Here is a 55,378-nt window from a genome sequence, read left to right on the forward strand (position 1 = left end):
TTCCTGTCGGTGCCGGCGATGATCCCGGCCACCGCCGTCCCGTGCCCGACGCAGTCCCGCAGGCCGGTCCCGGTCAGGTCGATCGACCTGGCCACCTTCAGTTGCGGGTGGAGGGTGTCCACACCGCTGTCGATCAGCGCCACGGTCACGCCTTCGCCCATGGTGAGCGGCCATACCCCGGTGAAGGCGAGCCGCCGTTGCGCCCATGACTCGCCGACCTGGAGCCCGCCGCGCTGGGGAGAGCACTGTTCGGGCGCCCGCAGAGTCGCGGCGGCGGCCGTGCTCGGGCCCGCCGCGAGTGCGAGCGCCAGCACGCCGGCGAGGATCCCCCGACCGACCATCCATCAGCTCCATCTCTTCGCGAGGTGACTGCCGGGCGCGTGAGTCGCCGCGCGGATCGCGTGAGTCGCCGCGCGGATACGAGCGAGAAGCCTAGCCAATGCCACTTCGCCGATTCTTCCGGATATGTCGGATAGTTGGCTTTACCTGCCGGTGATCACGGTACGCAATGGAAACATGCCTCCGCGTATTCCTGGGGGTGAGCGGAAAATGCCACGGTATCCGGGTTGGCCTCGGCAATCGCCCAGAACCATCGCTTCTCCGACAACGAGTGATGAGATTGCGCCTTTCGGTGATCGGGCAGAAAAACCGCAGGCGGGAGCCCATGGTTCCCGTACTGCGGGATATCGGGGGAGCACGATGCGCATCACCGGTGCGGCCCTTGGCTGCGCGCTTCTCGCCGCCGCGGCGGTGGCCTGCGGCGCGGGCTCGGGCGGTTCGAGCGGCGAGGCCGTCCTGTCGCGGGCCACGCGGGCCCTGGAAGAGGTGGAGGACCCGTCGGTGGACTTCGCCGACCGTGCCGGCACCGCGTGGCGATCGCCGTTCCGGCCGGCGAGCCAGGAGTGCGGCAGGCTGTTCGACCTCGCCGAGGGCAAGACCGGCGACCTCGCGTCCGGGCGGGCGGAGGCGACGGCCTTCCGCGGCGACCAGCTCGGCGAGAGCGCCGGGGTCGTGCTCGCCGTCTACCCGCCCAGCCAGGCGGGCCAGGCGCTGCGCGGCGTCGCCGACCTCATGCGCGGCTGCTCGGTCGCCGCGATGGGCACCGCGGGCGGAGGCGACCGCCTCGTCGGCTCGTCGCTGCCCGTGGGCCCGATCGGGGACGGGGTGGAGGCGCGGAGGTTCAAAGGCAGGGTCGGCGGCTACCCGTACGAGATGCACCTGGTCGTGGTGCGTTCGGGGAACGTGCTGATCTCCCTGGTGCACACGGGCCTGGCCAAGCTGGACCCCGAACGGACCGAGGATCTGGCGACCATCCTCGCCACCAAGGTCCGCGAGGCCGCCGAGTAGCCTGATGCCCGTGACTGAGACCACCCTCGACCCCGAGGACAGCAAGATCATCACCTTGGCCCGCGCCGCCCGCGCCCGCAACGGGACCACGCAGGGCGCCGCCGTGCGCGACGAGACCGGGCGCACCTACACCGCGACCAACGTGGACCTGCCCTCGCTCAAGCTGTCCGCCGTCCAGGTCGCCGTCGCCATGGCCGTCTCCAGCGGAGCCGTGTCGCTGGAGGCCGCCGCGCTCGTCAGCCAGGAGGAGGAGCCGGGCGAGCAGGACCTGGCGGCCATCGAGGACCTCGGCAACGCCATCTTGTTCATGGCCGACGCCGACGGCACCGTCAAGGGCCGCTACATCTGACACCCGGCCCCGGGGCGTCGTCCCGGCGGGACGGTGGGGGGCGCTCCGTCTGATCGGCGACAATGGGTGGCGTGAGTTCCTCATCCGCTGAGTTCCGTGCCGGGTTCGCCTGCTTCGTCGGCAGGCCCAACGTCGGCAAGTCGACGCTGATGAACGCGCTGGTCGGCGCCAAGGTGGCGATCACCTCGTCCAAGCCCCAGACGACCCGCCGGGCCATCCGGGGGATCGTCAACCGGCCCGGCGCCCAGCTCGTCATCGTCGACACGCCGGGCCTGCACCGCCCGCGCACCCTGCTCGGCGAGCGCCTGGACAGTCTGGTGCTGTCGACCCTCACCGAGGTCGACGCCATCGGCTTCTGCGTGCCGGCCAACGAGGAGATCGGCAAGGGCGACCGGTTCATCGCCGAGAAGCTCGCGGCCGTCAAAAAGACCCCGGTGATCGCCGTGGTGACCAAGTGCGACCTGGCGTCGCGTGAGCAGATCGCCGCGCGGCTCCTGGACGTGTCGCGGCTCGCGGACTTCGCCGAGATCGTCCCGGTCTCCGCCCGGTCGGGCGAGCAACTCGACGTGCTGGCCGACCTGCTGGTCGCGCGCCTTCCGCAGTCCCCGCCGCTGTACGTGGACGGAGAGCTGACCGACGAGCCGGAGCAGGTGCTGGTCGGCGAGCTGATCCGCGAGGCGGCCCTCGAAGGGGTTCGCGACGAGCTTCCCCACTCGATCGCCGTGGTGGTCGAGGAGATGGTGCCCCGGGAGGGCCGCGACGACCTCCTCGACGTGTACGCCCAGATGTTCGTCGAGCGCCCCTCCCAGAAGGCCATCGTCATCGGCCCCAAGGGCGCCCGCCTGAAGGACGTCGGCACCCGCGCCCGCAAGCAGATCGAGGCGCTGCTGGGCACCCACGTCTACCTCGACCTGCGCATCAAGGTCGCCAAAGACTGGCAGCGCGACCCCAAGCAACTCCGCCGCCTCGGCTTCTACGACTGATCGGAGCGCCGGGCGGTGGCAGGTCCGCACCGGACTCGGCCGGCCGGGGCCCGGCGCGCGCCGAGGCGCCGAGATCAGGAGCGGCCCAGACCCCAGGTGAGGCGGGCGCGGAGGGTCGCGGCGTCGGGGGCGAGGGCGGACACCAGCGTGCCGGGACCCGCCAAGGGCAGGACGGCGCAGCCCTCCGCGATCACCGAGGCGTGCCCTCGCGGGTTGCCCGGCCGGCCACCGTTGCCCGGGCCGGGGTGGCCGAAGGCCGGGCCGGCGAGCAGGACGCTGCCGACGCATCGGGCGTCGCCGTACACCGCGGGGCTGCCGTCCACGGCCGGGTCGCCGACGACGAACTCCTGCCGCAGCAGCGGCACACCGCCGATCGTCGCGTCGAAACGCGAGTGGCAGGTGCCCGGCCGCTCGCCGTAGCGGCCGAAGACGATCTCCTCCCGCCAGGACACCGACGCGCCCTCCTCCAGGACGAGCCGGACGACCATGCGGTGCGCGCAGCCGGCCGCGAGGACGGTCGGCTCGGGGGCGTACCGCAGCGTGGCCCCCGCCCCGACGCGGGCCTCCACGACGGTCAGCGACTCCCCATTCCCGGGCAGCACGAGGGTGCTCGCCACCGAGGCGATCTCCAGGGTGGTGTGCGGCGCCACGTCGACGGCGAGTTCGAGGCGGTCGCCGCCGAGCGGCCCCGCCGCCGTCGACACCAGGTGCACCGTGCCGTGTCCTGTCTGGCGCAGGGTCAGCGGCGGGTCGGACCGGAGCGTGCCGAGCACGGTACGCCCGCCGACCAGCTCGGTCCCCACCGCCGCCCGTGCGTCCAACAGGGTCAGGCGTTCGCGGTGGGGACGGCCGGATCGTGCGGGTGGTCCCGGGTGTGGGCCCAGGACTCGACCACCCCGTGCACCCACTGGGCGACCGAGTAGACCTCGGGCACCTCCCTGATCGAGGTGAACAGCACCGGCTTGCCGTCGCGTACGGCCGCCGCGTCCCTGGACATCACCGTCAGGTCGGCGCCGACGTGCTTCGCCAGATCGGTCTTGTTGATCACCAGCAGGTCGGCGGTGGTGACGCCGGGCCCTCCCTTGCGGGGGACCTTGTCGCCGCCGGACACGTCCAGCACGAAGATCTGCTGGTCGGCCAGCCCTCTGCTGAAGGTGGCGGTCAGGTTGTCGCCGCCGCTCTCCACGATCACCAGGTCGAGCGGGCCGAAGCGTTCCTCCAGGCTCTCGACCGCGTCCAGGTTGGCCGCGATGTCGTCGCGGATGGCGGTGTGCGGGCAGCAGCCGGTCTGCACGGCGACGATGCGCTCGGGGTCGAGCACGCCGGCCCTGCGCAGGAAGTCGGCGTCCTCGGTGGTGTAGATGTCGTTGGTGACCACGCCCAGGCGCAGCACCGGTCCGAGCGTGCGGCACAGCGCGGCGACCAGAGCGGTCTTGCCGCTCCCGACGGGCCCGCCTACGCCGAGGCGCAGTGCTCTGCCGTCGGCGTCGGGGGAGTCGTGGCGGTCCTCGTGGTTAGCTGACAAAGAGCCGTACCTCCGTGCGTAGGTGCTGTTCGGCCAGCAGGTCGAGTGCGGGAGCGGCGTGCGCGGGAAGTCTCTCCCACGCGGCGCGGGCGCCGGCCGTGCGGGCCACGCTTGTAAGGTCCGGCACGAGGCCGGCGAGCACCCGGTGCACGACGACGGGGTCGAGCCCGAGCAACCGGACCGCCGCGGTGGCCGGTCCGGTGATCGAGGTGTACGCGGCGGCGAGCGCCGCGTCGTGGGGCGAGCACCCGGCGGCGGCGGACACCGCGCCGAGGGCGATCGGGTGGTGGGCGCCGTCCGGTACGGCTCCCGCCAGCGTGTCCAGCGCGGGGGACGGCCAGATGCGGCGCGCGCTTCTGAGCAGGAGCCTGCCCTGGGTGCGCGCGGCGTTCCGCTGCGCGGGTGAGGCCGTACGGGCATCGGCCTCCGCGTCCAGCTCCCGCCACGCGCTCTCCGGGGCCGCGCCGGCGGCGGGCTCGTCCGGCCGGGTGCCCGCCTGATCCGCGGCGGCTCCGGGTGCGGTGGCGAGTTCGCAGGCGGCGGCGGCGAGGGCGGCGGCGACCAGGCCGGCCGTGGTGAGCCGGCCGCGGAGGAACCGCGCCAGGTCCTCCGGGCCGGTGATCGCCCCGGTTCGCACCGCCTCCTCCGCGCCTCCGGAGTGGCCGTGGCCACCGGCCGGAAGCCGGGAGTCGGCGAGTAGCAGCAGCGCCGCGTCCATGATCAGAACAGGAAGTAGCGCTGGGCCATGGGGAGCTCCTCGGCCGGGGCGGGCTCGATGAGCTCGCCCTCCACGCGGACCGCGAACGTGTCGGGGTCCACCTCGATGGCCGGGAGCGCGTCGTTGAGCGGCATGGACTCCTTCCGCCGGGTGCGCACATCGGCGACCGGCACCAGCCGCCGGTTGATCCGCAGCCGGTCCGCCAGGCCGTCCTCGATGGCGAGCGGCGCGACGAAGTGCAGGGAGGTGGCGGCCGCGGTCACCGGGGCCGCGCCGAACATGGGCCGGGGCATCACCGGCTGGGGGGTGGGGATGGAGGCGTTGGCGTCGCCCATCTGCGCGTAGGCGATGACGCCGCCCTTGACCACCAGCTGCGGCTTGACCCCGAAGAACGCCGGTTCCCACAGGACGAGGTCGGCGAGCTTGCCGGCCTCGACCGAGCCGACGTGCGCGTCCAGCCCGTGGGCGATGGCCGGGCAGATCGTATATTTCGCTATATAACGCCGGGCGCGGAGGTTGTCGGCCCGGCCGTCTCCCGGCAGCGAGCCCCTGCGTCTTTTCATCACGTGCGCCGTCTGCCACGTCCTGATGATGGTCTCGCCGACCCGCCCCATCGCCTGGGAGTCCGACCCGATCATCGAGATGGCGCCGATGTCGTGCAGCACGTCCTCGGCGGCCATCGTCGTCGGCCGGATGCGCGACTCGGCGAAGGCGAGGTCCTCCGGCACGGAGGGGTTGAGGTGATGGCAGACCATCAGCATGTCGAGGTGCTCGTCGAGCGTGTTGACGGTGTGCGGGCGCGTCGGGTTGGTCGAGGACGGCAGCACGTTCGCATGCGCCGCGACGCGGATGATGTCGGGCGCGTGCCCGCCCCCCGCGCCCTCGGTGTGGTAGGCGTGGATCGTCCGGTCACCGATGGCCCGCAGCGTCGACTCGACGAAACCGGCCTCGTTCAGCGTGTCGGTGTGGATCGCGACCTGCACGCCGGTGGCGTCCGCGACGCGCAGGCAGGCGTCGATGGCGGCCGGCGTCGTGCCCCAGTCCTCATGCAGCTTGAACCCCGAGGCCCCGGCCCTGAGCTGCTCCAGCAGGCCGTCCTCGCTCACGGTGTTGCCCTTGCCGAGCAGCGCGACGTTGACGGGCATCCCGTCCATCGACTCCAGCATCCGCGCCAGGTACCACGTGCCGGTGACGGTGGTCGCCTTGGTGCCCTCGGCGGGCCCGGTGCCGCCGCCGATGACGGTGGTCACCCCGGCGGCGAGGGCCTCGTCCACGATCTGCGGGCAGATCAGGTGGACGTGCGAGTCGATCGCGCCGGCCGTGATGATCTTGCCGTTGCCCGCCAGGATCTCGGTGGAGGGGCCGATCACCAGGTCGGGGTGGACGCCGTCCATCGTGTCGGGGTTCCCGGCCTTGCCGATGGCGGTGATATGCCCGTCCCTGACCCCGATGTCGGCCTTGACCACTCCCCAGTGGTCCAGGATGACGGCTCCGGTGATCACCAGGTCGGGGGCGCCCTCGGCGCGGGTCGCCCTGGCCTGTCCCATGGACTCGCGGATGACCTTGCCGCCGCCGAACACGACCTCGTCGCCCGCGCCCTCCCGTCCCCGGGAGAGGTCGTCCGACACCTCGATGAACAGGTCGGTGTCCGCGAGCCGGATCCGGTCACCGGTCGTCGGGCCGTACAGCGCGGCGTACCGCGAACGCTCGATCGCCGGCTCACTCATGGGGACCCCTCCACGCCCGCACGGGCGTCGAGCGGCCCGGCCCATTCGGAGCGCAGGCCGGGGACGATCCGCCGTCCGCCGATCGGCACCAGTGTCACGTCGCGCTCGATGCCGGGCTCGAACCTGACGGCCGTGCCGGCGGGCACGTCCAGGCGCCTGCCCCACGCGGCGTCCCGGTCGAAGGCCAGCCCGGGGTTCGCGGCGGCGAAATGGTAGTGCGACCCCACCTGGATCGGCCGGTCGGCGGTGTTCACCACGCGGAGGGTCAGGCGTTCGCGGCCGGGGTTCAGCGGGATGGGATCCTCGGCGTGAATGATCTCGCCGGGCGTCATGGGCGCGGACGGCATGGGACCTCCCGGCGCGGGGCCGTCCTCCATCGGGCCGTCCTCCATCGGGGCGGGCGTCAAAGGATCGGCCGATGGACGGTGACCAGCTTCGTGCCGTCGGGGAACGTCGCCTCGATCTGCACCGATTCCAGCATCTCGGGGATCCCCTCCATGACGTCCTCGCGGCGGAGCACCTTGCGTCCCGCCTCCATCAGATCGGCGACCGTCCGGCCGTCCCGCGCCCCCTCCAGGAGGAACGAGGCGATGATCGCGGTCGCCTCCGGATGGTTCAGGCGCAGCCCACGGGCCTGGCGCTCGCGGGCGACTCCCGCGGCGACGTGGATGAGCAGGCGTTCCTGTTCGTGTGGGGTGAGCCGCATGGCCGGACACTAGGCAACGACCGTTTCGGTGACGTGACGGCGTCATTTCCACTCTGTGTCGGACTTCCGCAGGCCGGTGATCGCCTCTTCCCGGCCTTCTCGATTCCATTCCCGGCAAAGCCCGCTCCCGTCCGGGCAGGTCCCGGCGATCTTCATGAGCCGCTATTCGAGCGTCTATTACGGTCGCGCTTCGCGGTCCGTTCGTGTTGTTGCGGTGAAGAGCCGGTAAACGGCAATTAACAATCGTGACGTCGGCGGGAAACCTGCCTCGATCACCTTGGCGGCAGATGGTCGGTGCGGGGGCCGTATCGGCAAGGAGGAGTAATTGCGAAATTCAGCTTGGCGTATCGGGGCCGCGATCGCGGTCCTGGCAACCGGGCTCGCGGCCTGCGGTGGGGAGCCATCGACGACCACGGGCGGCACGGCCGCCGCATCGGGTGGAGGCGACACCATCAAGGTCGGGCTCCTGCACTCCCTCAGTGGCACCATGGCCATCAGCGAGGTCACCGTGCGCGACGCGGAACTGCTCGCCGTCGAGGAGATCAACAAGGCCGGCGGTGTGCTCGGCAAGCAGCTCGTCCCGGTCGCCGAGGACGGCGCGTCGGACTGGCCGACCTTCGCGGAGAAGGCCACCAAGCTGATCGCCCAGGACAAGGTGGCGACGGTGTTCGGCGGCTGGACCTCCGCGAGCCGCAAGGCCATGCTCCCGGTGTTCGAAAAGCGCAAGGCCCTGCTTTGGTACCCGGTGCAGTACGAGGGCCTGGAGAGCTCGCCGTACATCTTCTACACCGGCGCCACCACCAACCAGCAGATCGTCCCCGGCCTCGACTATCTCAAGGAAAAGGGCAAGAAGAAGATCTTCCTGGTCGGCAGCGACTACGTCTTCCCGCGTACCGCGAACAAAATCATCAAGGCGTACGCCGCGGCGAACGGAATGCAGGTTCTCGGCGAGGAATACACGCCGCTCGGCCACACCGAATACAGCACGCTGGTGAACAAGGTCGTGGCCGCGAAGCCGGACGCGGTGTTCAACACCCTGAACGGTGACAGCAATGTCGCCTTCTTCAAGCAGCTGAAGAGCGCGGGAGTGACCGCCGAGCAGATGCCGGTCATGTCGGTGAGCGTCGCCGAGGAGGAGGTCAAGGGAATCGGTGTCGACAACATCGCCGGCCACCTCGTGGCGTGGAACTACTACCAGACCACCGAGAACCCGGCCAACGCCAAGTTCGTCGAGGCGTTCAAGGCGAAGTACGGCGCCGACCGGGTCACCTCCGACCCGATGGAGGCCGGCTACAACGCCGTCTACCTGTGGGCCGAGGCGGTCAAGAAGGCCGGCACGACCGAGGTCGAGGCCGTCAAGAAGGCCGCGGGAGGCATCGCGCTCGAGCGGCCCGAGGGCACGGTGACGATCGACGGCGAGAACCAGCACATGTACAAGACCGCCAGGATCGGCGTCATCGAGCCGGACGGCCAGATCAAGGAGGTCTGGAACTCGGGCAAGCCGATCAAGCCCGATCCCTACCTGAAGACCTATTCCTGGGCCGGCGGCCTCACCTGACCGCGGCAGGGCGGTAGAGCGGTACGGCGGAACGTGGAACGTGGCCGGGTTCGAGGCGAGCCTCCACCCGGCCACTCACAAGGGACCGAGCACGAGGAGCACCCCATCAGCTACAGCGAGACGGCCGCCCGGCGGCACGCGGAATCGGCGGGGAAGGCAAGGGAGGTGGGCCCCGGATGGAGGCCATAGTCAACCAGCTTCCCATCGGGCTCTCGATCGCAGCCGTGCTGCTGCTCATCGCGCTCGGCCTGACCTTCACGTTCGGCCAGATGGGCGTGATCAACATGGCCCACGGCGAGTTCATCATGGCGGGCGCCTACACCGCCTACCTGCTCCAGGGCTGGGCGGGACGCCAGGCGGTGCTCGTCGCGCTGCCCGTGGCGTTCGTGGTGGCCGGGGTGATGGGGCTGATCCTGGAACGGGTGGCCATCCGGCACTTCTACGGCCGCCCCCTGGACACGCTCCTGCTCACCTGGGGGGTCAGCCTGGTGCTGCAGCAGCTCGCCAGGGACCTGTTCGGCGCGCCCAACGTGCAGGTGCGCGCGCCTGAGTGGCTTCAGGGCGGTGTCGGCATCCTGCCGTACAACCGGCTGTTCATCTTCGCGCTCGCCGTCGGCAGCGTCGTGGCGATCTGGGGGTACATGAACCGCACGTCCCAGGGGCGGCGCATGCAGGCGGTCATGCAGAACCGGCAACTCGCCGCCGTCAGCGGCATCAACACCGGACGGGTCGACCAGCGCACGTTCTTCATCGGCTCCGGCCTGGCGGGGATCGCCGGGGTGGCGCTCACCCTGATCGGCCCGGTCGGCCCGGCCCTCGGCACCTACTACATCGTCGACGCGTTCCTCGTCGTGGTCGCGGGCGGCCTCGGGCAGCTGCGCGGCGCGCTGATCGCGGCGGCCGCCCTGGGCCTGCTCAACTCCTACGCGGAGTTCTGGACCAACGCCAGCCTGGCCAAGGTCATCGTCTTCGTCGTCATCATCGCGTTCCTCCAGATACGGCCGCAGGGACTGTTCGTGCTCAAGGCGAGGGCCCTCACATGACGACGACCGTGCGGAACGTCGTGCGGGTCGCGCCGCCGCCCGCCGGCCCGTCGTGGCGCGGCCGGCTCAGGGCGCCCGCGGTGTTCGTCCTGGTGGCCGTGCTGGCCCTGGTGGTGGCGCCGCTGCTGCTGGAGCCGTTCCGGCTCGGGCTGCTGGCCAAGTACCTCTGCTTCGGCATCGTCGCGCTCGGCATCGGGCTGGCGTGGGGGCAGGGCGGCATGCTCACCCTCGGCCAGGGGGTGTTCTTCGGGCTCGGCGGCTACGCGATGGGCATGTACCTCAAGTTGCACGACGCGGGCGGCGACCTGCCGGACTTCATGGTGTGGAGCGGCGTGGAGAAGCTCCCTGCGCTGTGGGTCCCCTTCGAGAACCCGGTCTTCGCCGTCGCCTTCGCCGTCATCGGACCGGTCGTCCTGGCCGTCCTGCTCGGCTCGCTGGTCTTCCGGCAGCGGGTGCGCGGCGCCTACTTCGCGATCCTGACGCAGGCGCTCGCCGCGGCGACCGTCATCCTGCTGGTCGGGCAGCAGGGGCTGACCGGCGGCACCAACGGCCTGACCAACTTCTTCGACCTGTTCGGCCAGGACCTCGCCGCCGACGGCACGCAGCGCGGGCTGTACATCGTCGTGGCGGCCGTCCTCGGCGTGCTGTACCTGGTGGCCTGGCAGCTCGTCCGCAGCCGGTTCGGCCGGTTGCTGATCGCCATCAGGGACGGCGAGGACCGGGTGCGGTTCCTCGGCTACAACCCCGCCACCGTCAAGACCGTCACCTTCGCGGTCTCGGCGGGCATGGCCGGCCTGGCTGGGGCGCTGTTCGTGCCCGTCGTCGGCATCATCTCGCCGGCCCTGCTCGGCGTGGTGCCCTCCCTGGAGCTGGTCGTCGCCGTGGCCGTGGGCGGCCGGTTCTCGCTGGCGGGAGCCGTGCTCGGCGCCGTGGTGATGGGGTACGCCAAGACCTCCTTCAGCGAGCAGTTCGCCGACGGCTGGCTCTACCTGCAAGGAGCGCTGTTCATCCTGGTCATGACCCTGGCGCCCAAGGGCATCTTCGGCCTGGCCGCCACCGCCCGCGACTTCGTCGTGTCGAGGAGGCCGCGGACGGGCCGTCCCCTGATGAGCACGGGAACCGCGGACATCGGCGGCCCCCTGATCGAGGCACAGGAGCCGCGAGCATGAGCGGAGCCCTGCTGGAGGTGCGCGACCTGTCGGTGGTGTTCGACGGGTTCCGCGCCATCGACGGGATCGACCTCACGGTCGAGCAGGGGGAGCTGCGCTTCCTCATCGGCCCGAACGGCGCCGGCAAGACCACGTTGATCGACGTGATCACCGGCCTGACCCGGCCCGCCGCGGGCTCGGTGCGGTTCGAGGGCCGGGATCTCGTCGGGCGCAAGGAACACGAGATCGTCCGCATGGGCGTGGGCCGCACGTTCCAGACCTCGGTGGTCTTCGAGCAGCTCAGCGTGGTGGAGAACCTCGACCTTGCCGCGTCGTTCCGCAGGCCGCTGTGGTCGCTGGCCCGGCGCCGCCGCGGGGTGTCCGACGCCGTCGACGCGGCCATGCGCACCACCGGCCTGGACGCGCTCGCGGACCGGCCCGCCGGCGTGCTCTCCCACGGCCAGCGGCAGTGGCTGGAGATCGGCATGCTGATCGCGCAGCGGCCCCGGCTGCTGCTGCTGGACGAGCCGGTCGCCGGGATGTCCGGCGATGAGCGGGCGCGGACGGGCGAGTTGCTCACCGAGATCGCCAAGGACCACACGGTGATCGTCGTCGAGCACGACATGGACTTCCTGCGGCGGTACGCGTCCCAGGTGACGGTGCTGCACGAGGGCAAGGTGCTGGTGGAGGGCTCCGTCGACGAGGTCAGGGCGGACCCCCGCGTGCAGGAGGTCTACCTGGGCCGGGCGGACGACAAGAGCCGGACCGGCGGCGGCGGCGAGGGCCGCGCCGGCGGCGATGGCGATGGCCCGGCCGACGGCAGGAGCCAGGCCGGCGACGGCGAGAAGAGCAGAGGTCCGGCCGTCGGCTCGGCGGCCGGGGAGGTGAAGTGATGCTGTCGGTACAGGGGCTTTCGGCCGGGTACGGCAGGGCGCGGGTGCTGTTCGACGTCTCGTTCGACGTCGAGCCGGGCAGCCTCGTCTCCGTCATGGGACGCAACGGCGTGGGCAAGACCACGCTGCTCAACACCGTGATGGGCGTGCTGCCCGCCACGGCGGGCACCGTCACGTTCGAGGGCAGGGACGTGACGCGGCTGCGGCCCGACGAGCGGGTGCGGCTCGGCCTGGGGTACGTCCCCCAGGGGCACGAGACGTTCCCGCAGCTCAGCGTGATGGGAAACCTCCAGGTGACAGTGGAGGCGTCCACCCACAAGGACAACACCGCGATCGAGGAGGCCCTCGAGGTGTTCCCCCGGCTGAAACCGCTGCTGAAGAGGCGCGCGGGCTTCCTGTCCGGAGGTCAGCAGCAGCAGCTCGCGATGGCGCGGGCACTGGTCACCCGGCCCAAGCTGCTGATCCTGGACGAGCCGACGGAGGGCATCCAGCCGTCCATCATCCTGGAGATCGAGGAGGCCATCGAGCGGCTGCACACCTCGGGGCTGTCGGTGCTCCTGGTCGAGCAGTACCTCGATCTCGCGCTCCGGCTCGCCGACCGCTTCCTCATCCTGGACGCCGGGCACGTCGTGCGGGCGGGCACCGCCGAGGAACTGCGTGAGGAAGAGGTGCACCGCCTCCTGGCCGTCTGACGCGTGCGCGCCCGCCGGTCACTCCCGGGACCTGCCGACCCGTTGCACCTCGATGGGCAGGTGGGAGTAGTGGAGGTCGAACGCCGGGCGCTCGGAGCGTATCGGCGGGAGGCGCGTGAAGTTGTGCCGGGGCGGCGGGCAGGACGTCGCCCATTCCAGGGAGTTGCCGAAGCCCCAGGGGTCGTCGACGGTCACCTTGGGAGCGTGCCGCCAGGTATGCCAGACGTTGTACAGGAACGGCAGCGTGGAGGCGCCCAGGATGAACCCGCCGATGGACGAGATCATGTTCCCGACCTCGAAGCCCTCAGTCGGGGTGTAGTCGGCGTAGCGGCGCGGAAGACCCTGCGCGCCGAGCCAGTGCTGCACCAGGAAGGTGGTGTGGAAGCCGATGAACAGTAGCCAGAAGTGCCACTTGCCCAGCGTGTCGTTGAGCATCTTGCCGGTGAGCTTGGGCCACCAGAAGTAGAAGCCGGAGAACATCGCGAACACGACGGTGCCGAAGACGACGTAGTGGAAGTGGGCCACCACGAAGTAGCTGTCGCTCACGTGGAAGTCCAGCGGCGGCGAGGCCAGGATGACGCCGGTGAGGCCGCCGAACAGGAACGTCACCAGGAAGCCCACCGCGAACAGCATCGCCGGCGGGAAGGTGAGCTGGCCGCGCCACATGGTGCCGATCCAGTTGAAGAACTTCACGCCGGTCGGCACGGCGATCAGGAAGGTCATGAACGAGAAGAACGGCAGCAGCACCTGGCCGGTGACGAACATGTGGTGCGCCCACACGGTCATCGACAGTCCGGCGATGGCGATCGTCGCGCCGACCAGGCCGATGTAGCCGAAGATCGGCTTGCGGCTGAAGACCGGCAGCACCTCGGTGATGATGCCGAAGAACGGCAGCGCGATGATGTACACCTCTGGATGCCCGAAGAACCAGAACAGGTGCTGCCACAGCAGCGCCCCGCCGGTGGCGGCGTCGTAGACGTGCGCGTTCAACCTCCGGTCGGCCTCCAGGGCCAGCAGCGCCGCGGCCAGGACCGGGAAGGCGAGCAGCACCATCATGCTGGTCAGCAGGGTGTTCCAGCAGAAGATGGGCATCCGGAACATCGTCATGCCGGGCGCCCGCATGGCGATGATCGTGGTGATGAAGTTCACCGCGCCGAGGATCGTGCCGAGACCGGACATGACCAGTCCCATGATCCACAGATCCTTGCCGATGCCGGGGGAGTACGTCTGATCGGACAGCGGGGCGTACGCCGTCCAGCCGAAGTCGGCCGCGCCGTCGGCGCTGCCGAACCCCCCCAGCGCGATGAGGCCGCCGAACAGGAACAGCCAGTAGCTGAACATGTTGAGCCGGGGGAACGCCACGTCGGGCGCGCCGATCTGTAACGGCATGATGGCGTTGGCGAACCCGGCGAACAGGGGGGTGGCGAAGAGCAGCAGCATGAGCGCGCCGTGCATGGTGAACATCTCGTTGTACTGCTTGTTGGTGACGAACTGGAGCCCCGGCCGGGCCAGCTCGGCCCGGATGATCATGGCCATCACGCCGGCGATCAGGAAGAACGCGAACGATGTGATGAGGTACAAGTTGCCGATCACCTTGTGATCGGTGGACGTCGCCCAGTTCAGCATCAGCCGGCCCTTGCGGGCGAGTTTGCTCACCGGCGCCGGCGCTACACGCGTGTAGATCACAAGACCCCCCGCCACGGTCTGGTCATCGTGCTACTTGTGGGTCGTAGTCCGATTACAGCGCGCGAAAAGGGATAAATGGCGAAATAGGCGGCAAAGAGGGCGGAGTACACGGCCAGGGTTTCTTTACGGAAACACCGGCCGTGACGCGTCCGTCCCCGGCGGCCTCAGCCGGGAAACCCGCCCCGGCCGCCGGCGCGGCAGCGGGGAGTCACCGTCACTCCAAGAGGACCGTCACCTCAAGGGGACCGCTCGTTCAAGGGGACCGCCGGTTCAAAGGGACCGCCGGTTCAGGACGTCGATGAGCAGGCGCCCGGCGGTCCAAGTGCCGCCGGGAGTCGCCGTCCTTCAGGGGGACGTCACTGCTCGTAGCTCTCGACCTCGTCCACGGGCCGCGGGGTGGAGAAGTCGGGGTCCTCGCCGAACTCCCTGCGCGCCTTGCGCTGGCGCAGGAGGTCCCAGCACTGGTCCAGCGCCTCCTCCAGTTCACGGACGCGGCCCCGCTCGTCGTCCGTGGAGACCTCTCCCGTCACGACCCGCCCGCGCAGATCGTGCTCCTCCGCGATGAGGTCCTTTATCTTCGCTAGAATCTCGCCATCCTGCATGGTGGTGCCTCCCATCTTCACCAGGGAGCTTACGGGGGCACAGAGGGACGACGCCTCTCACCCCGGCTCCGGGCTCCCCGACCCCTCCCGGCATCCCGGCGCCGCGCTTCCCGCCCCCCTGCCGCACCCCTGGCCCGGCGGTCACGTATCAGGAACGGCCCAACGTCTGCTAACGTCGACGTATGCTGCGCGGGCTGCTTCTTAGCTGCCGCGGCGAGGGCCTGTAAGAGGCCGGCTCCCTCGTCGCGGAGCGAGCCATGCGCGTCGGCCGCTTGAGGGTTCAATCCCGGTGGCGACCTCTCTCTGATTGATTCAGACCAGTTCAGGCATGCCGTCCTGACGTGCGCCGCCCCGGTTCCGACACGACCAGGAGCACGCGATGTATCCCCAGCAGCAGTCCAGCCCGATGCCCTTCCAGCGATATCAGCCGTTCGCCCCCGTAAGGCTGACCGACCGCACCTGGCCCGACAAGGTCATCGACAGGGCCCCCCAGTGGTGCGCGGTCGACCTGCGCGACGGCAACCAGGCACTGATCGACCCCATGGACGCCCACCGCAAGCTGCAGATGTTCGACCTGCTGGTACGCATTGGCTACAAGGAGATCGAAGTCGGCTTCCCCGCGGCCTCGCAGACCGACTTCGACTTCGTCCGGCAGATCATCGAAGAGGGCCGCATCCCTGACGACGTGGTGATCCAGGTGCTGACGCAGGCGCGGCCCGAGCTGATCGAGCGCACCTTCGAGTCGCTGCGCGGCGCCAAGCAGGCCATCGTCCACCTGTACAACTCCACCTCGACCCTGCAGCGCCGCGTCGTGTTCGGCCAGGACAAGGACGGCATCACGGCCATCGCCGTCGAGGGCGCCAAGCTGTGCAAGAAGCTCGCCGACCAGATGGGCGACACCCAGATCTACTTCCAGTACTCCCCGGAGTCGTTCACCGGCACCGAACTGGAGTACGCCGTCGAGGTCTGCGACGCCGTCAACGACGTCTGGCAGCCCACCCCCGACCGCAAGGTCATCATCAACCTGCCGGCCACCGTCGAGATGGCCACGCCGAACGTCTACGCCGACCAGATCGAGTGGATGCACCGCAACCTGGCCTACCGCGACTCGATCGTCCTGTCCCTGCACCCCCACAACGACCGCGGCACCGCCGTCGCCGCCGCCGAGCTGGGCTACCAGGCCGGGGCCGACCGCATCGAAGGCTGCCTGTTCGGCAACGGCGAGCGCACCGGCAACGTCTGCCTGGTCACCCTGGGCATGAACCTCTTCTCCCAGGGCGTCGACCCGCGGATCGACTTCAGCGACATCGACGAGATCCGCCGCATCGTCGAGTACTGCAACCAGCTGCCCGTCCACCCCCGCCACCCCTACGGGGGCGAGCTGGTCTACACGGCCTTCTCCGGCTCCCACCAGGACGCGATCAAGAAGGGCCTGGAGGCCCTCGAGCGCGACGCCGCGACCGCCGGCGTGCCCGTCGACGACTTCGCCTGGGCCGTGCCCTACCTGCCGATCGACCCCAAGGACGTCGGGCGCAGCTACGAGGCCGTCATCCGGGTCAACAGCCAGTCCGGCAAGGGCGGCGTGGCCTACATCATGAAGGCCGAGCACGGCTTCGACCTGCCCCGCCGCCTGCAGATCGAGTTCTCCGGCGTCATCCAGGCCCACACCGACACCGAGGGCGGCGAGGTCACTTCCGGCCAGATGTGGGAGGTCTTCAGCGACGAGTTCCTCCCCAACGCGGCGAAGCCCTGGGGGCGGTTCGGCCTGCTGGCGCACCGCAACGTCTCGCACGTCGACGAGAAGGACGCCATCAGCGCCGACATCCGCGTCGACGGCGAGATCCGCGAGGTGGAGGGCGTCGGCAACGGCCCCATCTCGGCCTTCGTCGACGCGCTCGGCCGCATCGGCGTCGACGTGCGCGTCCTGGACTACACCGAGCACGCCATGAGCGCCGGCTCCGACGCCCGGGCCGCCGCCTACGTCGAGTGCCAGGTCGGCGACCGCGTCCTGTGGGGCGTCGGCGTCGACGGCAACACCGTCACCGCCTCCCTCAAGGCCATCCTCTCCGCCATCAACCGCGCCTCCCGCTAGTCGCGCCCGCGCACTCCGCGCCTCCGTCAGGTACACCGCGCATCCCGCAAGGTACGTACGGCACGGCGCAGCCCGGCACGACCTGCCAGGCAACGCGCCGACAGACGCCCACAAGGCACCCTGTCCTCCTCGACCGCGCCCTCGTCACCCGACGGAGGCGCGGTCGAGTCATCTCCGCAGAAGCCGGCCCGCTCGGACACCACGACCAACGTGTCAGCAAGGTGGCGACCAGCGTCCCAGCGGACATGCGACCAGCGTGTCAGCCAGCCTGCGACCATCGTGTCGGGACGACGCCGTTTATGGCATGCTGAGCTGGTGGTCAGCACCTCACAGACTCCCTTGGGCAAGGTTCTTCCCCGGCGTGCCGAAATCGCCGTAACCCAGGCTTTGGGCGACACACGTGTCGTGCTCGTCAATGGTGCGCGCCAGTCCGGCAAGAGCACGCTGGTCCGCCTGCTCGCGAAGGGCCGGGAAGCGGAGTGGCGCAACCTCGACACGCCTGTGGTGCGTCAGGCGGCACTGGCGGATCCGGCTGGATTCGTCGCCTTCCCGGAGCTCATGGTGATCGACGAAATCCAGCGGGTGCCCGACCTGCTCCTGGCGATCAAGGAACAGGTGGACACCGACCCGAGGCCGGGTCGCTATCTGCTGACCGGATCGGCCCGTCTGCTCGGCTTGCGGGCGCTTCCCGACGCGCTGCCCGGCCGGATGGAGACCATCGAGCTCTGGCCGTTCTCCCAAGGGGAGATCGACGGCGCCCCCGACGGCTTCGTGGACGCGTTGTTCGCCGACGGCGAGAGTCTTCGCCATACCTCGACAGTCACCCGGCCCGAGTACGCGGACCGGATAGTCCGCGGCGGGTTTCCCGAAGCCGTGGCGCGATCGAATCCTCGCCGGCGCGAGCGGTTCCTCGACTCATATGTATCCGATCTCATCTCGCGAGAGATAAGTCAGTTGTCCGAGATCGAGCGGGTATCGGAGATGCGTGCTCTGGTGCGGCTGCTGGCTGCACGGTCGGGTCAGCTTCTGGTCGCCAACACTCTGAGCAGCCGCGTCGGGCTGTCCGCCAGCACGGTCCACCGCTACCTCGCGCTGCTCGACGAGGTCTTCTTGACCAAACGGATCCCCGCGTGGTCACGCAACGTGAGTGACCGTGCGATCGGCACTCCCAAAATCGCTTTCGTGGATTCAGGGGTGGCCGCGAACCTGCTCGGTGCCGACTCCCGGAGCCTTGTCCGGCCCGACGGCCTGTTCGGTCCGCTGCTCGAGGCGTTCGTCCTGATGGAACTGGCCCGCCAGCTGACCTGGTCGGACGAGCGTGCGGAGTTGTTCCACTACCGCACCAAGGAAAAGGTCGAAGTGGACGCCGTGCTGGAGAATCGCCAGGGTCGTGTGGTGGGCATCGAGGTGAAGGCGTCGTCGACCGTACGACCGGACGACTTCAAAGGCCTGCGTCATCTGGCCGACCGTCTGGGTGACGATTTCGTGGTGGGCGTCGTTCTTTACACCGGTAGCCAGACACTTCCGTTCGGCGAGCGCATGCGAGCCATGCCGGTGAGCGCGCTCTGGGAGGCGATGCCCGCTCACCGGCGGCCCTCGTAAGGCGGCTACGGCAGCTTGCCGAGGCCGCGGGCCAGGATGGTGGCGGTGTCGGCGATGACCTTGCTGTCGTAGGCGGCGTCGGCGGCCTTGTGATCGGTGTAGATCGCCATGATCAGCGGCGCGGCCGTCGCGGAGGTCCGGATGACGGCGATGTCGTTGGCCGCACCGTAGGAGCCGCTGCTCCCGGTCTTGTCGCCGATGGTCCAGCTCTTGGGCAGTCCGGCGCGGATGCGCTCGCTGCCGGTCTGGTTCGCGCGCAGCCAGCCCTCCAGCCGCGTCCGGTCCTCGGCCGTGAGGGCGCTTCCAAGCGTGACCTTCCGCAGGTCGCGGGCCATCCACGCGGGCGTGGTGGTGTCCCGCTTCTCCTTCGGGCTCCACTCGTTCAGCTCGGTCTCCCACCGGTCCAGGCGGGAGACCGGGTCCTTGAGGGCACGGAAGTACCGGGTCAGCCCCTTCGGACCGCCGATCTGCTTCAGCACCATGTTGCCCGCGGTGTTGTCGCTGCGGGTGATGGCCGCCTCGCACAACTGCGCGACGGTCAGGCCGTCCTCCACGTGCTTCTCGGTGACCGGTGAGTTGTCCTTCACCTCGGCCTGCGTCCAGTGGACGACCCGGTCCATCAGCCCCGGGTCGGACGTGCGGGCCTTGTGCTGCACCGCGGCGCAGGCCATCGCCTTGAAGGTGGACAGCAGCGGGAAGCGCTCGTTCGCCCGGTAGCCGATCGACTTCCCGGTGGCCGTGTCGATGACGTACGCGCCGATGCGTCCCTGGATGGTCGCCTCCAGCGCGCGCAACTGCCGCCGTGCCTCGGCCTCGCTGGAGGTGGCGCGCAGGTCACCGAGACCTGCCTGCCCGCTCTGCGTTCCCACTGATGCCGCCGTGGACGGCGTGGTGGCCGAGGCGGTGTCCACACCGTAGGCGGTACCGGTGGCCAGGATGGCGAACGCCAGCGCGGTCGCCTTCGACGTGGCCCCGAGATGGCGGGTACGGAGGTGTCGCATTCTCATCCTTACTGTTCGATCAACAGGAAGGGTGAGCAAACCAGACTGGATCAGTTGATGTCCAATATCGATATCAAAGACGCTCCGATATCGATTTCCGTATGGTCCCAGCTAGCACGGCCTTTTGCCACACGGCAGGTCGGCGACAGTCCCGGCTCAAAGCTCCAAGATCGACTCATGGCCGGTTTTCCCCGGCGACCCGTGGCGGCTCGCCGGGCCCGGAAACCGGTGGTCAGCTCGGGATTGCGCTGCCCTCGCAGCCTCTGCCGATCCGGCCCGTCTCGAAGTACCGCACCACGTCGGCGGCGCACTCGGGCACCCGGGTGGTCGACACGTGCACGTCGTCGGCGACCGTGTAGACGGTGCCGCCGATGGCGCGCCGCGTCTGCAGCGTCCAGTCGTAGACGGACATGAACTCATACAGGTGCCCCGCCAGCACCAGTGACCCGCTGCCCCGCTTCAACGTGGCCTGCTGCACCGGCAGCGGCCAGCCGGGACACATGACACCCAGTCCCCAGGACCGGCCGGTCGCCGGATGGCGCTTCACGAGCTGCTGGTAGGCACGCCAGGCGGTGTCGAAACCGGCCCGGCTGCTGTCCTCGTTGCACCCGACCGCCAAGTTCATGGTCATGTTCAGCGTTTCGGGCGCGCCGGGCACGGGCGTCCCCATCGGAGCGCCGAACACCTCCTTGACGGTGGGCGGGGCGGTGGTGCCCGTCGCCGTCCGCAGTTCGGCCAGCGCCTTGCCGGCGCGCGCCCACTCGGTGGAGTTGAGCTTGGCCAGATCGGCGACGGCCGAGCCGTCGATGGGCCGCTGCAGGTCGGTGTAGGTCTTGGGGCTCTTGTCGTACGCGCGGACCAGCTTCGCCACCTCCTCGCGCACCTGCCGAGCGGTGGCACCGAGACCGTAGTTCTCATCGCGGCGGGCCAGCCAGGCGGCCATGCGCCCGAAGTCGCGCTCGGCCGCCTCCGCGCTGTCCTTGACGTGCTCGTCAAAACGGGTCCACGGCGGCGCCACGCTGTCCAGGAAGGCCCGTCCGGTGTGCTCGGGGAACTGGCTGCGGTACACCATGCCCAGATAGGTTCCCCAGGAGAAGCCGAGCAGGTTGAGCGTGCGCTCACCCAGGGCGGTCCGCACCAGGTCCAGGTCCTTGGCCACGTTGCCGGTGGTGAGCTGTCCGAGGAAGGCGGGGTCGGAGTGTCCGCACTTCTGGTTGGCGGCGACCTGGGCGTCGTATATCTTCCTGGCCGCCTCCTTGGTCAGCGTGCCCGGCTCCTGCGGGCCTACTGGCGAGACAGGGCAGGCGACCTTGGTGCTGTACCCCACCCCGCGCGGGTCGAAGCCGATGATGTCGTAGCGCTCGTTGAGCTTGGCCATCTCCTCGTTCTTGAGCACGGCCCGCAGAATGGGGTCCAGGTATCCGCTGTTGCCCGGCCCTCCTGGCAAGACGGCGGTGGCGCCGAGCCGGTGGGCCTCGTCCGTGGCGGCCAGCCGGGTCACCGCGATGTCGATCTTCCGTCCGCCGGGGTCGCGATGGTTCAGCGGGACGCTGACCGTCCCGCACTCCAGGCGCTTCATCAGGGTGCGGAAGGCCGGAATCTGCTCCTCCGTCACGCGCAGGCTCCGGATCACCTCATCGGAGTAGGCCGGGCAGGATTTCCACTGGACGGACGACACGCCGGAGCTCGGGCCGGGGTTCGCGGTGGCGCTCGCACTCGGGCCGGCATCAGCGGTGGCGCCTGCCGAGGAAGGATGCGCCACCAGCCCCGCCAGCGCCAGTGCCAGTGCCGTCAGTGATGTTCGGTACGTCATGCGGACCAGTAGTAGAGCAGCGGTGGTTTCCTTACCGTTTCCATGAGGATGGTCGTCGATCAATGCTCACGAGCAGGTCGGCCGTCCGCTAAGGGCGGCGGGAAGGGAGCGGTTGGAGGGCGGGCCAGCGGGTGAGGACGCGGCCGCGCATCGCCGCGCAGAATTCGCCCAGTCCGGCGAGCCGGGCGTGGTCGCGAGTGGTCTCCGCGACGACGCCGAGACGGTGGAGCAGCCGTTGCCGTGCGGTGGCGGTGCCCCAGTGCCAGTCCTCGCGGGGGATACGGGCCAGGTGATCGATCCCCTGCCGATGGGCTTTCTCGACGAGGGCGTCGCCGCGCAGCAACCAGCCGGCGCACGCGTCCGCGAGATCACCTTGGAGCTCGGCGCCGGTGGCGTCGCGCCAGGCCGTGCGGTACGCCTCCTCGGCGCGCCGCAGCAACGGCTCGGGAGGCGCGGTGACGCACCAGCAGGTGGGGAACCCGATGCGCAAGTAGGCCAGTTCGACGAGCCCGTCGCCCAGCGCGGCCTGTTCGAAGTCGACGAAACGGAGCCCGCCGCTGGTGTGCAGGTCGTTGCCGGGACAGGGGTCGCCGTGCAGCAACGAGTGCCGTGCCGTCCGCTGGAGCCGGTCCACAAGGCCGCCGAGCTCGGCGGACACGGCGGCGGAGGCGGGAAGGCCGAGCTCGGCCGCCAATGCGAGGAAAGCGCTGACGTCGTCCAGGCTGGGAGGCGACCATCGCGGCAGCGCCCCGGCGTCGTCCGGCGTCGCGGTCGCGTGCAGCCGGGCCAGTGCGGCCCCGTAGCCGACCACCCAGTCTTCCGGCGGGTCATGGCTGTCCACGTACTCCAGCACCATGACGCGCCGGCCGGGATCGGTGCCCAGGATCGCGGGCACGAGGGGCGGGTCGGCCCGTGAGGCGAGACGTAGCGCGGTGACCTCGCGGCCGAACCGGAGCGAAGCGTCCGGCCCGTCGACCATCTGCTTGATCACCACGGTGGTCCCGCCCAGCTCGGCGCGCCACACACGCGAGCGAGGGCTGCTGTCGAGCCGCCGTGCGCCAGTGGGGGAGCCCAGCCGATCCCGCAGTTCATCCCCTAACGCGGCACTCGCCCGCATGCGCATGTCCCTTCCACCCGGCGACTCGTTCCGTCAGCGGCCCAGTCGAGCTCCTGGCGGCTCCCCCTGTCAAGGCAAGATCTCGGCGAACGCGGCGGGTGTGATGTTGCGGCCGGTCACCAGCGCGACGACCCGGCCGTGGATGGGGACGCGGCCCGCCAGCAGCGCCGCGACGGCGGCCGCCCCCGCTCCCTCGGCCACCAACCCGTGACTGGTGAACAGCCACCGCAGGCCGAGCATCAGTTCCCGCTCGGACACGGCGGTCAGGTGTACGCGCCGGGCGAGTATGGCCGGGGTGACGCAGCCGGGCTCGATGTTGCCGGACATGCCGTCGGCGATGGTGGCGCCCACCTGTGTCCGGACGACCTTCCCCGCGGCCACGGACGCCGACACGGCCCGGGAGGCATGGCTCTCGACCGCGACCAGGCGTACATCGCCACGCCGTGCGCCCCACAGGGCCAGCCCCGCGGCCAGGCCGCCGCCGCCCACAGGGCAGACGACCGTCAGCGGGCCTTCGGCCTGGACGTCGAGTTCGTATCCCACGGTGGCCTGGCCGGCGATCACGTGCGGATCGTTGTAGGCCGACACGAACCTCATCCCCTGCTCCGCCAGGTCCAGCGCGTGCCGCTCGGCCTCATCGAAGCTCTCGCCGTGTTGGACGAGCTCGACAGGGAACCGGCGCAGGGCGGCGACCTTGGCGGGCGAGGCGTTGCGTGACACGACCACGGTGGCCGGGTGCCCGGTGACCTGGGAGGCGTAGGCGATGCCGAGGCCGTGGTTGCCCGCGCTGGCCGTGACCACCGGCTCATCCCCGCACACCGCCGTCAGCGCCGACAGTGCTCCCCTGACCTTGAAGGAGCCGGTGGGCTGGAAGCTCTCGAGTTTCAGCAGCGCGCCGGGGGCCAGGTCGGTGGCGACGACGGGCGTGGGGATCAGCCGTTCCCGGATCTCCCTCCAGGCCCGGTCCAGGTCGGACGGTTCCGGCGGCAGGACGGTACGCATCGAGCTCCCTTCCCGTGAGCGGGGTCACGTGTGCGGCGGGTACGCGCCGCAGCACGCGCTCCATCGCACCGTACGACGGCCCGCCCGCGCCAGTGCCCCCGCCGGTCACCGCCCGGCGGCCGGTGACCGCTCCGGCGTGCGGCCGAGCATGGCGAGGATCTGGTCGAAACGGGTCGCATCCGCGGGTACGGCCAGGCGCGGCTGGAAGGCGGCGCCGGGTCTGTGGCGTCGTTCGTCGTCCGGGACCGCATGCGCGATCGGCCAGGCCGCCTCCACCAGCCCCGGCTCGGGCGTGAACGCGACGTCGAGCGATCGGGCGACGTCCCAGGCGTGCACCAGGTAGTCGATGAGGTGGAACCCGATGGCCTGCGCCGCGGGGAACGCCGCGCCCGTGCCGAACTCCGGCAGCGCGAACACGCGATCCAGCACGCCCTCTTCGGCGAACGCCGCGATCACGCGCTCGGCGGCTCCGGCGTAGACGGCAACGGCGTCGTCGCCGACCGGCTCCAGCCGCCACGCCTCGGGATCGGCGCCGTTGCCCGCCGCCGCCGCCGCGAAGCCGTGGTGCTGCGCGGTCATGTGGGCGAGCAGGTCGGCCAGTGTCCAGCCGGCGCACGGCGTGGGACGGCCGAGGTCCCCGGGCGAAGCCTTGCCGACCACGTCCAGACTCGCGAGCACCGCACGCCTGTCCAGCTCACGAACGTCCATGAAGGTTCCTCGATCCATTGGAATTGATAAGCGTCTGCATATCATCTACAGCTGCCTATCATCTGTCAACGCGTATAGTGACATGGCGTGACCGAGGGCCCCGATCTGGCCGCGATGATCAGCCCGCTGAGCAGGGCGCTCATCGAGGCGGAGCTGCCTGTGCTGCGCGAGCACGGTCTGTCGATGTGGGCCTACGTGGTCCTGCTCGCGCTGGGTGCGGAGCCGCTGCGCACCCAGGCCGCGCTCGCGGAGTCCATCGGCGCGGACAAGACGCGCATCATCGGAGTGCTGGACGACCTGCAGCGCAAAGGCCTCATCGAGCGCACCCCTGATCCCGCCGACCGGCGCGCCCGCCTCCTGTCGCTGACCGACGAGGGGCTCCGCGTACGCGGCTCCGCACAGGCCGCCATCCAGCGCAAGGAGGAACGCCTTCTCGCCCGCCTGTCCGAGGAGGACCGGCGCGGCTTCCTGCGCGCCCTGCAAACCCTCGCCGCCCTACCCCGCGAAGAGATCACCGGCACTTAGCCGTGGATCTTGAAGGGTGGGGAATTCGGTGGCGGCGCGGCGAGGAAGGTCCCGATACTGTGCGCATGAGCGTCGAAGTCGTGAGCGTCGCCGACCGTCCGGACCTGACCGGTGAGCTGTGGACTTTCGCGGACGGCTGGCCCAGGTTCATGCAGGAGGACCTGCTCGGGAACATGATGGGCGCGTTGCCGCGACACTTCCCGCGGCTGCAACTACTGGCCCTGAACCCGGCCGACCGGACCGTGGTGGCCAAGGCCCATGCCGTGCCGTTCCCGTGGACCGGCACTCCCGAGGAGCTGCCGGAGCGGGGCTGGGACGAGGTGCTCGGCATGGGCGTCAGGGCCGGGATGTACGGGCGCGAGACCCAGGCCGTGTCCGCGTTGGAGATCTCCATCCGACCCCACCTGCGCGGCACCGGCCTGTCCGCCGTGGTGCTGGCCGCCTTGCGCGAGGCCGTGACCAAGGAGGGGTACGCCGATCTGTTCGCACCCGTGCGCCCCAACGGCAAGCCCGGCGAACCGCAGCGACGGGCTAACCGGCCGCCGGCCCCCACCACTCCGCTCGCGTAGCCTGCTTCTCCTCCGTCCGGGCTTGCCTTCTGCTTGCTCGTGGGTGCCCTGTTCACCGGCGCCGGTACGGCGGGGCGAGGTGCGGCGAAGTCGGCGCCTTCGTACGGTGGGTGACCGGTCGAACCTTTGTGGGAGTTCGTCAGGTGATGACGCCGTCTTTCACGCTCTTGACGAAGGTGTCCCACCCGGACCTGGCGAACACCAGGACCGGGCCCGCCGGATTCTTGCTGTCACGTACACCTCGCCGACCACCGGCGAGGTGCGCGACTTCGACGCATTCGCCACCGTCGGGTCCTGACCGAGAGGACTTACGCCATGTGGCTGCTTCCAATACCAGAGTCATTTCATCCATCGCTGCATCCTGTCCTTGATCAGGCCTAGCGACTCGCGCCGGGAGAGCGCTTCGGCGCGAATCCCTTCGTACCTGAATATTAGGGTTCTAACGTCTCCTGCACGCTCGGTTACCCGACCGAGAATTCCCGCGGATTCGACGTATGCGGTATCGGCGACTCCCTCGGCCTGTGCGATGACGAACGCGCCTGCTAGACCTGTGGTGGAGTAGGCGTCATACGGCAGGATCTGGATGATGATGTGTGGTTCCTGTCCGGCATGCAGAATGCGCTCCAGCTGGGCGGCCATTATGGCAGGGCTGCCCACAGGACGACGGAGCACTCCTTCGTCGATGACGATCCAGAGGAGGGGAGGCTTGGGGCGGTTGAGGATGACTTGGCGCTCCATGCGGGCGGTTACCTGTTCCTCTATCTGCTCCGCCGTGACCCCCACATCGCCACTGAGGATCGCCCTCGCGTAGTCCTCGTTCTGCAGCAGGCCGGGAATCACCAAGGGCGACCAGAAACGCAGGGCTTCCGCGGTCGTCTCGATGTCGAGCCAGGGGCGGAACCACGCAGGGGCCGCGGGCCGGGCGACCATGGGCCAGAGGCGCGTGAGGGCGCCTTCGGCTTGGAGGGCCTCATCGCAGTGGCGGGCGAACTCCTCCGACGGGGATCGTCTCGCCGTCTCGATCATGCTGATCGTGCCGAGCGAATACGGGATCGCGCGTGCGAGCCGCGACTGTGACCAGCCGCGTTCCTTCCTGTGTCGCCGCAGCTCGAAGCCGAAGAGGGCGGTCGGGGAGTCAGAGGGGTTGAGATCGCTTTCCTTTGGCATGGGGGGACTCCGGGGGTCCTTCCTCAGCGTTTCACCGAGGGTTTCAGTTAAAGCGTTAATGACTCGTTGAAGTCGATCGGCTACAAAGCGTAGTCGATATCTGGCACTGTCGGGAGTCCTCGGGATCGGATTTCTTCGAACGGGTGAAACGATGGAGCCAGCGAATGCGGAGCCTAAGGTTCTCGGCAGTGCGACTCTCCCCGGAGTCCGCGAATCGGTGCCATGCGCGCGTTACCAAGTACGTCAATGGCTGGGGAGCGGTCATCCTGCCATTGACGATGTCGTCCTGGCCACCTCGGAGTTGGTGACCAACGCGATCACGCATTCCGGCTGTGGCAGGGACGATTTCATCGGCATCACTCTCGCGGAACTCGATGGCGTCCTGTTCATCGAGGTGAATGATCCAGGTTCACTGGTATCAGAGCCCGAAGTCCGGAAAGATCCCGATGCCGAGAACGGCCGTGGCCTGCTGATCGTCCGCGAGCTCTCCCAAGAATGGGGCACCCGGGATCATGGTCCCGGCCTGGGGCGATCGGTCTGGTGCGCCATCCAGATCGCTCCCGGTGTCGAGAGCGTGGCCGTACCGGCGCCAATGCGCGGCTAGTTCAGGGCTCGGGTACGTGCACCGGTCGGCCGCCGTAGGGCGGTGCCGGGTCGAAGCCGTGGCGCAGCGGCGAACTCGATCGGATGCACGAGTTGTTCACCGCCGACGTGACCTACGACGTCACCGACCTCGGTGGCGGATCGATCGAGGGGTTGGCCGCACTTCGAGACGCGGCACTCGCACTGGGCGAGGCGAATCCCGTCGGTCACCACGTCACGAACATCGTTCTCACGCAGCTCGCCGACGATCAGGTACGCGCCCGGTCCAAGGGGATCGGCATCAACGCGGACGGCACGTGCGGGAGCGTGACCTCCGAAGACGTGATCTCGCGCGGTGATCAGGGTTGGCGCATCAGCCATCGCAAGGTCCTCGCACGGCGAACTCCCTTGGGCGCGGAGTAACGCCACGAATGCCGGACGCCGCCTAAGGCGGGGGTCAGCGTCTCGGCCTGCCGGCGCCTCCCGGTTTCCTGCCACAGCCACATGTCGTCGCGCTGGACTCTCTCTGACGCCCTGTTCCGGTCCGGGCATCGGCGGTCACGCAGAGTACAGGCGTAACATAGTGATGTCGCTTTCGGCGCGATAGTCGTGGGTGGACTGGTTTCTCGGGGGATACGTAGTCGAGAGATTTTCTCGGGGGTACGTATGTGCTCGTCCCAGGGTCCTCACAGTAGAACGGTCGTTATTGCGTTGCTAACGATCGTGGTAATCCTGGCGGCTGCCTGCGCGCCGCGGCCGCTGGCCACCCGGCAGCGGCCGGTGGTTGGCGTGACACAGGCGCCGGCGTTGCCTGGCGCGCAGCCGATCTCGGTGAATGACCGGGTGTATACCGCCGACCAGGATTCCAACACGGTTAGTGTGATCAATCCGAAGACCGACACGGTGCTGGGCACGATCGCACTGGGCAAACCGCGCATGGACGTCGACGCGGATATTCTCGGCGCGATGTACGACGGGGAAATCGACGTCCACGGCCTCGGTTTCTCGCGCGATGGCCGGTACCTTGACGTCGTCGACGTCACCACCAACGCCGTCCACGTCATCGATACCGCCACCAACGCCGTCGTGCACACCATCTACCTTGACCGCGCCCCACACGAAGGATTCTTCTCCGCTGATGGAAACGAACTGTGGGTCGCCGAGCGAGGCGTGGACACCGTCGCGGTCATCGATTGGCGCCATGACCGGGTCATCGCCCGCATCCACTCCGAAGACGGCCCGTCGAAGGTGGTCTTCAGCCCAGATGGCCGGCGGGCCTACGTGAACCATCTGCGGGCCGAAGCCTTCGATGTCATCGATGTGCCCAGCCGCAAGATCATCCAGCACGTCACGGTACCGAACGTTGCTGGTGGTTCCTCCGATGAGGCGATCTCCCCCGACGGCAAAGAGATCTGGTTGGGCATGCCGGACAACGGCTATACCACCGCCGTGGTCAACGCGCAGACGTACAAGGTTGAGGCCGTCTTGAACACCGGCCCGCGGACCAACCACCCTAACTTCGTCACGGTCGATGGCGTGAACTATGCCTACATGACCGTGGGCGACCTCGGTCAGACCCTCGTCTATCGGCGCTCGACCACCGGCGGCCCACCGACGCTGGTCAATCGCATCCAAAGCCACGGTCTCGGTCCGCACGGTATCTGGCCCAGCCCGGACAACACCCGCATGTACGTGGCGCTGCAGTACTCCGACGCAGTCGACGTGATCGACACCAGATCCATGAAAGTGATCGATACCCTGCGCATTGGTCAGTCCCCGATGGCGTTGGTCTACGTCGCCCGCACCAGCCCAGGCAGCACCGCACACCTCGGTAAGCAGGGCTTGGGCATGCGCATCGAAAACCACCCCATCGAAGTGCAAGGAGTTCCCGGGGCGGCGGGGAACGCCCAAATCCGGGCACTTCCCGGAGTCGATGAAGTGGTCATCGACGTCCGGGGCCTACCGGCGAACCGTGCCTTCACCGTGTACGCCACCCGCGGCAACAACGCCACCGCGCTGCTGACCGCACACAGCAACGAGATGGGTGTGATCCCCGAAGCGCTGGCCTTCGTCTCCTTCTTCGCCAATCACTACGACAAGATCGTCCTGCGTCCCTCTACGGGATGACGGTTCCGGGTGCGTTTGTGCGGTCGGCCCCCGTCGAAACGCTCAGGCCCGCCAACGATCAGGCGGCCGGGGTGGGGGTGTCGAGGCCGAGGATGTGGGCTTGGGTGAGGGCGACGTGGTCGAAGGCGGCGGCGCGGTCTTGCTCGATGACGTTCCTGTACATGCCGAACAGTTCGAAGCTCACCGTGCCGTAGATGTGCGTCCACCCCTCGAGGGCCAGGAGGATGACGTCGTCGGACAGCGGCGCGAACAGGGCCTCGCGTAGCTGCTCGGCGTCGGCGGCGAACGAGGGCGGCGCGGGTGGGAGCCCGGCGGGCGGGGGCGCCAGCTTCCCGGCCTCGTGGGCGTCGCGCAGGATGCCGGCCAGGACGATCCCGTCGCGGGCGGCCGGTGCGGCGGTGTCCTCCGGGGCGACGTAGCCGGGCACCGGTGAGCCGTGGATCAGGGCGTACTCGTGCGGATGGGCCAGCGCCCACGTGCGGATGGCCCGGCAGACGCTCATCCACCGATCGAGATGGCGGTCGCGGGGGCAGGAGGCGTCGGCGTTCTCGGTGGCGGCGCCGATGGCGTCGAACGCCTCGATGATGAGCGCGGTGAGCAGGTCGTCGCGGCTGGGGAAGTAGCGGTAGATCGCCGAGGACACCATGCCGAGCTCGCGGGCGACGGCGCGCAGGGACAGCCCCGACGCTCCCTCCACGGCCAGCTGGCGCCGCGCGACCTCCTTGATCTCACTGATCAGCTCGGCCCGGACGCGTTCCCGGGCGGTGCGACTGGCGTTCATTTCACGACTGTATCAGAGCACCGACTTGAATCGAGAGCGTTGCTCTTTCATCCGGGATCACCGGCGACCTGCGGTTGATGCTCGCGGACGAATCTGTAGCTCGCGGACGAAACGAGAGCGCTGCTCTTGACGACGGGCGCTCTCATGCGAGAGCATTGCTCTCAGAAGAGAGCGATGTAATCGTCAAGATGGGAACGCGGGATGCTGAGCGTGGTCAAGGGCGCGAACCTGGCGCTGATGTTCTTCCTGGAGCTGGGCGTCTACCTGGCCGTCGGCTACTGGGGATTCACGGTCAGCCCCAACTGGGCGGTCAAGCTGCTCCTGGGCGTCGGCGGACCGGTCCTGTTCGGGGTCGTCTGGGGGGTTTTCGGGTCGCCGAAGGCGAGCGTCCCGCTACGCGGTCTCGGCCGCGTCGTCCTGGAGGTCCTCTGGTTCGGCGGTGGCGTCGCGGCGGCCGCCGCCGCCGGGCTCAGCACCACTTCAGCGGTGTTCGCCGCCCTCTTCGTCCTGAACGCCGTCCTGCGCATCGTCTGGAACCAGGTCTGAGCCGTCCGCCGGTCCTGCCGCGTTCAGAAGGCCACCATCAAGGAGATCGAAGATCATGAGCAAGTACGTCATCGTCGGAGCAGGGCAAGTGGGTTCGCAGCTCGCGGGGTCGCTCGCGGCCGCCGGTCACGAGGTCGTCGTCGTCACCCGGTCCGGCTCCGGTCCGGCCGTCCCCGGGGTGACCCGCGTCGCGGCGGACGCCGCGGACGGCGGCCGGCTCACCGGCATCGCCAAGGGCGCCGACGCGCTCTACAACTGCGCGAACCCCAAGTACCACCGCTGGCCGCAGGACTGGCCGCCGATCGCCGACGCGCTGCTCGCGGCCGCCGAGGACAGCGGCGCGGTGCTCGTCACGCTCAGCAACCTCTACGGGTACGGACCGGTCGACCGCCCGATGACCGAGGATCTGCCACTGAGGGCGCTCGGAGCGAAGGGAAGGGTCAGGGCGAAGATGTGGAGCGACGCGCTCGCCGCCCACCAGGCCGGACGCATCCGGATGACCGAGGTGCGGGGATCGGACTACTTCGGCCCCGGGATGACCGACCAGTCGGTGCTGGGCGAGCGCTTCATCGGGCCCATCGTGGCCGGTAAGCCGGCGTGGGTCCCCGCGGACCCGGACCAGCCGCACAGCCTGACGTACCTGCCGGACGTGGCACAGGCTCTCGCGACGGTGGCGACGGACGAACGGGCCTGGGGTCGTGCCTGGCACGTGCCCACGGCGCCGGCGCTGACGATCAGGCAACTGGCCGGGCGCGTCGCGACGTCCGCCGGTGCCCCCGCGCCGCGGGTCAGGAGCATCCCGCACTGGGTGATGCGGGCGGCCGGGCTCGCCTCGCCGCTGCTGCGTGAGCTGGAGGAGACCCGCTACCAGTTCGTACGGCCGTTCGTCCTCGACTCCTCGGCGTTCGAGTCCACTTTCGGCATCGCGCCGACCTCGCTGGACGACGCGCTGCGGCGGACCATCGCCTGGTGGCGTACCGAGAAGGCCGCGTGACCGACACGATCGCGCGGCGGCGGTAAGGCCGGCCCCTGACTTTAGGTGCGACGAGGTGTGAACCGCAGCAGGGGTTCAGGCATCAAACGGGGGTCACTTCAACACGGGAGTCCCTTTGAAGCACCGCATATTGGTCGGCGCCGCCCTTGCCGCCGCTGTCACCGCCGCGTTCGCCGTTCCGGCCGCCGCCTCCGTCCTGGCCGGCGCCTCCGTCCAGGCCGGTACCGCGGCGCGGCCGCTCACCGGCCGGGCCGTCTACTTCGACTACAAAGCCGGCAAGTTCAGCGTCGACCGGTACGAGCCGGGCAGCGGCTTCGTCCGTATCGGCCGGCCGTCGGACAATTTCCAGTTCTCCGCTTCGCCCGACGGCAGGAAGCTCGCCTGGATCACGGTCGCCGGCAAGGTACTGGTCAAGGACGGAAGCAAGATCACGACCGTCGCGAAGGCCCCCACCGGCGGTCCGTGCGCCACGCCGACGTGGTCTTCCGACTCCAAGCAGGTGGCGTTCGTGGGCAAGGCCGACGTCGTGACGGTCGTGAACGCCGACGGCACCGGAAGGCACGCGGCCGGCAAGACCACCGGCGTCTGCCACCTCACCTGGTCCGGCAACGGCCGCTACCTCGCGGGCTACGCCGGCACCGCCGACGCCGTCTACCGGCTCGACCTGAGGACCGGCAGGGCGGCCAAGGCGAAGGGCGTCAAGCTCGTCACCCACGTGCAGAGCCTGTCACCCGATGGACGCAACGTGATCATGAGTCCTCCGGTGGACCCGGGAGCGATGGGCGACGGAGGCTGGCCTTCGAGCTTCACGCCCGTGATCGTCGACATGGTGACCGGCAGGAAGGTCCCGATCCCGGTCAAGGGCAGGCTCCTGGGGGCGTTCTATCTGGCCGACGGCCGCCTGGTGGTCCGGGTCGCCGGCGGGGCGCACCACACCCTGGTCGTTCTGGACAAGCAGGGCAAGGAGTCGCAGCGGCTCGGCGAGCCCGCTCAGGCGAAGAAGCAGGGCCTGTTGCAGATCGTCCCCTGACGACCAGGTCGCAGGCCACGGGACCTGGTCGTTTGGCACAGAGGTGCGGAGCGGTGCTTTGATGCCGGGCATGACGAATGGTCCGGTAGGAGTGAACGTCCGCCGCGCGACGGTGGCCGACGCGGCCGCTCTCACGCGCCTTCGCGGTTCGATGTTCGAGGCCATGGGCGTCACCGTCGGCGGGGAGAACGCCGAGTGGCGCAAGCGCTCCCGTGTACGCGCGGAGGCGCTTCCGCGTCCGGGCCGTAGTCTCTCGGCATGAAGACGACGCGAGTGGCGATGGTCGGGCTCGGCGACATCGCGGAGAAGGCGTACCTGCCGGTGCTGGCGGCGACGCCGGGGCTCGACCTGCTGCTCTGCACGCGCGACCGGGCGACGCTGGATCGCCTGGGTGAGGCCTACCGCCTTCCCGCGCGGTTCACCTCGGTCGAGCAGGTGGTGGCGGAGGGGATCGAGGCGGCGTTCGTCCACGCCGCGACCCGGGCGCACGTCGAGATCGTCGACACGCTGCTGCGGGCCGGGGTGCACGTGTACGTGGACAAGCCGCTCGCGGACCACCTCGCCGGGGCCGAGAAGCTCGTCCGGCTGGCCGGTGAGCGGGGGCGGTCGCTCATGGTCGGCTTCAACAGGAGGTACGCGCCGGGGTACGCGGGGCTGCGGGAGCTGCCGCGCGACCTGGTCGTCATGCAGAAGAACCGCGCCGGGCAACCGGATGACCCGCGCCGGGTGATCTTCGACGACTTCATCCACGTGGTGGACACCCTGCGATTCCTGGCGCCGGGCGATATTTCGGAAATGTCGGTCGATGTGCGCGTCCGCGAAGGGTTGCTGGAGCACGTGATCCTGCGCCTCTCCGGCCCGCGAGCCGACAGCGGGGAAGCACTCGCGTCCGGTTCGCGGGTCGGTGGTGGGGGAGCGTCCGGTTCGCGGGTCGGTGGTGGGGAAGCGTCCGGCTCTCGGCCCGGCGACCGGGGAGGGTTCACGGCGATCGGGATGATGAGCCGGGTCAGCGGGGCGAGCGAGGAGACCTGCGAGGTCATCGGGGGCGGTGCCAAGCGCCGGGTGGTCAACCTGGCCGACGTGATCGACTACGACGGCGGCGAGACGGTGACCCGGCGAGGCGACTGGATCCCGGTCGCCCGTCAGCGCGGCATCGAGCAGGTCTGCCTGGATTTCCTCGCCGCCGTACGCGAGGGACGGATCGTCACCGCGGACGACACCCTGCGAACCCATGCGATCTGCGAGGAGATCGTGGCCGCCGCCACGACCTCCTGACGCACCGGCGCCACTTCGCCGGCGCCCCATCGCCGGCAGGAAACGCGCCGGGATTCCACAGGTAGACCAACGACACCCCGCATGCCACCAGTACGAGCGCCGAGGGAACGCGCGCCCTGCGCCTGCCGCCGCCGGGGGGTTCAGCGGGAGAGGTAGCGTTCGCCGAGTTCGCGGAGGCGGGTGTGGGCGGACTCGTAGACCTCCGGGGTGCCGAGGTAGGCCTTCGGGATCTTGGCCACCATCGTGTAGTTGGTGTCGCACACGTTCCCCACCGGCGCCTCGCCGCCCTGGCTGACGAGCTGGTAGGCGTCCAGCTGGTCGAGCCCGGTGAGCGACGACGTCCAGGTGACCAGGTCGTGCTGGCTGATCCGGTAGGCGTCCTCCAGGGGGCGCGCCGATCCGGTGGACATGAGATGGCCGTCGTCCTCCAGGCGCGGCCACGGCGTCACGACGCCCTTGATCAGCTCGACGGCGACGACGGTGTTCATGGCGGCCTCCACCGCCGTGCCGCACACCTCGCCGTGCCCCTGGCGGCAGTGGCCGTCCCCGATGGAGAACAGGCCGCCCTCGACGTTGACCCCGAGGTAGACCGTGACACCGGCCCGCAGCTCCGGGGTGTCCATGTTCCCGCCGTGGGCGTCGGGCGTGATCGTCATCCGGGCCTCGGAGGCGGCCGGCGCCACGCCCACCGTGCCGTGCATTGGGTCGAGCGGCATCTCGACGCTGAAGTCGCCGCGCCGGGCCTGGTAGCGGACGACCCGCCGGTCCACGTCCACCTCGTACATCCACACGACCTCTTCCAGCGGCGGCTGCAGCATCGCGGTGGTGTGCGTGCCGGTCAGTGCGCCGAAGTGGGGGAAGGTCGTGGAGACCGCCCAGTCGCGGGCCGGCTCGATGGAGATGAAGTGCAGGGCGAGGGTGTCGCCGGGCTCGGCCCCCTCGACGTGGAAGGGGCCGGTGACCGGGTTGAGGTAGGGGAACTCGCAGACCTGTGAGGGAAGGTCGTCCAGGGTGCGCACCCGCCCGCCGAAGCAGTCCTCGGTGAAGAGCTCGACGATGGAGCCGGGCTTGATCGTCCCGACGGCGGGGCGCCCGCCGAAGGTGTAGGACAGCTCGTCGGCGGCGGGGCGGTAGGAGACGACGTTCACTCCGAGACCTCCGTGTTGATGGCGGACAGGGTGGGGCGCCGGCCCATGAGCGTGGAGCCGACGAGGATGACGACGCCGATCGCGAGCCAGACGAAGCCGAGCACCTGTGCGGCGATGTTGGCGTTGATGACGACGTACAGCAGGATCAGGAAGCCGATGGCCGGGGCGATGAGGTGCCGCCACCAGTCGCGGCTGCGCTGCCGGAAGACGTAGTGCACGACGACGGACACGTGCAGGGCGAGGAAGGCGGTCATCGCGCCGAAGTTCACGAGCGTGCTGAGCAGCGAGATGCCGTCGTCACGCGTGCTCATGTAGACGCCGAGGACGAGCGACACGGCGGCGACGAGGAAGGTGGCGTTGACGGGCACCTTGTGCTTGGGGTGGACCTTGCCCAGGAAGCTCGGAAGCTGCCGGTCGCGGGCCATCGCGAACAGCAGGCGGGAGGTGGCCGCCTGGGCGACCAGCGAGTTGGCGAAGCCCCACGCTACGGCGGTGGCGATGGCGGTGAGCACGCTCAGCCAGTGGCCGCCCGCGTACGCGGCGGTGTCGTAGAAGGCCGTGCCCGCCGGGTCGCCCTTGGCGAGCAGGTCGTCGCGGTTGGGCGCGAGCAGCGCGGCCACCCAGGTCTGCACGACGAACAGCACGCCCGCCAGCGCGAGCGCGTAGACCATGGACCGGCCGAGCTTGCGGGTGTCCTCGCGGCTCTCCTCGGCGAGCATGGAGATGCCGTCGAAGCCGAGGAAGGACAGCACCGCCACCGAGACGGCGCCGAACACGAGCGGCCAGGAGAACGTCGAGGAGTCGAACAGCGGGCTGAGCGCGTCGCCGTGTCCCTTGCCCTGCGCGAGGGCGATGACCCCGATCACCAGGAAGATCGCCAGCACGATCATCTCCGCCACCAGCATGATCTTGTTCATCCGGGCGGTCATCTCGATGCCGAGGTAGTTGACCACCGTGTTGAGCACGATGAAGCCGATCAGCCAGGCCCAGATCGGGATGGCGGGGACGAACGACGCCATCGCCGCGCTGGCCACCAGGTACAGCAGGGCGGGCACCAGCACGTAGTCGAGCAGGATCACCCACCCGGCCAGGAAGCCGACGGGCGCCGCGATGCCGCGTCCGGCGTAGGTGTAGACCGATCCGGCCATCGGGAACGCCTGGGCCATCTGCGCGTACGACAGCGCGGTGAACGCCATCGCGACCATGCCGATGAGGTAGGCGAGCGCGACCATGCCGCCGGAGGCCTGGAACACGCTGCCGAAGATGCCGAACGGCGCGATCGGCACCATGAAGATCAGTCCGTAGATCAGCAGGTCGGTGAAGCCCAGTGACCGCTGTAGTTCCTGCTTGTAGCCGAAGCGCTCGACGCCGGCGGCCGGTGGGGCGTCGGAGGGGGACGGCGACGTCCCGGAAGGGGAGGGCATGGACGGCTCCTTTTAAACGCGGGGGCAGAGCCGTACGATAGAACCAATCCTTGAAAACGAAAAGGTTTCTATAGAAAGATTTACGCCGGGGTCACGCGGGTTACGAGGAGGTCACGACATCGAAGTCCAGGCCGTCGGCCCGTCCCACGTAGACGCGTTGCCGCACTCTGCGGTCGCGCAGCGTCAGGCGGCCCCGGCCGCCGGTGATCGCGGTGCCGTCGGCGACCGCCTCGATGGCGGGCACGGCCGTCGTACCGGCCCGCCGGATCAGGGCCGCCAGCATCAGCACGCCCTCGTAGCATCCGTGCCCGTGCGCGTTCAGCAACGGCGCGGCGGCCCCGAACCGGCGGGTGTAGCGCTCGCCGAGGCTGAGGTTGGCGTCGGTCGCGATGCTGCCGAAGTACCCCATGGCGGCGTAGAGCTCGCCGGAGACGTCGCCGCCGATGGCCAGCAGGCCGTGCTCCTCCAGCGCCCCGCACAGCCGGGCGGTGCCGAGCCCGCTCGCCCGGAAGGCCCGGTTGAACGCGACCAGGTCGCTGCCGATGAGGTTGAGCAGCACCGCGTCGGGCCGTACCGTCGCCAGTTCCTCGAGCAGCGGAGCCATCGCCGTGGTGCCGGAGGGGACGAACCGCTCGCCGACCACCGTCGCCGACCGGGCGCGCAGATGACGGCGTGCCGAGGCGTGGACCAGGCGCGGCCAGACGTAGTCGTTGCCCAGCAGGAACCAGCGCCTCGCCCGCCTGTGCTCGATGAGCCAGTCGAGCCCCGGGCCCACCTGCCGGGACGCCGGCTCGCCGAGGAAGTAGACCCCGGGGTTGCGGGCGCCGCCCTCGTAGGGAGGCGTGTACACCAGGGGGGCCGCGCCGCCCACAAAGCGTTCGATCGCGACGCGCACGTCACTGGCGTGGGTGCCGACGAGCCCCTGGACGGCTCCGGCGCGCACCAGCCCGGTCACCTCGCGGGCGACCTCCGCCGGGTGCCGGCCGCCGTCGACCAGGACCAGCTCCAGCGGCCTGCCGAGCACCCCGCCGCACTCGTTCACCTCGGTGGCGGCCAGCATCGCGCAGTTGATGGCGCACGGCCCGAGCAGCCCGAGCACGCCCGAGACGGGCACCACCAGGCCGACGCGCAGCGTGTCGGCCCTCAGCAGGTGAGCTTCGAGGGGGTCGATGACCACCGTGACGGGATCGGCCACGTGCAAGAGTATCCTCCAGGCGCGCTCGCGGACGAAGGGAGCCTTCAGTGGTGACGGCGGGAAACCGGTCTGCCGGTGGACGGACGGAGCGCTCGATGGTGACGGCCGGTGAGGGCGGCACCGGGGCACCCGCCCCGCCGGCACGGCCCCCGGACGCGACGGCCCCGAGGCAGCGCACGGCGACCCCGGCACGGACCCCGGACGCGACGGCCCCGAGGCAGCGCGCGGCGACCCCGGCACCGGTCCCGTCCTCGACGACCCCGACGCAGGACGCGGGCGCGGCGACCGGTCTCGGGTCGTCGCTCGCCTACCTGCTCAGCCGCGCCGAGCGGAGCGTCAACCGGGGGCTGTCGGCGGCGCTCGCCGCCGAGGAGGTCTCCGTCGAGCAGTGGCGCATCCTCCAGGCGCTCGCCGACGGGCGCGGCCACTCGATGGGCGATCTCGCCGAGGCGGCGCTGATGCCGCATCCGACGCTGACCAAGGCCGTGGACCGGCTCGTCGAGCGGGCCGTCGTCTACCGTGGCCACGACCCGGCGGACCGCCGCAAGGTGGCGGTCTTCCTCGCGGACCGGGGCAGTGATCTTCTGGCCCGGCTGGAGGCGGGGATCGCCGAACACCACCGGGCCATCCTCACGACATACGGCTCCGCGCGCACCGAGCAGCTCATGCACGACCTGGAGCTCCTGGTGCGCTCCCTCGACGGCTGACCTGGAGCTCCTGGTGCGCTCCCTCGACGGCTGACCTGAGTTCCTGGTTCGCTCGCCCGACGGCTGACCTCCGTCGGCCGGCCCAGGACCTGGGCATTGTTCGGTGGGCTGGTCTCCGGGCAGCACGATTTTGAGCATAAGGTGCTTAACGCTGCTCAAAAGGGGGGGTCAACCGTGCCCGACTTGCTAATAGGGCCGATGCTGCGTTACGTCGACGAGTTGAGCGCGTCGATATGGGTGGAGACGAGTGACCCGTGCGAGGTCACGATCGAGGTGTCCGGCGCGCGCGCGACCGAGCGCACTTTCACCGTGCACGGTCACCACTACGCGATCGTCGACGTCGAGGAGACGGGCGCGTACGCCGTCGAGCTCGACGGGCGGCGCGTGTGGCCGCTGGAAGGCTTCCCCGACAGCCAGATCTGCCCGCTCGACGAGCTCAACCGGGTGATCTTCGGCTCCTGCCGCACCAGCGTGCCGCACGACGACGCGCATGTGCGCACCCACGGCTACGACGTGCTCCGGGAGTACGGCCGGCGCCTCATGCAGGGGGACGACCTGCCGAGCCTGGTGATCTTCCTGGGCGACCAGGTCTACGCCGACGAGCCGTCCCAGGAGATGATCGACTACATCCGCTCCCGGCGCCAGGACGGGCCGGAGGAGATCGTCGACTTCGAGGAGTACGCCGAGCTGTACCGGCAGGCGTGGACGGATCCGGTCGTCCGCTGGGTCCTGTCCACGGTGCCCACCGCGATGATCTTCGATGACCACGACGTGCGCGACGACTGGAACACCTCCATGGCCTGGCGGCGGACGATGGCCGAGGTGCCGTGGTGGCCGACCCGGGTGGTCTCCGCGCTCGGCGCCTACTGGGTCTACCAGCACCTCGGCAACCTCTCGCCGTCAGAGCGGAAGGCCGACCCGATGTACGCCGAGATCCGCGCGCACGACGGGGACGGCGGCGCGGCCCTTGACGCGTTCGCCAAGAAGGCCGACGAGGACCCCTCCTCCACGCGGTGGAGCTATATGCGCGACATCGGCGGCACGCGGCTGATCATGCTGGACACCCGCTGCGCCCGCGAGCTGGACCCGGGCCACCGGCGCATGCTCGACGACGAGGAGTGGTCCTGGTTCGCCGAGCTGGCCACCGGAGACCGCGACCACCTGCTCATCGGATCCTCGGTGCCGGTGTTCCTGCCGAGCGGCATCTTCGACGTGGAGAGCTGGAACGAGGCCGTCGCGGGCGGGGCGTGGGGACGCAGGGCGGCGGCGTGGGGGGAGAAGATCCGCCAGGCGCTCGACCTGGAGCACTGGGGCGCGTTCCGGCAGTCGTTCGAGGAGCTCGGCCGCCTGCTCGTCGACGTCGCCGCGGGGCGCCGGGGCCGGCCGCCGGCCACGATCGTGCTGATGTCGGGGGACGTGCACTACTCCTACCTGGCGGCGGCGGGCCCGGCGTCGGCGGACCTCGACTCCGCGCGCATCTACCAGGCGGTCTGCTCGCCGATCCGCAACCCGCTGAGCCGCGTGCTGCGGCTGGCCAACGTGATCGGGTCGTTCGGCGTGGCGAGCCTGGTCGGCGGCATCCTGGTCCGCACGGCGAAGCTTCCCCGGCGGGCACTGCGCTGGAAGATCACCAACGGGCCGTGGTTCCCCAACGCGCTCGCGTCCCTGGAGCTCGACGGCCGTTCCGCGGTCGTGCGCTGGCACACCGCCCGTCCCGACTTCGAGGACATGACCGAGGTACGGCTCGCCCCCTGAAGGCGCGAGCCGTACCCTTCCCGGTTCCTACAGCCCCGCGAGCTCCGGCGTCTCGGAAGGCGCGGCGGGTGCGGTGGGTGCGGTGGGTGCGGACAGCTCGGCCAGGACGTCGGCGAGCCGGTCGACGGCCCAGTTCAGGTCCTCCTCCGACACCACCAGCGGCGGCGCGAAGCGGATCGTGGAGCCGTGGGTGTCCTTGGCCAGGACCCCGTGCCGCATCAGCGCCTCGCATACCTCGCGGCCGGTGCCGATGGAGGGGTCGATGTCCACCCCGGCCCACAGGCCGCGTCCCCGTACCGCGACGACGCCGGAGCCGCTGTCGATCAGGCCGCGCAGCCGCTCGTGCAGGACCGCGCCCAGCTCCTGGGCCCGCGCCTGGTACTCGCCGGTCCGCAGCAGCTCGATGACGGCGTTGCCCACCGCGCAGGCGAGCGGGTTGCCGCCGAACGTGGAGCCGTGCTGCCCGGGCTTGATGACCCCTAGGACGTCGGCGTTCGCGACCACCGCGGACACCGGCACCACGCCGCCGCCGAGCGCCTTGCCCAGCACGTACATGTCGGGGACCACGCCTTCGTGATCGCAGGCGAAGGTGTCACCGGTGCGGCCGAGGCCCGACTGGATCTCGTCGGCGATGAACAGCACGTTGTTCTCGGTGCAGATCTCCCTGACCTGCTGGAGATACCCGGCCGGCGGCACCAGCACGCCCGCCTCGCCCTGGATGGGCTCCAGGAGCACCGCGACCGTGTCGTCGTCGATCGCCTCGCGGATCGCCTCGGCGGAGCCGTACTTCACGATGGTGAAGCCCGGCGTCGCGGGGCCGAAGCCGTCACGGGCGTCGGGGTCGGTGGAGAAGCTGACGATCGTGGTGGTGCGGCCGTGGAAGTTGTCCTCCATGACGATGATGTTCGCCCGGCCGGGAGCGACGCCCTTGACCTCGTACCCCCACTTGCGGGCCACCTTGATCGCGGTCTCGACGGCCTCGGCGCCGGTGTTCATCGGCAGGATCATGTCCTTGCCGCACAGGTCGGCGAGGCCCTCGCAGAAGGCCGCGAACTGGTCGTGGAAGAACGCCCGGCTGGTCAGCGTGACCCGCTGGAGCTGGTCCTGGGCCGCCTGGAGGATCTTGGGGTTGCCGTGCCCGAAGTTCAGCGAGGAGTAGCCGGCCAGGCAGTCGAGGTAGCGCCGGCCCTCCACGTCGGTCACCCAGGCGCCGCGCGCCTCCCGGACGACGACGGGGAGCGGGTGGTAGTTGTGCGCGCTGCGCCGCTCGCTCAGCTCGATCAGTTCACGGGTCTTGCTCATGCGCGGATCTCCAGAGTGCAGCACTTCGGACCGCCGCCGGCCTTGCGCAGCTCGCTCAGGTCGACGGGGATGACGTTGAGGCCGCGGCGCTTCAGCTCCAGGGCCAGCTCGCCGGCCTCGATGTTGATGACGACGTTGTGGCCGTCGCTGACGGCGTTGAGGCCGAGCACAGCCGCGTCGTCCGCGGAGGCGAGGACGGCGTCGGGGAACATGCGCCCGAGGACCTCCTGGCTGCCGCGTGAGAACGCGCCGGGGTAGTAGGCGACGTTACGCCCGTCGATCGGGAACAGCGCGGTGTCGAGGTGGTAGTAGCGGGGGTCGACCAACTGGAGGGTCACGACGGGACGGCCGAGGAACTCCTGGGCCTCCTTGTGGGCGGCGATGTCGGTACGGAAGCCGGTGCCGGCCAGGATCACCTCGTCGAGGGTGAGGAAGTCGCCCTCGCCCTCGTTGGTCTGCGACGGCTCGAGCGCCGGGGTGTACCCGTTGCCGGTGAACCAGCTCAGGTAGGCGGGGCCTTCGGCGGCCCGCTCGGCGTTCGCGAACCTGGCGCCGTAGACCCGGCCGCCGACCACCAGGGCGCCGTTGGCGGCGAACACCATGTCCGGCAGGCCGTCGATCGGGTCGATCAGGCTGACCTGGTGGCCGAGCTCCTCGTAGACGTCCTTGAGCTGTTCCCACTGGCGCACGGCGGTGGTGGCGTCCGCCCCGGCGGCCGGGTCCATCCAGGGGTTGATCGCATATTCGACCGCAAAGTACTCGGGACGACACATGAGGTAATGCCGGCTGTGCGCCATCTATCACTCCGTCGGATAACGGCTGGTCAGGGATGGCTTCAGCCTAGGAACGGCGCGAGGTTCAGGCCAGGTGCGGAGCTTGCGCGCTGGTGGTGATCGGTTGCGTCGTTCGGCCCCCATGCGGTGATTCGTTGCGTTCACAGCGCATACGGTTTAGATGCGTTCGGAGGGATGACCGCGCAGGTCACGAGTTGTTTCGCCGGGATGTCGGCCAGGTGTCGGCCGCGTCGCGCAGGCCGGTGCTCAGGCCTCGTTCGGCACCCCGTCGCGCGCGTGCGGGGTGTCGATGAGGCGGGACAGCACGATCGCGCTCTTGGTGCGGATGACGAACGGCTCGGCGGCGACGCGCTCGATCACCTGCTCGACGTGCCGGACGTCCTTGGCGCGGATGTGCAGCAACGCGTCGGCCTCGCCGGTGATCGTGCAGGCGGAGATCACCTCGGGGTGGCGGGAGACGGCCAGGCCGATCTCGGCGGGGGAGGTCTTGCCCCGGCAGAACAGCTCCACGTACGCCTCGGTGGTCCACCCGAGCGCCGAGGGCTCCACGCGCGCGGTGAAGCCGGTGATGGCGCCGCTGCTCACCAGGCGGTCCACCCGCCGCTTGACCGCGGGGGCCGAGAGCCCGATGCGGTGCCCGATCTCCGCATAGGTCGATCGAGCATCCTCGACCAGGGCTCCGACGATCGCACGATCAAGCGCGTCCAACTCCACGGTGACCTGTATACAGCCGGTTCGCCTGCCGTACACAGTCAGGGGGTCGCTACAGACTTTAAGTGACCACAAATTTGGCGTTACTCTGCTCGACATGATCCATGTCAGAGGCCTGACGCCGGGAGGTCGCGTCGAACGGGATGGAAACGGCCGGGCACGGAGGATCGTCTTCCTCCGTGCCCGGCCGTTTCACCGGGGCGGACGGGCGGCGCGCGCCGCCCGTCTCGCGTGCGTCTTTACGCCTTCTCAGCCTCACCGGTGGCCTGCTCAAGGGCGTCCTCAGGGGAGGCCTCCAGGTCGTCGGAGGCCTGGGCGAGCGCGGTCTGCTTGTCCAGGCGCACCCAGCTCGTGATGCTCTCCACCGCGAACAGCACCCCGAGGTACACCGCCATGACGGCCACCACCCAGGTGAGCAGGCCGAGAGCGGCGCCCACGCCGAGCAGCAGCAGGCGGACCTCCCAGCCGAGACCGGCCTGGAACACCCACGGGGCCGGCCAGATGCTCTGCCGCGTGCGGTACACCGTGTCGTAGGTGTGGTAGCCGACGACGTAGAGCAGCACGAACAGCAGCCACTTGGGCGTGTCGGCGGCCAGGCCGAGGACGATGATCGTGAGGAACTCGGTGCCCCTGGTCAGCGGCGGGACCAGCCAGTCGAACCGGCCGAGGTGGTCGCGCGCCGCGGTCGGCACCACCAGGGCCACCATCACCAGCACGGGGAGCAACATGATCGGCCCGGTGCCGGCGGACAGCACGCCCGTCGCGCCGATCGCCGCCACGGCGAGGAGCGCGGCCAGCCCGGAGGGCACAGGTGGCAGGCCGCGGCCCATCTTGTCGCGGAGGAGCGCGACCAGCGGGCCGTCGTCGCGGTAGGCGAGCAGACGGGCCGTCTGGACGCGGCGGCGCTCCTCGTCGGGGTCGGGAACGGGAGCCGGCGCGGCCTGCGGGTGGGTGATCATGCGAGCGACCTCATGAGACGTCCGGTGAGGGTATAGGTGGCCGCGACGCAACCCCAGATCACGAGCGTGAGGAACGTGACCCGGGGCTCGAACAGAGCCGCGGTGATCGCGATGGCGGCGAAGCGCTCACCGATGGGGAAGACGATCATCTTGCGGGCCCAGTGCACGGCGCGGAACCGCCCGGCCTTGGTCCACAGCTTCAGCAGTCCGCGTACGCCCGTGCTCCGCGAGACCTTGCGCTTCTCCAGCGCGTCACGCAGCGGCCGGTCGTCGGCGGCGGTCAGCGCCAGCGTCGGCAGCGGCACGGGGGGCCTGCGGCGGTTGGCGGCGCCGAAGGAGAAGTCGAGAAGGTGCCGCACCGTCTGCACCGACAGCGCGACCAGCGCCAGCGTCCACACGTCGCCCTGCCCGGCCACGAGGGAGCCGACGGCCAGGCCGGCGAACACCACGTACTCCTTGGCACGGTCGAACGTCGCGTCGAGCCACGCGCCGAGCACGCCGAACTTGCGGGCGTAGCGGGCGACCTGGCCGTCGACGCAGTCGAACACGAAGGCGAAGTAGATGAGCAGGCCGCCCGCGACCGCGCCGGCGCGCGTGCCGGTCGCGAAGGACAGCGCCGACAGCACGCCCAGGGCGATCGAGATGAGGGTGACCTGGTTGGGGGTGAGGCCGCGCCGCGCCGCCCACCGGGCGATGAAGCGGGAGTAGGTGCTCACGAAGTACGTGGTGAAGAAGCCGTCGGCGCCCTTGACCGCGTTGTTCAGGCGCGCGCGGTCCTCGTCGTACCCCGACATGGCGGTCACGGCCTCGTCCGCCTCGGCCTGGGAGCCGACGCGGGCGAAGAACAGGTCCCTGCGGCCGCGGATGCCGACCGAGACGCCCTTGCGCACGAGGCCGAACACCAGCAGCTGGACCAGATCGTCCTCGGGGCCGAACAAATGGGCAAGGTCGGCGAGCTCGCGCGCCGTCTCCGCCAGGGTCGCCGCGTGGCGCTGGTGCAGGTGGAGCGGGCCGAGGGCCACGGCGTTCGGCCGGGTGACCGCGTGGTGGGCCGAGCCGGCCGAGATGACGCGCGACCGTCCCGCGCGCAGCCGGACCGGGAGACCCTCCAGGAAGCGGTCACCGATCTCGGGCTCCGCCTCCTCGATCGGGATCTCCGGCAGGAGTGGCTCGCCGTTCTCGTCCTCCTGGCGCGGCTCCTTGGCGACGAGCGCCAGCGCCGCCCGCTTGGCCTTGGTGATCTGGTAGATCAGTTCGTCGTGGATCACGACGCCGGCCGGGATGAGGAACAGGTTGTCGGTCGCCTGCTCCGCGGCGTCGGCGATCGCGCGCAGATCGGCGGCCAGGTCGGCGGACTCCACGACCTGGCCGGGGAACCGGCGGAACCCGTCGGCGTCCTGCGGCCGTGCTATGGCGACCGGCTCGGGGTCCATCGAGGCGACCTGACCGTACAGGCGGTCGAGGACGGTGGGCGAGCCGGGAAGCGACGTCAGCGCCAGGCGACCGGGCGGGACGTGTGGTTCTTCGGAACCGATCGGGCCGGGCGAGGCGCCCAGCAGGACCACGCGGGTCATGTCACCCTTTCAGGCAGCGTGCGGGGGGCGTAGGCGATTATCAGGGGGTGTCGCCAGGGGGCAAAGTTTAGTGACTGTTCTTCCCAAGGATGCCATCCAGGGTTGACCCGAGATCGATTTGTCGCTTGGGGGAGTCTCGTCCCGTTTCATGAGCCCCAATGGCCGCAATCCGATTCGTCCATCGGGGGTGTCCCGTCCCTAGACTGGGCGGGTGAACCTGTACCGCGACGAGGGCATCGTGCTGCGCACGCAGAAGCTGGGCGAGGCCGATCGCATCGTCACGGTCCTCACCAAGCGCACGGGCAAGGTGCGGGGCGTCGCCAAGGGGGTGCGCCGCACCACCTCCAGGTTCGGCGCGCGGCTCGAACCCTTCACCCACGTCGACCTGCAGCTCCACACCGGGCGCTCGCTCGATGTGATCACCCAGGCGGAGACGCTCCGGCCGTACGGCGAGGCGCTGGTGTCCGACTACCCGCGCTACACCGCGGGCACGGCCATGCTGGAGACCGCCGACCGGCTCACCGTGGGGGAGAAGGAGCCCGCGCTCCGGCAGTTCCTGCTGCTCGTCGGAGGGCTGCGGACGCTCGTCGAGGGCGGTCACGAGGCGCGGCTGGTCCTCGACGCCTACTTCCTGCGCTCCCTCGCGGTCGCCGGGTACGCGCCCGCCCTGGACTCCTGCGCCCGCTGCTCCACCCCCGCGATCAGGGCCTTCGCCATCGCGGCGGGCGGCGTGGTGTGCGGGGGATGCCGCCCGCCGGGCGCCGCCGTGCCCGCCGCGGAGACGATCGGCCTCATGATCGCCCTGAGCCGCGGCGACTGGGACTCCGCCGACGCCTCCGAGCCCCGGCACCGCGCCGAGTGCAGCGGCCTGGTCGCGGCCTACCTGCAATGGCACCTCGAACACGGCATACGCTCGCTGCGACACGTCGAGCGCGTCTGACCCACACCACACCACAGGAGAAGCAGTCCGTGAACGTCCGCCCGCCTACCCCTCATCCCTCAGGCGCCGTCCCGCCGCCGATCCCGCGAGAGCTGGTCCCCCGGCACGTCGCGATCGTCATGGACGGCAACGGGCGGTGGGCGAAGGCCCGCGGCCTGCCGAGGACCGAAGGCCACAAGGCGGGTGAGGCCTCGCTGTTCGACGTCATCGAGGGAGCGATCGAGCTCGGCATCCCGAACCTGTCGGCCTACGCCTTCTCCACCGAGAACTGGCGGCGCTCCCCGGACGAGGTCCGCTTCCTGATGGGGTTCAACCGCGACGTGATCCGCCGGCGCCGTGACCAGCTGCACGCCATGGGCGTGCGGGTGCGCTGGGCCGGCCGGCCGGGGCGGCTGTGGAAGAGCGTCATCAAGGAACTGCAGGACGCGGAGGAGATGACGCGGCACAACCGCACGCTGACCTTGCAGTTCTGCGTGAACTACGGCGGCAGGGCCGAGATCGTCGACGCCGCCGTGCGGTTGGCTCAGGACATCGCCGCTGGCCGGGTCAAGCCCGGCAAGGTCTCCGAGCGCACCTTCGCCCGGTACCTCGACGAGCCCGATATCCCCGACGTCGACCTCTTCGTGCGCTCCTCCGGCGAGCAGCGCACCTCCAACTTCCTGCTCTGGCAGTCGGCGTACGCCGAGATGGTGTTCCTCAACCAGCTCTGGCCCGACTTCGACCGCCGCGACCTCTGGCAGGCCTGCGAGATCTACGCCAAACGCGACCGCCGCTACGGCGGCGCCCTCCCGAACCAGGTCTGACCCTGTTCCCGGGACAGGCTCCGGCGCCTCAGGGCGAGCAGTCGCAGCAGCACCCGTCGCAGTTGTCGCAGCACTTGCAGCAGTCGCCGCACCCGTCGCAGCCGCTGCATACGTCGCAGAACCGCAGGTAGCAGCGGTCGTCGCAGGGCCGGCCGTTCCGCCGGCTCCACCGGGGCCGCCACATGCCGCACGTGAGGAACGTCACCACTCCCGCAGCCGACTTCCGCACGACTCCGGGACGCTCGTAGGAGGCTCCGGGCTCGGAACGGGCGAACGTCCGCTCCACCGCCCGCCGCACCTCGGTGCCCAGCAGCACGTCCACCAGGTGCCGGTCCTCCAGCTCCACCTCGCTCAGCGCGAGGCCCAGCCCGTGCGCCGCGTCGTCGCAGAGCCGCCGCGCCTCCTCGCGCGTGGTTCCCGTCGCGGTGAGCGGGTTGAAGGCACCGCGCTCGGCGTCGTCCGCCTGGTCCTCCACCGCGTCGAGGAGGTGGGCCAGCCGCCCGAAGAACCGGCCCGCCTCGGCCAGCGGCGCCGAGTTGCCGGGCCTTCCCGCGAGCGTCGCGGTGTGCGCGAACGCTGCGGCGACCGCCTCCTCGGTGGGGACCGTCAGATCCAGCAGCGTGAGCCCCGCTCCGCCTTCGAGGCCGAGCCCGTGCGCCGGGCCGGGTGCGGCATCGGGGCCCCATCGGCGCTCACGCCGTACCCGTTGTTCGCCGTCGAGCCGGAATCGGCGTTCCAGGTCGAGCTGGCGGCCTGTCGCCGAGGTCAGCACGGCGACGTCGAAGCCGATCGAGGCGCCCATGCGGGTGCCGGCCTCCTCCCAGCGGGCCGCCAGCCGCCTGCGGGCCGGGCCGGTGCCCGGGGCGGCGTCGCCGTCGGCCACATGGTCGCGGAGCTTGCCCGCAGCCAGGATGAGCGAGACCGTGGCGGCGAGCCGTACGCCATGCGCACGAGCGTCCACGACGTCGGCCGACCTGAATCCGCGCAGCGCGCACGGACCGGCGGTCCGATGCGGGGAGGCCGCCTTGCCCTGAGCCTCGGCGAGCACCGAGATGATCAGCCCGTCGTAGTTCGTGGCCAGCCGCGCCCCCTGCCCTTGCCCGTCGCGAAGGGTCAGGCAGAGGCCGCACAGGTGTGCCAGCCAGGCGCGATGCAGTGAAGGGCAGGAGTGCTGCCCACACGGGCGAATGATCCCGAACATCCGGCCTCGCTGAATTAAAGGCTATCTGGGGAACAGATCGTACTTTGCTACCGGAAGAAGCTGTTCCGTGCAGATCTCTCTCCTGGGTTCGAGCCCTGGCCGCCTCCAAGGAGATCGTGGACGGCCGCGCCGACGAGGCACGGTTCCAGGAGTGGCAGAAGGAGTCCCGTGCGGAGGCCGCCGAGGGTGTCTCCGCCTTCCTGGAACGCCGCTCGCCGCGATTCACCTGGGGCGCCTGACGCTCGGCTCACGTTTTCCGGACCGGGCGCGCGTCCGGAAGGCCGCCTACATCCGGCGGCGGGCGCGGTAGGCGGCGACGTGCATGCGGTTGCCGCAGGTGCGGCTGTCGCAGTAGACCCGGGAACGGTTGCGGGACTCGTCCACGAAGACCTTCTCGCAGTCGGGTGCGGCGCAGGTGCGCAGCCGCTCCCACTCGCCCTCGACCAGCAGGTGGGCCAGCGCCACCCCGCACTCGGCCGCCAGGTGCTCGGCCACCGACGCCCCCGGGGCGAAGTAGTGGACGTGCAGCGGGTAGCCGTCGTGCTCGGTCAGGCGCGCGGTGATCCGCGTCCGTTCGAGCAGGACGTTCAGCCGGGTGACCGCCGTCGGTGAGTCGGGGGCGCCGAAGACCTCCTGGAACGTCGTCCGGAGGGCGCGCACCTGATCGAGGTCGGCCGGGGCGACGTTCTCGACGCCGCTCAGCTCATGCCGCCGGACGTACGCCTCCAGGTCGTCGACGCCGGTGAGGCCGTCGGGCCCGCCCGTCTCGGGGGCGGTGTTGACCAGGTCGGCTACGGCGGCGAGCGAGCACACCATGTCATGGCTGAATGGCATGTCGTCTCCTGTCGGCGGGGCGTGGGGCAGGGGAGAGGCGCCGGTGACGCGGGCGCGCTCGTTCGGCTCCACGTCGTCACGGAAGCGTATCCCGTAACGAGGGCCGCGCAAGGTCATCCGGCGGAGGCGACCGCCGTGCAGGAGGCACAGGTGCCGAAGACCTCGACGGTGTGCGTGATCGCGGTGAACCCGTGCTCGGCGCCCACGGCGTCCGCCCAGCGTTCGACGTCCGGCCCGGCCACCTCCACCGTGCGGCCGCAGTTGCGGCAGACCAGGTGATGGTGGTGGCCGCCGGTGGCGCAGGCGCGGTAGACGCACTCGCCGTCGTCGGTGCGCAGCACGTCGATCTGGCCCGCCTCGGCGAGCGCCTGCAACGCGCGGTACACCGTGGTGAGGCCGATCTTGGCGCCGTCGGCACGCATCTGGGCGTAGATGTCCTGCGCGCTACGGAAACCGTCACTGTGGCGGAGCATCTCCCGCACGGCGGTTCGGCGGTTCGTCATCGACTGGACTCCCCTGTACGGCATGGGACCGTACGTATCATCATCGACTGGACTCCCGGGTACGGCAAAAGACCGCACGTGTCGTCATGGACTCATCTCCGGGGCGGCGGGGGCCGCGGTGCGCATGCTCAAGGACTGATCTCGCCGCGCGCGGCTCCGCCGCAGGAACCGGCCGGCGCCCAGGGCCAGCACGAAGCCCGCCAGCGCCAGCAGGACGATCGCCGCGCCCGGCGCGACGCTCGCGTAGAAGGCCGAGGTGAGCCCGCCGACGGTGGACACGACGCCGAGGGACATCGCCAGCAGCATGGTCGTGGTGAAACCGCGGGTCACCTGCTGGCTGGTCGCCACCGGCACCACCATCAGCGCGCTCACCAGCAGCAGGCCGACCACGCGCATCGCGATCACGACGGTCAGCGCGGCCGTCACCGCGATGAGCAGGCTGAGGAAGCGCACCGGCAGCCCGTTGACCTTGGCCACCTCCTCGTCCTGGCAGAGCACGAACAGCTCGCGCCCGAAGGTCGCCACCACGCCCAGCACGAACGCCGCCAGCACCGCGATGACCCACACGTCCTGGGTGGTGACGCTGCTGATCGAGCCGAACAGGTAGGAGGTGAGGGTGGAGTTGCTGCCGCCGGGCGCGAGCCCGATGAGCAGCACGCCGCCCGCGATGCCGCCGTAGAACAGCAACGCCAGCGCCACGTCGCCCGTCGTACGGCCCCGGGCGCGGACCAGTTCGATCGCCACGGCGCCGAGCACGGCCACCACGACGGCGGTGAGCACCGGGGCCGTCCCCGTGAGGAACCCCAGCGCCACGCCGGTCAGCGCCACGTGGCCGATGCCGTCGCCGAGCAGGGCGAGCCGCCGCTGGACGATGAAGGTGCCGACGGCGGGGGCGGCGAGCCCGACGAGCAGCGCCGCGATCAGCGCCCGCCACATGAAGTCGTACTGGAACATCTCGATCACTGCGTCGCTCCGGAGCTCATCGGGCCGCCGGACACATCGTAGGCGTGCGGGCGATCTTGCTCGTGCCCTGGATGCGGATGGCATCCCGTCCCGTCCGAAGGCACGCCGTCGCCGGCCGGCCCTCCGCCGAGAAGGCGCCCGTCGTCCAGGAGTCGCCCGTCGTCCAGGAGTCGCCCGTCGCCGGGAAGGTGCCCGTCGTGCCGGAACAAGTGGCCTTCGTGGCCGGCTCGATGGTCGTGGCCGACCGGGCCGTCGTGGACCACGCGGCCGTCGCGCAGGACGATCGACCGCGTGATCAGCGGGGCCATCGGGCCGAGCTCGTGCGCCACCAGCAGCACCGTTTTCCCCTGGTCGACCAGCCTCGCGAGTGTGCCCGCCAGATGCCGCTGGCTCTCGGCGTCCACGCCCGCCGTCGGCTCGTCCATGACGAAGGTGTCCGGCTCGCCGGCCAGGGCGCGGGCGATGAGCACCCGCTGCTGCTGGCCGCCGGAGAGCAGGCCGACCGGGTCGCCCGCGCGGTCGGTGAGCCCCATGGAAGCGAGCGCCCCGGCGACCGCCGCGCGGTCCTCGGCGCTGGTGCGGCGCAGCCGGCGCTGCCGCGCGACGCGGCCGGAGGCGACCACCTCGCGGACCGTGGCGGGGACGCCCCCGCCCACCGACAGCCGCTGCGGCACGTAACCGATGCGCCACCAGTCACGGAACCGGCCGGGCGGCAAGCCGTACAGCTCGGCGGAGCCGCCCGACAGCGGGGTCAGGCCGAGAAGCGCGCGGATGAGCGTGGACTTGCCCGAGCCGTTCGCCCCGAGAACGGCGACCACCTCACCGGCCTCGACGCGCAGGTCCACCCCGCGCAGCACGGGACGCCCGTCGAGGTCGACGTGCCCCTTGGCCATGGCGAAAGCGACCTGCGTGGCCGCGGAGGCCGCCGGCGGGGCCGGGCCGGTCGCCTGTGCTGATCGGGTCATGAACATCCCAGTGCGGTGCGGAGGACGGAGAGGTTCGCGCGCGCGGCGGACAGGTAGTCCCCCGACTGGGGACGGCTCTCGATGGGATTGAGAACCGCCGTCTTGGCGCCGACCTCCTTGGCGAGGACTTCGGCGACCTTGGGGCTGACGAGTTCCTCGGTGAAAATGGTAGTCACTCCCTCGCGCTTGGCGACTCCGGCCACCTCGGCGATGCGCGCGGGGGAGGGTTCGGCCTCCGGGTCCAGGCCGCTGATGCCGACCTGCTTGAGCTTGTAGCGGTCGGCCAGGTAGCCGAAGGCGGCGTGCGCGGTGACGATCGTGCGGGCGGAGCACGTGCCGAGCCCCTGCTGGACCTCCTTGTCCAGCGCGCCGAGCTCCCCGGACGCCGAGGCCGCGCGGCCGGTGTAGGCGGCGGCGTGCGGCCCGTCGGCCTGTCCGAGCCTCTTGCCCAGCGCGGTCGCCGCCGTCGCGAGCCTGCTCGGGTCCAGCCACACGTGCGGGTCGTAGGAGACCTTCTCGTGGGCGTCCCCGCTCTCGGCCTGCTCCTGGGCACCGGCCGGGAGCGTGGCGAGGGCGGAGGCGACGTCGAACGCCTTGTCCTTGGCGTGCTGCTCGACGGCCTCGTCCACGGCCGGTTGGACGCCCTTGATGTAGACGATGAGGTCGGCCTGCTCGATGTCGGCGATCTGGCGCGGGGTCAGCTCCAGGTCGTGCGGCTCGACCCCGGGCCGGGTCAGCCCGGCGACCGTGATGTCCGCCCCGCCGACGCGCGTGGAGATCCACTCGAGGGGATAGAAGGCGGCCAGGACCTTCGGCTTGCCCGACCGCTCGGCCGAGGCGGAGGGGCCGGGCGAGCACGCGGCGGCGGCCAGCAGCGCGCTCGCGCCGAGCAGGAGGGCTAGCGGAGCGGAGTGGCGGCGTCGGAAGGGTTCACGTCGCTCGTTTCCGGACGAAAAGGGCATCACGCTTCCGAGTATGGCGCAAAATGAAAACCGTTGTCAAAATCATCCAGCCGGGGCCCGGAGTCGCCCCCGCAGGGCCCTGCCGGTACATGCCCGCCGGGGGCCTCGGGGTGGGTTCAGGCGATCACGCCCGCCTGATCATCGGCGCTGACCGACGGCTCTACGGCCAGATGTGGATGGGTTTGCGGTGATCTGTCGACTCACACCATGGCCGACAGACCCCCGGTAAATCGGATGGTTGCAAGATCGACCGCGCCCTATTTGGCGCTGTCGATCAGGCGGTTCATGGGTTTGGGGGGATTTGCCGGAGTCGGCGTGTGTCGGTAGGGGTCCTCAAACCACTGGAAACCGGACTAGCCGATCATGGTGTGCGCGGACGATATGCGCTGAAGATCGACCGCCCCGCCCGGACCGCTCAAGGTCCCAGATGATGCTGAGCCTTAGAAGAGGCCGAAGCGGTCGGCAGCGACGAGGATCAGGAACGCGACCATGGCGACGCGCAGGAGCCGCGCCCGATGGCCCAGGGACGGCCACGACATGTAGGCAAGCCAGCCCACGAAGCCGAGCACCGGCAGGACCGCGAGACCGCCCCGCCAGTCGTCCAGAGCGAAGCCCACCAGCAGCAGGATCACCAGGACCACGGGCAGGATCCAGCGCGGCAGCCCGTACAGGAAGACCAGCGGGACCGCGCTCTTGTGCTCGACCGTGCGGCGCAGCCCCGTGGCCCCCGGCGTGAGGAACCGCTCCCCGGGAGGCAACGGGCGCGCAGGCGCGCGCCGCTCGCGCGCCAGCGGGTGGGCGGGCAGGGCGCGCTTGCGGGCGGCGGGCGAGGGATCGCCGCGATGGTGCTTGTCGGCCACGGTTCGAGCCTAACGTCGGAGGGCGTCGTCCCGGCAGCCTACGGGCCCCGCTCGTGAAAGGTCGCGGCCCCGTCGTCCCGGCGGCCTACGGGCCCGCTCGTGAAAGGTCGCGGCCGGCGCTGGGGCCGGTGTGTCCGGGTCGCCTGCCAGGGCTGGCATGCTGAACGGCATGCTCGCCGTCATCAGGTACTCCGTTCCGGGCCCCAGGGCCGATGAGTTCGTGGAGCAGGCCAGGTCGATCCTCGGCACGCTGGCCGCCCAGGCCGGTTTCCTCCGCGGGCACATCGGCAGGTCCGTCGATGAGCCGGACCTGTGGGCGCTGGTCAGCGAGTGGGAAGGCGCCGGCTACTACCGCCGCGCGCTGGGCGCGGCGCGCATGGACATGTACCCGCTCATGACCCTGATGATCAACGAACCGAGCGCCTTCGAGATCCTCGTCAGCGACCCTGAGTGAAGCCCGTCCGGCGCGCAGTGGTGATTGTGGGCTGGTCCCGTCACAGGTTCCCCTAAGCTGGGGAGTGATCGGGCAGGTGACGCGCCCTCTGACCGACAAACCCAACCCCGACCGCCAGCCGGATGGAGATTCTTGATGGCCCGCCGTACCGACATCATGGACACGATCGTCAGCCTCGCCAAGCGCCGCGGGCTCGTCTACCCGTCGAGCGAGATCTACGGAGGTCTGCGCGCGTCCTGGGACTACGGTCCGCTCGGCGTGGAGCTCAAGAACAACGTCAAGCGCGAGTGGTGGAAGTCCATGGTCCAGGGCCGCGAGGACGTCGTCGGCCTCGACTCCTCGGTGATCCTCGCGCGGGAGGTCTGGGAGGCCAGCGGCCACGTCAGGGAGTTCGTCGACCCGCTGACCGAGTGCCAGTCCTGCCACAAGCGTTACCGCGCCGACCACCTCGAGGAGGCCTACGCCGAGAAGCACGGCGGCAAGGCCCCCGAGAACGGCCTGGCCGACCTGACCTGCCCGAGCTGCGGCACCAAGGGCGCCTTCACCACGCCCCGCATGTTCAACGGCCTGCTCAAGACCTACCTCGGCGCCGTCGAGGACGAGTCCGGGCTCGCCTACCTGCGGCCCGAGACGGCCCAGGGCATCTTCATCAACTACCTCAACGTGCAGCAGTCGTCCCGCAAGAAGATCCCGTTCGGCATCGGCCAGATCGGCAAGTCGTTCCGCAACGAGATCACCCCGGGCAACTTCATCTTCCGCACCCGCGAGTTCGAGCAGATGGAGATGGAGTTCTTCGTCAAGCCGGGCACCGACGAGGAGTGGCACCAGTACTGGATCGACGAGCGCTTCCAGTGGTACGTCGACCTCGGCATCAACCGCGACAACCTCCGGCTGTACGAGCACCCGAAGGACAAGCTGTCGCACTACTCCAAGCGCACCGTCGACGTCGAGTACCGCTTCAACTTCACCGGCTCCGAGTGGGGTGAGCTGGAGGGCGTGGCCAACCGCACCGACTTCGACCTCACCACGCACGCCGCGGCCTCCGGCGCCGACCTGTCGTTCTTCGAGCAGGACTCCGGCGAGCGCTACGTGCCCTACGTCATCGAGCCGGCCGCCGGCGTCGACCGGTGCACGCTGACCTTCATGATGGACGCCTACACGGTCGACGAGGCGCCGAACGCCAAGGGGGTCATGGAGCAGCGCACGGTCATGCGGCTGGACCACAGGCTCGCCCCGGTGAAGGCCGCGGTGCTGCCCCTGTCGCGCAACGCCGACCTCTCGCCGAAGGCCCGTGACCTGGCGACCCAGCTCCGCCGCCGCTGGAACGTCGAGTTCGACGACGCCGGGGCGATCGGCCGCCGCTACCGCCGCCAGGACGAGATCGGCACGCCGTTCTGCATCACGGTCGACTTCGAC

The 55,378-nt window shown here is 70.1% G+C and carries 57 protein-coding genes and 2 pseudogenes (2 of these 59 only partly in view); 27 read left to right on the forward strand and 32 right to left on the reverse strand.

Features of this window, described 5'->3' with window-relative positions; all coding sequences use genetic code 11:
- Positions 1-341 carry the 5' end (the start) of a S8 family serine peptidase gene (locus MYF83_RS15535; RefSeq protein ID WP_248961054.1) on the reverse strand. The gene continues 820 nt to the left of window position 1, outside the view, so the window shows 341 of its 1,161 coding nt (coding positions 1-341); its start codon is at positions 339-341; its stop codon lies beyond the left edge, outside the window.
- Between the two features lie 358 nt (positions 342-699).
- Here MYF83_RS15535 and MYF83_RS15540 point away from each other — a divergent pair, with 358 nt between their 5' ends.
- From MYF83_RS15540 to era, 3 genes are all read left to right on the forward strand, one after another.
- Complete coding sequence (locus MYF83_RS15540) at positions 700-1,347, forward strand: hypothetical protein (RefSeq protein WP_248961055.1); 648 nt, start codon at positions 700-702, stop codon at positions 1,345-1,347.
- 10 nt (positions 1,348-1,357) lie between these two features.
- Complete coding sequence (locus tag MYF83_RS15545) at positions 1,358-1,696, forward strand: cytidine deaminase-like protein (RefSeq protein WP_248961056.1); 339 nt, start codon at positions 1,358-1,360, stop codon at positions 1,694-1,696.
- Between the two features lie 62 nt (positions 1,697-1,758).
- Positions 1,759-2,679, forward strand: coding sequence for a GTPase Era (gene era / locus MYF83_RS15550; RefSeq protein ID WP_248961057.1), 921 nt, complete (start codon positions 1,759-1,761; stop codon positions 2,677-2,679).
- Between the two features lie 74 nt (positions 2,680-2,753).
- Here the strand turns inward: era and MYF83_RS15555 are convergent, their stop codons facing one another.
- Genes MYF83_RS15555 through MYF83_RS15580 form a run of 6 tightly spaced genes read right to left on the reverse strand, consistent with a single transcriptional unit; the run spans position 2,754 to position 7,355 of the window.
- Entirely contained in the window at positions 2,754-3,482 is a 729-nt protein-coding gene (locus tag MYF83_RS15555; protein WP_248961058.1) for an urease accessory protein UreD, read from the reverse strand.
- Positions 3,483-3,505: 23 nt separating this feature from the next.
- Positions 3,506-4,204, reverse strand: a complete 699-nt coding sequence (gene ureG / locus MYF83_RS15560) for an urease accessory protein UreG (protein ID WP_248961059.1) — start codon at positions 4,202-4,204, stop codon at positions 3,506-3,508.
- Positions 4,194-4,922, reverse strand: a complete 729-nt coding sequence (locus MYF83_RS15565; protein WP_248961060.1) for an urease accessory protein UreF — start codon at positions 4,920-4,922, stop codon at positions 4,194-4,196. The genes ureG and MYF83_RS15565 overlap by 11 nt, the downstream gene beginning before the upstream one ends.
- Positions 4,923-4,924: 2 nt before the next feature.
- Entirely contained in the window at positions 4,925-6,649 is a 1,725-nt protein-coding gene (locus MYF83_RS15570; RefSeq protein WP_248961061.1) for an urease subunit alpha, read from the reverse strand.
- Positions 6,646-6,996, reverse strand: coding sequence for an urease subunit beta (locus tag MYF83_RS15575; protein ID WP_308201456.1), 351 nt, complete (start codon positions 6,994-6,996; stop codon positions 6,646-6,648). The genes MYF83_RS15570 and MYF83_RS15575 overlap by 4 nt, the downstream gene beginning before the upstream one ends.
- 56 nt (positions 6,997-7,052) lie before the next feature.
- Positions 7,053-7,355 (reverse strand): urease subunit gamma, encoded by a 303-nt coding sequence (locus tag MYF83_RS15580; RefSeq protein WP_248961062.1) that lies wholly within the window; start codon positions 7,353-7,355, stop codon positions 7,053-7,055.
- 325 nt (positions 7,356-7,680) lie between these two features.
- Between MYF83_RS15580 and urtA the strand changes: the two genes are divergently transcribed.
- The 5 genes from urtA to urtE all read left to right on the forward strand — a co-directional run bounded on the left by urtA (position 7,681) and on the right by urtE (position 12,689).
- The gene (gene urtA / locus MYF83_RS15585; protein WP_248961063.1) at positions 7,681-8,913 is read left to right on the forward strand and encodes an urea ABC transporter substrate-binding protein; all 1,233 of its coding nucleotides are present in this window, start codon (positions 7,681-7,683) and stop codon (positions 8,911-8,913) included.
- Positions 8,914-9,089: 176 nt separating this feature from the next.
- Positions 9,090-9,956, forward strand: a complete 867-nt coding sequence (gene urtB / locus MYF83_RS15590; protein ID WP_248961064.1) for an urea ABC transporter permease subunit UrtB — start codon at positions 9,090-9,092, stop codon at positions 9,954-9,956.
- Positions 9,953-11,125 carry an urea ABC transporter permease subunit UrtC gene (gene urtC / locus MYF83_RS15595; protein ID WP_248961065.1) on the forward strand — a complete coding sequence of 391 codons (1,173 nt, stop codon included), beginning with the start codon at positions 9,953-9,955 and terminating at the stop codon, positions 11,123-11,125. The genes urtB and urtC overlap by 4 nt, the downstream gene beginning before the upstream one ends.
- The gene (gene urtD, locus MYF83_RS15600) at positions 11,122-11,997 is read left to right on the forward strand and encodes an urea ABC transporter ATP-binding protein UrtD (RefSeq protein WP_308201457.1); all 876 of its coding nucleotides are present in this window, start codon (positions 11,122-11,124) and stop codon (positions 11,995-11,997) included. Before urtC ends, urtD begins: the two co-directional genes overlap by 4 nt.
- A complete protein-coding gene (urtE, locus tag MYF83_RS15605) occupies positions 11,997-12,689 on the forward strand; it encodes an urea ABC transporter ATP-binding subunit UrtE (RefSeq protein ID WP_248961066.1) in 693 nt (230 codons plus the stop codon). Before urtD ends, urtE begins: the two co-directional genes overlap by 1 nt.
- Positions 12,690-12,707: 18 nt before the next feature.
- Here urtE and ctaD read toward each other — a convergent pair whose 3' ends face one another.
- Both ctaD and MYF83_RS15615 read right to left on the reverse strand, forming a co-directional pair.
- Positions 12,708-14,315: an aa3-type cytochrome oxidase subunit I gene (gene ctaD, locus MYF83_RS15610; protein WP_248961175.1), complete on the reverse strand. Its 1,608-nt coding sequence runs from the start codon at positions 14,313-14,315 to the stop codon at positions 12,708-12,710.
- Positions 14,316-14,731: 416 nt separating this feature from the next.
- A complete protein-coding gene (locus MYF83_RS15615; RefSeq protein WP_248961067.1) occupies positions 14,732-14,977 on the reverse strand; it encodes a DUF2630 family protein in 246 nt (81 codons plus the stop codon).
- A gap of 379 nt (positions 14,978-15,356) precedes the next feature.
- Here MYF83_RS15615 and leuA point away from each other — a divergent pair, with 379 nt between their 5' ends.
- Positions 15,357-17,069 carry a 2-isopropylmalate synthase gene (leuA, locus tag MYF83_RS15620; protein WP_248961068.1) on the forward strand — a complete coding sequence of 571 codons (1,713 nt, stop codon included), beginning with the start codon at positions 15,357-15,359 and terminating at the stop codon, positions 17,067-17,069.
- A 339-nt stretch (positions 17,070-17,408) separates the two neighbouring features.
- Positions 17,409-18,671, forward strand: a complete 1,263-nt coding sequence (locus MYF83_RS15625) for an ATP-binding protein (protein ID WP_248961069.1) — start codon at positions 17,409-17,411, stop codon at positions 18,669-18,671.
- 5 nt (positions 18,672-18,676) lie between these two features.
- Here MYF83_RS15625 and bla read toward each other — a convergent pair whose 3' ends face one another.
- The 5 genes from bla to MYF83_RS15650 all read right to left on the reverse strand — a co-directional run bounded on the left by bla (position 18,677) and on the right by MYF83_RS15650 (position 24,312).
- On the reverse strand, positions 18,677-19,672 hold the full coding sequence (gene bla, locus MYF83_RS15630) for a class A beta-lactamase (RefSeq protein WP_248961070.1): 996 nt from the start codon (positions 19,670-19,672) through the stop codon (positions 18,677-18,679).
- 232 nt (positions 19,673-19,904) lie between these two features.
- Positions 19,905-21,485 carry an alpha/beta fold hydrolase gene (locus MYF83_RS15635; RefSeq protein WP_248961071.1) on the reverse strand — a complete coding sequence of 527 codons (1,581 nt, stop codon included), beginning with the start codon at positions 21,483-21,485 and terminating at the stop codon, positions 19,905-19,907.
- An 88-nt stretch (positions 21,486-21,573) separates the two neighbouring features.
- A complete protein-coding gene (locus tag MYF83_RS15640; RefSeq protein ID WP_248961072.1) occupies positions 21,574-22,602 on the reverse strand; it encodes a phosphotransferase family protein in 1,029 nt (342 codons plus the stop codon).
- A gap of 69 nt (positions 22,603-22,671) precedes the next feature.
- Positions 22,672-23,604: a threonine ammonia-lyase gene (locus MYF83_RS15645; protein ID WP_248961073.1), complete on the reverse strand. Its 933-nt coding sequence runs from the start codon at positions 23,602-23,604 to the stop codon at positions 22,672-22,674.
- A 105-nt stretch (positions 23,605-23,709) separates the two neighbouring features.
- Positions 23,710-24,312 (reverse strand): TIGR03086 family metal-binding protein, encoded by a 603-nt coding sequence (locus MYF83_RS15650; RefSeq protein WP_248961074.1) that lies wholly within the window; start codon positions 24,310-24,312, stop codon positions 23,710-23,712.
- Between the two features lie 87 nt (positions 24,313-24,399).
- Here MYF83_RS15650 and MYF83_RS15655 point away from each other — a divergent pair, with 87 nt between their 5' ends.
- Complete coding sequence (locus MYF83_RS15655) at positions 24,400-24,837, forward strand: MarR family winged helix-turn-helix transcriptional regulator (protein ID WP_248961075.1); 438 nt, start codon at positions 24,400-24,402, stop codon at positions 24,835-24,837.
- A 65-nt stretch (positions 24,838-24,902) separates the two neighbouring features.
- A complete protein-coding gene (locus MYF83_RS15660; RefSeq protein WP_248961076.1) occupies positions 24,903-25,406 on the forward strand; it encodes a hypothetical protein in 504 nt (167 codons plus the stop codon).
- 139 nt (positions 25,407-25,545) lie between these two features.
- Here the strand turns inward: MYF83_RS15660 and MYF83_RS15665 are convergent, their stop codons facing one another.
- A complete protein-coding gene (locus MYF83_RS15665) occupies positions 25,546-25,758 on the reverse strand; it encodes a DUF397 domain-containing protein (protein ID WP_248961077.1) in 213 nt (70 codons plus the stop codon).
- Positions 25,746-26,573: a helix-turn-helix domain-containing protein gene (locus MYF83_RS15670; protein ID WP_248961078.1), complete on the reverse strand. Its 828-nt coding sequence runs from the start codon at positions 26,571-26,573 to the stop codon at positions 25,746-25,748. Before MYF83_RS15670 ends, MYF83_RS15665 begins: the two co-directional genes overlap by 13 nt.
- A gap of 151 nt (positions 26,574-26,724) precedes the next feature.
- Here MYF83_RS15670 and MYF83_RS15675 point away from each other — a divergent pair, with 151 nt between their 5' ends.
- From MYF83_RS15675 to MYF83_RS15685, 3 genes and pseudogenes are all read left to right on the forward strand, one after another.
- Positions 26,725-27,177: an ATP-binding protein gene (locus MYF83_RS15675; protein WP_248961079.1), complete on the forward strand. Its 453-nt coding sequence runs from the start codon at positions 26,725-26,727 to the stop codon at positions 27,175-27,177.
- 80 nt (positions 27,178-27,257) lie between these two features.
- Positions 27,258-27,578 (forward strand): annotated as a pseudogene (locus tag MYF83_RS15680) (nuclear transport factor 2 family protein); the annotation flags it as partial.
- 288 nt (positions 27,579-27,866) lie between these two features.
- Positions 27,867-29,282: a YncE family protein gene (locus MYF83_RS15685; RefSeq protein ID WP_248961081.1), complete on the forward strand. Its 1,416-nt coding sequence runs from the start codon at positions 27,867-27,869 to the stop codon at positions 29,280-29,282.
- A gap of 58 nt (positions 29,283-29,340) precedes the next feature.
- Here MYF83_RS15685 and MYF83_RS15690 read toward each other — a convergent pair whose 3' ends face one another.
- A complete protein-coding gene (locus MYF83_RS15690) occupies positions 29,341-30,063 on the reverse strand; it encodes a TetR/AcrR family transcriptional regulator (RefSeq protein WP_248961082.1) in 723 nt (240 codons plus the stop codon).
- 201 nt (positions 30,064-30,264) lie between these two features.
- On the opposite strand from MYF83_RS15690, the gene MYF83_RS15695 reads away from it, so the two are divergent.
- From MYF83_RS15695 to MYF83_RS15715, 5 genes are all read left to right on the forward strand, one after another.
- Positions 30,265-30,609, forward strand: a complete 345-nt coding sequence (locus MYF83_RS15695) for a YrdB family protein (protein ID WP_248961083.1) — start codon at positions 30,265-30,267, stop codon at positions 30,607-30,609.
- 55 nt (positions 30,610-30,664) lie between these two features.
- Positions 30,665-31,603, forward strand: coding sequence for an NAD-dependent epimerase/dehydratase family protein (locus MYF83_RS15700; RefSeq protein WP_248961084.1), 939 nt, complete (start codon positions 30,665-30,667; stop codon positions 31,601-31,603).
- Positions 31,604-31,718: 115 nt separating this feature from the next.
- Positions 31,719-32,633, forward strand: coding sequence for a TolB family protein (locus MYF83_RS15705; protein WP_248961085.1), 915 nt, complete (start codon positions 31,719-31,721; stop codon positions 32,631-32,633).
- A gap of 70 nt (positions 32,634-32,703) precedes the next feature.
- The gene (locus MYF83_RS15710) at positions 32,704-32,895 is read left to right on the forward strand and encodes a hypothetical protein (RefSeq protein ID WP_248961086.1); all 192 of its coding nucleotides are present in this window, start codon (positions 32,704-32,706) and stop codon (positions 32,893-32,895) included.
- Entirely contained in the window at positions 32,892-33,908 is a 1,017-nt protein-coding gene (locus MYF83_RS15715) for a Gfo/Idh/MocA family protein (RefSeq protein ID WP_248961087.1), read from the forward strand. Before MYF83_RS15710 ends, MYF83_RS15715 begins: the two co-directional genes overlap by 4 nt.
- Before the next feature lie 140 nt (positions 33,909-34,048).
- On the opposite strand, the gene MYF83_RS15720 is transcribed toward MYF83_RS15715, so the two are convergent.
- The 3 genes from MYF83_RS15720 to MYF83_RS15730 form a co-directional block, all read right to left on the reverse strand.
- Positions 34,049-35,056 carry an acetamidase/formamidase family protein gene (locus MYF83_RS15720; RefSeq protein ID WP_248961088.1) on the reverse strand — a complete coding sequence of 336 codons (1,008 nt, stop codon included), beginning with the start codon at positions 35,054-35,056 and terminating at the stop codon, positions 34,049-34,051.
- On the reverse strand, positions 35,053-36,480 hold the full coding sequence (locus tag MYF83_RS15725; RefSeq protein ID WP_248961089.1) for an APC family permease: 1,428 nt from the start codon (positions 36,478-36,480) through the stop codon (positions 35,053-35,055). The genes MYF83_RS15720 and MYF83_RS15725 overlap by 4 nt, the downstream gene beginning before the upstream one ends.
- 100 nt (positions 36,481-36,580) lie before the next feature.
- Complete coding sequence (locus MYF83_RS15730) at positions 36,581-37,675, reverse strand: substrate-binding domain-containing protein (protein WP_248961090.1); 1,095 nt, start codon at positions 37,673-37,675, stop codon at positions 36,581-36,583.
- Between the two features lie 95 nt (positions 37,676-37,770).
- On the opposite strand from MYF83_RS15730, the gene MYF83_RS15735 reads away from it, so the two are divergent.
- Entirely contained in the window at positions 37,771-38,382 is a 612-nt protein-coding gene (locus MYF83_RS15735) for a MarR family winged helix-turn-helix transcriptional regulator (RefSeq protein WP_248961091.1), read from the forward strand.
- A 174-nt stretch (positions 38,383-38,556) separates the two neighbouring features.
- Positions 38,557-40,137: an alkaline phosphatase D family protein gene (locus MYF83_RS15740; protein ID WP_248961092.1), complete on the forward strand. Its 1,581-nt coding sequence runs from the start codon at positions 38,557-38,559 to the stop codon at positions 40,135-40,137.
- A gap of 27 nt (positions 40,138-40,164) precedes the next feature.
- Here the strand turns inward: MYF83_RS15740 and rocD are convergent, their stop codons facing one another.
- The 5 genes from rocD to MYF83_RS42730 form a co-directional block, all read right to left on the reverse strand.
- Complete coding sequence (gene rocD, locus MYF83_RS15745) at positions 40,165-41,439, reverse strand: ornithine--oxo-acid transaminase (RefSeq protein WP_248961093.1); 1,275 nt, start codon at positions 41,437-41,439, stop codon at positions 40,165-40,167.
- Positions 41,436-42,236 carry a dimethylargininase gene (gene ddaH / locus MYF83_RS15750; RefSeq protein ID WP_248961094.1) on the reverse strand — a complete coding sequence of 267 codons (801 nt, stop codon included), beginning with the start codon at positions 42,234-42,236 and terminating at the stop codon, positions 41,436-41,438. The genes rocD and ddaH overlap by 4 nt, the downstream gene beginning before the upstream one ends.
- 243 nt (positions 42,237-42,479) lie before the next feature.
- Positions 42,480-42,947 (reverse strand): Lrp/AsnC family transcriptional regulator, encoded by a 468-nt coding sequence (locus MYF83_RS15755; protein ID WP_248961095.1) that lies wholly within the window; start codon positions 42,945-42,947, stop codon positions 42,480-42,482.
- Positions 42,948-43,183: 236 nt separating this feature from the next.
- Entirely contained in the window at positions 43,184-43,903 is a 720-nt protein-coding gene (locus tag MYF83_RS42725) for a DUF5941 domain-containing protein (protein ID WP_279339577.1), read from the reverse strand.
- Positions 43,900-45,477: a CDP-alcohol phosphatidyltransferase family protein gene (locus tag MYF83_RS42730; protein WP_279339578.1), complete on the reverse strand. Its 1,578-nt coding sequence runs from the start codon at positions 45,475-45,477 to the stop codon at positions 43,900-43,902. The genes MYF83_RS42725 and MYF83_RS42730 overlap by 4 nt, the downstream gene beginning before the upstream one ends.
- Positions 45,478-45,688: 211 nt before the next feature.
- Between MYF83_RS42730 and recO the strand changes: the two genes are divergently transcribed.
- Together recO and MYF83_RS15770 are read left to right on the forward strand one after the other, a co-directional pair.
- Positions 45,689-46,417 (forward strand): DNA repair protein RecO, encoded by a 729-nt coding sequence (gene recO / locus MYF83_RS15765; RefSeq protein ID WP_248961096.1) that lies wholly within the window; start codon positions 45,689-45,691, stop codon positions 46,415-46,417.
- A gap of 29 nt (positions 46,418-46,446) precedes the next feature.
- Positions 46,447-47,220, forward strand: a complete 774-nt coding sequence (locus MYF83_RS15770) for an isoprenyl transferase (protein WP_248961097.1) — start codon at positions 46,447-46,449, stop codon at positions 47,218-47,220.
- A gap of 28 nt (positions 47,221-47,248) precedes the next feature.
- Here MYF83_RS15770 and MYF83_RS15775 read toward each other — a convergent pair whose 3' ends face one another.
- Positions 47,249-48,421, reverse strand: a complete 1,173-nt coding sequence (locus tag MYF83_RS15775) for a DUF5685 family protein (protein WP_248961098.1) — start codon at positions 48,419-48,421, stop codon at positions 47,249-47,251.
- A gap of 116 nt (positions 48,422-48,537) precedes the next feature.
- On the opposite strand from MYF83_RS15775, the gene MYF83_RS42735 reads away from it, so the two are divergent.
- Positions 48,538-48,660: a hypothetical protein gene (locus MYF83_RS42735; RefSeq protein ID WP_279339579.1), complete on the forward strand. Its 123-nt coding sequence runs from the start codon at positions 48,538-48,540 to the stop codon at positions 48,658-48,660.
- A gap of 46 nt (positions 48,661-48,706) precedes the next feature.
- Here MYF83_RS42735 and MYF83_RS15780 read toward each other — a convergent pair whose 3' ends face one another.
- The 6 genes and pseudogenes from MYF83_RS15780 to MYF83_RS15805 all read right to left on the reverse strand — a co-directional run bounded on the left by MYF83_RS15780 (position 48,707) and on the right by MYF83_RS15805 (position 53,508).
- A complete protein-coding gene (locus MYF83_RS15780; protein ID WP_248961099.1) occupies positions 48,707-49,255 on the reverse strand; it encodes a CGNR zinc finger domain-containing protein in 549 nt (182 codons plus the stop codon).
- Positions 49,256-49,368: 113 nt separating this feature from the next.
- On the reverse strand, positions 49,369-49,758 hold the full coding sequence (locus MYF83_RS15785; RefSeq protein ID WP_279339580.1) for a Fur family transcriptional regulator: 390 nt from the start codon (positions 49,756-49,758) through the stop codon (positions 49,369-49,371).
- A gap of 84 nt (positions 49,759-49,842) precedes the next feature.
- On the reverse strand, positions 49,843-50,721 hold the full coding sequence (locus MYF83_RS15790; protein ID WP_248961101.1) for a metal ABC transporter permease: 879 nt from the start codon (positions 50,719-50,721) through the stop codon (positions 49,843-49,845).
- A 197-nt stretch (positions 50,722-50,918) separates the two neighbouring features.
- Positions 50,919-51,614: pseudogene (locus MYF83_RS15795) on the reverse strand (metal ABC transporter ATP-binding protein); the annotation flags it as partial.
- 68 nt (positions 51,615-51,682) lie between these two features.
- Entirely contained in the window at positions 51,683-52,648 is a 966-nt protein-coding gene (locus MYF83_RS15800) for a metal ABC transporter substrate-binding protein (RefSeq protein WP_248961102.1), read from the reverse strand.
- Between the two features lie 440 nt (positions 52,649-53,088).
- Complete coding sequence (locus tag MYF83_RS15805) at positions 53,089-53,508, reverse strand: DUF6703 family protein (RefSeq protein WP_248961103.1); 420 nt, start codon at positions 53,506-53,508, stop codon at positions 53,089-53,091.
- Positions 53,509-53,677: 169 nt separating this feature from the next.
- Here MYF83_RS15805 and MYF83_RS15810 point away from each other — a divergent pair, with 169 nt between their 5' ends.
- Positions 53,678-53,962, forward strand: a complete 285-nt coding sequence (locus tag MYF83_RS15810) for an antibiotic biosynthesis monooxygenase family protein (RefSeq protein ID WP_248961104.1) — start codon at positions 53,678-53,680, stop codon at positions 53,960-53,962.
- 135 nt (positions 53,963-54,097) lie between these two features.
- On the forward strand, positions 54,098-55,378 hold the 5' portion of the coding sequence (locus MYF83_RS15815; RefSeq protein WP_248961105.1) for a glycine--tRNA ligase. The gene runs 108 nt beyond the window's last position; 1,281 of the gene's 1,389 nt are visible here — the first part of the coding sequence; it begins with the start codon at positions 54,098-54,100; the stop codon falls past the right edge of the window.

The organism is Sphaerisporangium perillae (assembly GCF_023276435.1).
GTDB classification, from domain to species: Bacteria; Actinomycetota; Actinomycetes; order Streptosporangiales; family Streptosporangiaceae; genus Sphaerisporangium; species Sphaerisporangium perillae.

Bases quoted from the DNA above. Each gene is read 5' to 3' on its own strand.
- MYF83_RS15780 (WP_248961099.1), bottom strand. From the start codon at position 49,255: ATGCCATTCAGCCATGACATGGTGTGCTCGCTCGCCGCCGTAGCCGAC.
- MYF83_RS15575 (WP_308201456.1), bottom strand. From the start codon at position 6,996: ATGCCGTCCGCGCCCATGACGCCCGGCGAGATCATTCACGCCGAGGAT.
- MYF83_RS15640 (WP_248961072.1), bottom strand. From the start codon at position 22,602: ATGCGGGCGAGTGCCGCGTTAGGGGATGAACTGCGGGATCGGCTGGGC.
- MYF83_RS15650 (WP_248961074.1), bottom strand. From the start codon at position 24,312: ATGGACGTTCGTGAGCTGGACAGGCGTGCGGTGCTCGCGAGTCTGGAC.
- ddaH (WP_248961094.1), bottom strand. From the start codon at position 42,236: ATGGCGCACAGCCGGCATTACCTCATGTGTCGTCCCGAGTACTTTGCG.
- MYF83_RS15670 (WP_248961078.1), bottom strand. From the start codon at position 26,573: ATGCCAAAGGAAAGCGATCTCAACCCCTCTGACTCCCCGACCGCCCTC.
- ctaD (WP_248961175.1), bottom strand. From the start codon at position 14,315: ATGCTGAACTGGGCGACGTCCACCGATCACAAGGTGATCGGCAACTTG.
- MYF83_RS15645 (WP_248961073.1), bottom strand. From the start codon at position 23,604: ATGCGTACCGTCCTGCCGCCGGAACCGTCCGACCTGGACCGGGCCTGG.
- MYF83_RS15615 (WP_248961067.1), bottom strand. From the start codon at position 14,977: ATGCAGGATGGCGAGATTCTAGCGAAGATAAAGGACCTCATCGCGGAG.
- MYF83_RS15565 (WP_248961060.1), bottom strand. From the start codon at position 4,922: ATGGACGCGGCGCTGCTGCTACTCGCCGACTCCCGGCTTCCGGCCGGT.
- urtD (WP_308201457.1), top strand. From the start codon at position 11,122: ATGAGCGGAGCCCTGCTGGAGGTGCGCGACCTGTCGGTGGTGTTCGAC.
- MYF83_RS15580 (WP_248961062.1), bottom strand. From the start codon at position 7,355: ATGCGGCTCACCCCACACGAACAGGAACGCCTGCTCATCCACGTCGCC.
- MYF83_RS15570 (WP_248961061.1), bottom strand. From the start codon at position 6,649: ATGAGTGAGCCGGCGATCGAGCGTTCGCGGTACGCCGCGCTGTACGGC.
- MYF83_RS15775 (WP_248961098.1), bottom strand. From the start codon at position 48,421: ATGTTCGGGATCATTCGCCCGTGTGGGCAGCACTCCTGCCCTTCACTG.
- MYF83_RS15715 (WP_248961087.1), top strand. From the start codon at position 32,892: ATGAAGACGACGCGAGTGGCGATGGTCGGGCTCGGCGACATCGCGGAG.
- MYF83_RS15700 (WP_248961084.1), top strand. From the start codon at position 30,665: ATGAGCAAGTACGTCATCGTCGGAGCAGGGCAAGTGGGTTCGCAGCTC.
- MYF83_RS42730 (WP_279339578.1), bottom strand. From the start codon at position 45,477: ATGACCCGCGTGGTCCTGCTGGGCGCCTCGCCCGGCCCGATCGGTTCC.
- rocD (WP_248961093.1), bottom strand. From the start codon at position 41,439: ATGAGCAAGACCCGTGAACTGATCGAGCTGAGCGAGCGGCGCAGCGCG.
- leuA (WP_248961068.1), top strand. From the start codon at position 15,357: ATGTATCCCCAGCAGCAGTCCAGCCCGATGCCCTTCCAGCGATATCAG.
- MYF83_RS15810 (WP_248961104.1), top strand. From the start codon at position 53,678: ATGCTCGCCGTCATCAGGTACTCCGTTCCGGGCCCCAGGGCCGATGAG.
- MYF83_RS15660 (WP_248961076.1), top strand. From the start codon at position 24,903: ATGAGCGTCGAAGTCGTGAGCGTCGCCGACCGTCCGGACCTGACCGGT.
- MYF83_RS15540 (WP_248961055.1), top strand. From the start codon at position 700: ATGCGCATCACCGGTGCGGCCCTTGGCTGCGCGCTTCTCGCCGCCGCG.
- urtC (WP_248961065.1), top strand. From the start codon at position 9,953: ATGACGACGACCGTGCGGAACGTCGTGCGGGTCGCGCCGCCGCCCGCC.
- MYF83_RS42725 (WP_279339577.1), bottom strand. From the start codon at position 43,903: ATGATCACCCACCCGCAGGCCGCGCCGGCTCCCGTTCCCGACCCCGAC.
- urtB (WP_248961064.1), top strand. From the start codon at position 9,090: ATGGAGGCCATAGTCAACCAGCTTCCCATCGGGCTCTCGATCGCAGCC.
- urtE (WP_248961066.1), top strand. From the start codon at position 11,997: ATGCTGTCGGTACAGGGGCTTTCGGCCGGGTACGGCAGGGCGCGGGTG.
- MYF83_RS15635 (WP_248961071.1), bottom strand. From the start codon at position 21,485: ATGACGTACCGAACATCACTGACGGCACTGGCACTGGCGCTGGCGGGG.
- era (WP_248961057.1), top strand. From the start codon at position 1,759: ATGGGTGGCGTGAGTTCCTCATCCGCTGAGTTCCGTGCCGGGTTCGCC.
- MYF83_RS15690 (WP_248961082.1), bottom strand. From the start codon at position 30,063: ATGAACGCCAGTCGCACCGCCCGGGAACGCGTCCGGGCCGAGCTGATC.
- MYF83_RS15710 (WP_248961086.1), top strand. From the start codon at position 32,704: ATGACGAATGGTCCGGTAGGAGTGAACGTCCGCCGCGCGACGGTGGCC.
- MYF83_RS15735 (WP_248961091.1), top strand. From the start codon at position 37,771: ATGGTGACGGCCGGTGAGGGCGGCACCGGGGCACCCGCCCCGCCGGCA.
- MYF83_RS15725 (WP_248961089.1), bottom strand. From the start codon at position 36,480: ATGCCCTCCCCTTCCGGGACGTCGCCGTCCCCCTCCGACGCCCCACCG.
- MYF83_RS15695 (WP_248961083.1), top strand. From the start codon at position 30,265: ATGCTGAGCGTGGTCAAGGGCGCGAACCTGGCGCTGATGTTCTTCCTG.
- MYF83_RS15665 (WP_248961077.1), bottom strand. From the start codon at position 25,758: ATGGATGAAATGACTCTGGTATTGGAAGCAGCCACATGGCGTAAGTCC.
- MYF83_RS15675 (WP_248961079.1), top strand. From the start codon at position 26,725: ATGGAGCCAGCGAATGCGGAGCCTAAGGTTCTCGGCAGTGCGACTCTC.
- MYF83_RS15785 (WP_279339580.1), bottom strand. From the start codon at position 49,758: ATGACGAACCGCCGAACCGCCGTGCGGGAGATGCTCCGCCACAGTGAC.
- MYF83_RS15800 (WP_248961102.1), bottom strand. From the start codon at position 52,648: ATGCCCTTTTCGTCCGGAAACGAGCGACGTGAACCCTTCCGACGCCGC.
- bla (WP_248961070.1), bottom strand. From the start codon at position 19,672: ATGCGACACCTCCGTACCCGCCATCTCGGGGCCACGTCGAAGGCGACC.